The organism is Streptomyces sp. NPDC090022 (genome assembly GCF_044748145.1).
GTDB lineage: Bacteria > Actinomycetota > Actinomycetes > Streptomycetales > Streptomycetaceae > Streptomyces.
The window spans coordinates 1-57671 of sequence record NZ_JBIVFN010000033.1 but is presented as its reverse complement, the minus strand read 5'-3'; the positions used below and the strand labels follow the sequence as shown (position 1 = coordinate 57671).

At 72.2% G+C, this 57671-nt stretch carries 49 protein-coding genes and 1 pseudogene (1 of these 50 running past the window's edge); 35 read left to right on the top strand and 15 right to left on the bottom strand.

Annotated elements, in window-relative coordinates:
* Positions 1 to 101, top strand: the final stretch of a protein-coding gene (locus ACIPXB_RS34025) for a helicase-related protein (protein WP_401456317.1). 355 nt of this gene lie to the left of the window's left edge; the window shows 101 of its 456 coding nt (coding positions 356-456); the start codon falls outside the window, past its left edge; the stop codon is at positions 99 to 101.
* A gap of 93 nt (positions 102 to 194) precedes the next feature.
* On the opposite strand, the pseudogene ACIPXB_RS34020 reads toward ACIPXB_RS34025, so the two are convergent.
* Together ACIPXB_RS34020 and ACIPXB_RS34015 are read right to left on the bottom strand one after the other, a co-directional pair.
* Positions 195 to 371 (bottom strand): annotated as a pseudogene (locus tag ACIPXB_RS34020) (type II toxin-antitoxin system RelE/ParE family toxin); the annotation flags it as partial.
* Positions 364 to 606 carry a type II toxin-antitoxin system Phd/YefM family antitoxin gene (locus tag ACIPXB_RS34015; protein ID WP_401456370.1) on the bottom strand — a complete coding sequence of 81 codons (243 nt, stop codon included), beginning with the start codon at positions 604 to 606 and terminating at the stop codon, positions 364 to 366. The gene ACIPXB_RS34015 and the pseudogene ACIPXB_RS34020, both read right to left, overlap by 8 nt.
* On the opposite strand from ACIPXB_RS34015, the gene ACIPXB_RS34010 reads away from it, so the two are divergent.
* Both ACIPXB_RS34010 and ACIPXB_RS34005 read left to right on the top strand, forming a co-directional pair.
* The gene (locus ACIPXB_RS34010; RefSeq protein ID WP_401456315.1) at positions 586 to 897 is read left to right on the top strand and encodes a type II toxin-antitoxin system Phd/YefM family antitoxin; all 312 of its coding nucleotides are present in this window, start codon (positions 586 to 588) and stop codon (positions 895 to 897) included. The genes ACIPXB_RS34015 and ACIPXB_RS34010 overlap by 21 nt on opposite strands.
* Positions 894 to 1148: a Txe/YoeB family addiction module toxin gene (locus tag ACIPXB_RS34005; protein WP_401456314.1), complete on the top strand. Its 255-nt coding sequence runs from the start codon at positions 894 to 896 to the stop codon at positions 1146 to 1148. Before ACIPXB_RS34010 ends, ACIPXB_RS34005 begins: the two co-directional genes overlap by 4 nt.
* Positions 1149 to 1176: 28 nt before the next feature.
* On the opposite strand, the gene ACIPXB_RS34000 is transcribed toward ACIPXB_RS34005, so the two are convergent.
* From ACIPXB_RS34000 to ACIPXB_RS33985, 4 genes are all read right to left on the bottom strand, one after another.
* Positions 1177 to 1758 carry a Uma2 family endonuclease gene (locus ACIPXB_RS34000; RefSeq protein ID WP_401456311.1) on the bottom strand — a complete coding sequence of 194 codons (582 nt, stop codon included), beginning with the start codon at positions 1756 to 1758 and terminating at the stop codon, positions 1177 to 1179.
* Positions 1759 to 1835: 77 nt separating this feature from the next.
* Positions 1836 to 3923 carry an N-6 DNA methylase gene (locus ACIPXB_RS33995; protein WP_401456310.1) on the bottom strand — a complete coding sequence of 696 codons (2088 nt, stop codon included), beginning with the start codon at positions 3921 to 3923 and terminating at the stop codon, positions 1836 to 1838.
* Between the two features lie 304 nt (positions 3924 to 4227).
* A complete protein-coding gene (locus ACIPXB_RS33990) occupies positions 4228 to 4947 on the bottom strand; it encodes a HEAT repeat domain-containing protein (RefSeq protein ID WP_401456309.1) in 720 nt (239 codons plus the stop codon).
* A gap of 141 nt (positions 4948 to 5088) precedes the next feature.
* Positions 5089 to 6072 (bottom strand): SMP-30/gluconolactonase/LRE family protein, encoded by a 984-nt coding sequence (locus ACIPXB_RS33985; protein WP_401456307.1) that lies wholly within the window; start codon positions 6070 to 6072, stop codon positions 5089 to 5091.
* A 79-nt stretch (positions 6073 to 6151) separates the two neighbouring features.
* Here ACIPXB_RS33985 and ACIPXB_RS33980 point away from each other — a divergent pair, with 79 nt between their 5' ends.
* The 4 genes from ACIPXB_RS33980 to ACIPXB_RS33965 all read left to right on the top strand — a co-directional run bounded on the left by ACIPXB_RS33980 (position 6152) and on the right by ACIPXB_RS33965 (position 10252).
* Positions 6152 to 6589, top strand: coding sequence for a MarR family winged helix-turn-helix transcriptional regulator (locus tag ACIPXB_RS33980; RefSeq protein WP_401456304.1), 438 nt, complete (start codon positions 6152 to 6154; stop codon positions 6587 to 6589).
* Positions 6590 to 6810: 221 nt separating this feature from the next.
* Positions 6811 to 8103, top strand: a complete 1293-nt coding sequence (locus tag ACIPXB_RS33975) for an alpha/beta hydrolase (protein ID WP_401456301.1) — start codon at positions 6811 to 6813, stop codon at positions 8101 to 8103.
* Between the two features lie 242 nt (positions 8104 to 8345).
* Positions 8346 to 9464: an alpha/beta hydrolase gene (locus ACIPXB_RS33970; protein WP_401456299.1), complete on the top strand. Its 1119-nt coding sequence runs from the start codon at positions 8346 to 8348 to the stop codon at positions 9462 to 9464.
* Positions 9461 to 10252 (top strand): trypsin-like serine peptidase, encoded by a 792-nt coding sequence (locus ACIPXB_RS33965; protein ID WP_401456297.1) that lies wholly within the window; start codon positions 9461 to 9463, stop codon positions 10250 to 10252. Before ACIPXB_RS33970 ends, ACIPXB_RS33965 begins: the two co-directional genes overlap by 4 nt.
* Positions 10253 to 10332: 80 nt before the next feature.
* On the opposite strand, the gene ACIPXB_RS33960 is transcribed toward ACIPXB_RS33965, so the two are convergent.
* Together ACIPXB_RS33960 and ACIPXB_RS33955 are read right to left on the bottom strand one after the other, a co-directional pair.
* A complete protein-coding gene (locus ACIPXB_RS33960; protein WP_401456295.1) occupies positions 10333 to 11283 on the bottom strand; it encodes an EamA family transporter in 951 nt (316 codons plus the stop codon).
* Positions 11284 to 11376: 93 nt separating this feature from the next.
* Complete coding sequence (locus ACIPXB_RS33955; protein ID WP_401456294.1) at positions 11377 to 12201, bottom strand: isocitrate lyase/phosphoenolpyruvate mutase family protein; 825 nt, start codon at positions 12199 to 12201, stop codon at positions 11377 to 11379.
* A 535-nt stretch (positions 12202 to 12736) separates the two neighbouring features.
* Here ACIPXB_RS33955 and ACIPXB_RS33950 point away from each other — a divergent pair.
* The 7 genes from ACIPXB_RS33950 (at position 12737) to ACIPXB_RS33920 (ending at position 20980) form a co-directional block, all read left to right on the top strand.
* Complete coding sequence (locus ACIPXB_RS33950; RefSeq protein WP_401456293.1) at positions 12737 to 14311, top strand: S8 family peptidase; 1575 nt, start codon at positions 12737 to 12739, stop codon at positions 14309 to 14311.
* A gap of 98 nt (positions 14312 to 14409) precedes the next feature.
* Positions 14410 to 15672 (top strand): DUF4190 domain-containing protein, encoded by a 1263-nt coding sequence (locus ACIPXB_RS33945; RefSeq protein ID WP_401456292.1) that lies wholly within the window; start codon positions 14410 to 14412, stop codon positions 15670 to 15672.
* 122 nt (positions 15673 to 15794) lie between these two features.
* Positions 15795 to 16547 carry a GntR family transcriptional regulator gene (locus ACIPXB_RS33940; RefSeq protein WP_401456289.1) on the top strand — a complete coding sequence of 251 codons (753 nt, stop codon included), beginning with the start codon at positions 15795 to 15797 and terminating at the stop codon, positions 16545 to 16547.
* Positions 16548 to 16965: 418 nt separating this feature from the next.
* Positions 16966 to 17151 carry an SPOR domain-containing protein gene (locus ACIPXB_RS33935; protein WP_401456288.1) on the top strand — a complete coding sequence of 62 codons (186 nt, stop codon included), beginning with the start codon at positions 16966 to 16968 and terminating at the stop codon, positions 17149 to 17151.
* A 43-nt stretch (positions 17152 to 17194) separates the two neighbouring features.
* Positions 17195 to 17662, top strand: coding sequence for a (deoxy)nucleoside triphosphate pyrophosphohydrolase (locus tag ACIPXB_RS33930; protein WP_401456286.1), 468 nt, complete (start codon positions 17195 to 17197; stop codon positions 17660 to 17662).
* Positions 17663 to 17816: 154 nt separating this feature from the next.
* A complete protein-coding gene (locus ACIPXB_RS33925; protein WP_401456285.1) occupies positions 17817 to 18245 on the top strand; it encodes an ATP-binding protein in 429 nt (142 codons plus the stop codon).
* Positions 18246 to 18403: 158 nt separating this feature from the next.
* Positions 18404 to 20980 carry a SpoIIE family protein phosphatase gene (locus tag ACIPXB_RS33920; RefSeq protein WP_401456369.1) on the top strand — a complete coding sequence of 859 codons (2577 nt, stop codon included), beginning with the start codon at positions 18404 to 18406 and terminating at the stop codon, positions 20978 to 20980.
* A 100-nt stretch (positions 20981 to 21080) separates the two neighbouring features.
* On the opposite strand, the gene ACIPXB_RS33915 is transcribed toward ACIPXB_RS33920, so the two are convergent.
* The 7 genes from ACIPXB_RS33915 to ACIPXB_RS33885 form a co-directional block, all read right to left on the bottom strand.
* Complete coding sequence (locus ACIPXB_RS33915; RefSeq protein WP_401456283.1) at positions 21081 to 21797, bottom strand: PspA/IM30 family protein; 717 nt, start codon at positions 21795 to 21797, stop codon at positions 21081 to 21083.
* A gap of 32 nt (positions 21798 to 21829) precedes the next feature.
* Entirely contained in the window at positions 21830 to 23986 is a 2157-nt protein-coding gene (locus ACIPXB_RS33910) for a TPM domain-containing protein (RefSeq protein ID WP_401456281.1), read from the bottom strand.
* Between the two features lie 63 nt (positions 23987 to 24049).
* On the bottom strand, positions 24050 to 27619 hold the full coding sequence (locus ACIPXB_RS33905) for a protein kinase (protein WP_401456278.1): 3570 nt from the start codon (positions 27617 to 27619) through the stop codon (positions 24050 to 24052).
* Positions 27620 to 27690: 71 nt separating this feature from the next.
* Positions 27691 to 28470: a succinate dehydrogenase/fumarate reductase iron-sulfur subunit gene (locus ACIPXB_RS33900; protein WP_401456276.1), complete on the bottom strand. Its 780-nt coding sequence runs from the start codon at positions 28468 to 28470 to the stop codon at positions 27691 to 27693.
* Entirely contained in the window at positions 28467 to 30401 is a 1935-nt protein-coding gene (locus ACIPXB_RS33895; protein WP_401456273.1) for a fumarate reductase/succinate dehydrogenase flavoprotein subunit, read from the bottom strand. The genes ACIPXB_RS33900 and ACIPXB_RS33895 overlap by 4 nt, the downstream gene beginning before the upstream one ends.
* A 1-nt stretch (position 30402) precedes the next feature.
* A complete protein-coding gene (locus tag ACIPXB_RS33890) occupies positions 30403 to 31230 on the bottom strand; it encodes a hypothetical protein (RefSeq protein WP_401456272.1) in 828 nt (275 codons plus the stop codon).
* Positions 31231 to 31330: 100 nt separating this feature from the next.
* Positions 31331 to 31558, bottom strand: coding sequence for a hypothetical protein (locus tag ACIPXB_RS33885; protein WP_401456270.1), 228 nt, complete (start codon positions 31556 to 31558; stop codon positions 31331 to 31333).
* Positions 31559 to 31927: 369 nt separating this feature from the next.
* On the opposite strand from ACIPXB_RS33885, the gene ACIPXB_RS33880 reads away from it, so the two are divergent.
* From ACIPXB_RS33880 to ACIPXB_RS33780, 21 genes are all read left to right on the top strand, one after another.
* Entirely contained in the window at positions 31928 to 34516 is a 2589-nt protein-coding gene (locus ACIPXB_RS33880) for an ABC transporter substrate-binding protein (RefSeq protein ID WP_401456269.1), read from the top strand.
* Positions 34517 to 34796: 280 nt separating this feature from the next.
* Complete coding sequence (gene typA / locus ACIPXB_RS33875; protein WP_401456267.1) at positions 34797 to 36701, top strand: translational GTPase TypA; 1905 nt, start codon at positions 34797 to 34799, stop codon at positions 36699 to 36701.
* A gap of 424 nt (positions 36702 to 37125) precedes the next feature.
* Entirely contained in the window at positions 37126 to 38775 is a 1650-nt protein-coding gene (locus ACIPXB_RS33870; protein ID WP_401456265.1) for an ABC transporter substrate-binding protein, read from the top strand.
* Between the two features lie 199 nt (positions 38776 to 38974).
* Positions 38975 to 39898, top strand: coding sequence for an ABC transporter permease (locus ACIPXB_RS33865; RefSeq protein WP_401456263.1), 924 nt, complete (start codon positions 38975 to 38977; stop codon positions 39896 to 39898).
* A 24-nt stretch (positions 39899 to 39922) separates the two neighbouring features.
* Entirely contained in the window at positions 39923 to 40840 is a 918-nt protein-coding gene (locus ACIPXB_RS33860) for an ABC transporter permease (protein ID WP_401456260.1), read from the top strand.
* A 9-nt stretch (positions 40841 to 40849) separates the two neighbouring features.
* Positions 40850 to 41941: an ABC transporter ATP-binding protein gene (locus ACIPXB_RS33855; protein WP_401456259.1), complete on the top strand. Its 1092-nt coding sequence runs from the start codon at positions 40850 to 40852 to the stop codon at positions 41939 to 41941.
* Complete coding sequence (locus ACIPXB_RS33850) at positions 41934 to 42986, top strand: ABC transporter ATP-binding protein (RefSeq protein WP_401456258.1); 1053 nt, start codon at positions 41934 to 41936, stop codon at positions 42984 to 42986. Before ACIPXB_RS33855 ends, ACIPXB_RS33850 begins: the two co-directional genes overlap by 8 nt.
* A gap of 123 nt (positions 42987 to 43109) precedes the next feature.
* Complete coding sequence (locus ACIPXB_RS33845; RefSeq protein ID WP_401456256.1) at positions 43110 to 44051, top strand: GNAT family N-acetyltransferase; 942 nt, start codon at positions 43110 to 43112, stop codon at positions 44049 to 44051.
* A gap of 106 nt (positions 44052 to 44157) precedes the next feature.
* Entirely contained in the window at positions 44158 to 45777 is a 1620-nt protein-coding gene (locus tag ACIPXB_RS33840) for an ABC transporter substrate-binding protein (RefSeq protein WP_401456254.1), read from the top strand.
* A gap of 47 nt (positions 45778 to 45824) precedes the next feature.
* Complete coding sequence (locus ACIPXB_RS33835) at positions 45825 to 46748, top strand: ABC transporter permease (protein WP_401456252.1); 924 nt, start codon at positions 45825 to 45827, stop codon at positions 46746 to 46748.
* Entirely contained in the window at positions 46741 to 47748 is a 1008-nt protein-coding gene (locus tag ACIPXB_RS33830) for an ABC transporter permease (protein WP_401456249.1), read from the top strand. The genes ACIPXB_RS33835 and ACIPXB_RS33830 overlap by 8 nt, the downstream gene beginning before the upstream one ends.
* An 11-nt stretch (positions 47749 to 47759) precedes the next feature.
* Positions 47760 to 48743 (top strand): ABC transporter ATP-binding protein, encoded by a 984-nt coding sequence (locus ACIPXB_RS33825; protein WP_401456247.1) that lies wholly within the window; start codon positions 47760 to 47762, stop codon positions 48741 to 48743.
* Positions 48736 to 49782 (top strand): ABC transporter ATP-binding protein, encoded by a 1047-nt coding sequence (locus tag ACIPXB_RS33820; protein ID WP_401456244.1) that lies wholly within the window; start codon positions 48736 to 48738, stop codon positions 49780 to 49782. The genes ACIPXB_RS33825 and ACIPXB_RS33820 overlap by 8 nt, the downstream gene beginning before the upstream one ends.
* 321 nt (positions 49783 to 50103) lie before the next feature.
* Entirely contained in the window at positions 50104 to 50298 is a 195-nt protein-coding gene (locus ACIPXB_RS33815) for a hypothetical protein (protein WP_401456242.1), read from the top strand.
* Between the two features lie 23 nt (positions 50299 to 50321).
* Positions 50322 to 51221: an N-acetyl-1-D-myo-inositol-2-amino-2-deoxy-alpha-D-glucopyranoside deacetylase gene (mshB, locus tag ACIPXB_RS33810; RefSeq protein ID WP_401456240.1), complete on the top strand. Its 900-nt coding sequence runs from the start codon at positions 50322 to 50324 to the stop codon at positions 51219 to 51221.
* On the top strand, positions 51218 to 51601 hold the full coding sequence (locus ACIPXB_RS33805) for a DUF6113 family protein (protein WP_401456238.1): 384 nt from the start codon (positions 51218 to 51220) through the stop codon (positions 51599 to 51601). The genes mshB and ACIPXB_RS33805 overlap by 4 nt, the downstream gene beginning before the upstream one ends.
* A gap of 312 nt (positions 51602 to 51913) precedes the next feature.
* Positions 51914 to 53773: a hypothetical protein gene (locus ACIPXB_RS33800; protein WP_401456235.1), complete on the top strand. Its 1860-nt coding sequence runs from the start codon at positions 51914 to 51916 to the stop codon at positions 53771 to 53773.
* A gap of 191 nt (positions 53774 to 53964) precedes the next feature.
* Positions 53965 to 54897 (top strand): ABC transporter ATP-binding protein, encoded by a 933-nt coding sequence (locus ACIPXB_RS33795; RefSeq protein ID WP_401456233.1) that lies wholly within the window; start codon positions 53965 to 53967, stop codon positions 54895 to 54897.
* 6 nt (positions 54898 to 54903) lie between these two features.
* The gene (locus ACIPXB_RS33790; RefSeq protein ID WP_401456231.1) at positions 54904 to 55644 is read left to right on the top strand and encodes an ABC transporter permease; all 741 of its coding nucleotides are present in this window, start codon (positions 54904 to 54906) and stop codon (positions 55642 to 55644) included.
* Positions 55645 to 55667: 23 nt separating this feature from the next.
* Positions 55668 to 56840 (top strand): sensor histidine kinase, encoded by a 1173-nt coding sequence (locus tag ACIPXB_RS33785; protein ID WP_401456229.1) that lies wholly within the window; start codon positions 55668 to 55670, stop codon positions 56838 to 56840.
* On the top strand, positions 56837 to 57445 hold the full coding sequence (locus ACIPXB_RS33780; RefSeq protein WP_401456227.1) for a response regulator: 609 nt from the start codon (positions 56837 to 56839) through the stop codon (positions 57443 to 57445). The genes ACIPXB_RS33785 and ACIPXB_RS33780 overlap by 4 nt, the downstream gene beginning before the upstream one ends.
* Positions 57446 to 57671 lie beyond the last annotated feature (226 nt).

Genomic DNA, 57671 nt, shown 5'->3' with positions numbered 1-57671 from the left:
ATGCCGTTGACGTCTCGGACATTGCCCTGACCCGCCGCATCATCGAGGAAGAGCGGGCTCGGCTGGGCGCGGTCCGCAGCCAGTCCGCAGGACACCCGTAAGCAGCCGTCGGGAACCCACGCATCCCAACAAGGAAAGCCCAGGTCAGGGCCCTGGACCGGGCTCCGCCGCAGGTCAGGATCAGTCCGCAGACAGTCGCCGACTCGCAGGCGACGGCGTTCGGGCTGCGATACGAGTGCGGTCGTGTTGAAGCCGAGGGGGTCGGTCTCCAGCTCGGTCAGCTCGGCCAGGATGCGCAGTGCCGTGTCGCGAGGGATCTTCCGAAGCTCGGCCTGTGCCTCGGGGTGGAAGACGGTCCGGTACTCACTCACCGCGTGCCAGGGTCTCCCTCATGATGTCCTCGATCGGGATGCCGGGGGCAGGGTTGGTCATGCGTTCGTCGATGATCCGGTTGATCTCGCGCTCTTCCCACTCCTGGTACTTGCGCAGTACCTCGATGGAGACGACGGCGGCGACTTCCTTGCCTCGGCGCGTGATGATCGTGGGCACGTCGTCGCGGTCCGCGCGTTCCACGACTTCCGCCAGGTGGGCGCGCACGTCGCGGATGGACTCTATGGGTCGATCACCGCGAGCGAAGCCCGCAAGGCTCTCTTTCCTCTGATCAAGAAGGTCAACGACGATCACGAGGCCATCGAGATCGTCTCCAAGCACGGCAACGCCGTACTCGTCTCGGCCGAGGACTATGCGGCCCTGCGCGAGGGCTCGTACCTGCTGCGCTCGCCGGCGAACGCCCGTCGGCTGCTCAAGGCGTACGAGAACGCCCTGGCGCACGTCAACGTGTCCGAGCGGGAGCTGATCGATCCGGATTCGACGGACGCGGGTGCGGGTGCCGCGTGAGGCTCGTCTTCGAGGATCAGGGCTGGGACGACTACACGTCCTGGCTCAAGAACGACCGCAAGATCCTCGCCCGGATCAACAGGCTGATCGAGGACGTCAGGCGCGACCCGTTCGCCGGCATCGGTAAGCCCGAGCCGCTGAAGTACCACCTGCCGGGGGCATGGTCGCGGCGGATCGACGACGAACACCGTCTCGTCTATCTGGTGACGGACAAGGAGATCATCATCCTCGCAGCCAGATACCGCTACTGACTGCCCGGGTGGGCCTGCACAGCAGCGTTCAGCTGCTGCGCGGGGGTGTGAGCGTGTCGAGGTCCAGGCTGATCTCGAAGGGCACCGGGCGGTGCAGGGTGCCCCGGAAGATGCCGGCGGGTGCGTAGGAGCCGGTCGGTTCGTCGAGCTCGTAGACGTGGACGACGGGCGCGCCGTCCACGTCGTCGATGCACCAGTAGTGCGGGATGCCGGCCTCCGCGTACTTGCGGAGCTTGACCGTGCGGTCCCGGTGGGCGGACTCGGGGGAGACGACCTCCGCGACGAGCAGCACGTCATCGGGGGCGTAGCAGGTGCGGTCGGGGTCGTAGGGCAGGTTCGTCAGCAGGAGGTCCGGCTCGGGGCGGTTGCGGGCATCGAGGCGGATCGTCATCTCCCGCTCGACCTCGACGCCGGCCGGTGCCTGCGCCATGAGCGTGGTGGTCAGCGCGGTGAGGAGACGACCGTGCCAGGACCGCTGGGGCGACATCATGAATACGAGGACTCCGTCGATCAGCTCGGTGTGGCGCGGGGCCTCGGGGAGGTGGTCCAGGTCCTCCGCGAACCAGCCTTCCGCGCGGGGCGGGCGCATCCAGTCGGGCAGTGCGGTCATGGCTTCACGGTAGCGGCTGGGGCCGCAGCGGGCCGGGTGCTCCTGTAGCCCCGGCCCCCCCGCCCTGCTACGGGGGCCTACCGCGTGGGGACGATGCCGCCGTCCAGCGCGTCCCGACGGATGTGTTGCGTCAGGGCGAGCTGTTCGCGCAGCAGGCGCTCATGTTCGTCCAGCCGCTTCATCGTGTCGGCGATCGCCTGCTGGGTCGTCAGGCCGGGCAGGACCACGGGCAGCTCACCGAGCACGTCGAGGGAGATCGTCTTCATCTTCATGCTTCCCGTGGAATGGGCCTCCAGCCACGTACGCGCCTCTGGACCGCGCAGGTACGCGGCGAAGTAGTCGGCGTCGAGCCCGGCAGGCGGGCGCAGCAGGAAGCACCCGGTGCCGCACACCCAGCCGCGCTGTTCCTCGCGGACGACGGCGGCCCGCCCGAGTTCCCCGCGGCGTGCCAGCACGACGTCGCCGGGGCGGAGGCGGAAGCGTTCCAGTCGGCCGGCGTGCCGTTCGCTGATGTGCCGGATGCTCGCCGTGCTGAAGCCGCTGCCGGTCAGGTCCTTGGGCATCACGACGGGGACGCCGCCGGCGTCGACGTAGTCGTCGGCGCGGATCAGGCTTCCCGACGGTCCGGCGAGCAGCTGGCCCGGAGCGTCGAGCCCCCCTTCCCCGGTGTCCGCCAGCACCCGCCGGAGCGGCACGCGCGGGGTGCCGGTCCCGGTGCGCGCCACCCGCTCGCTCCGGTCGAAGCTCTGGTGGAGGCGCGCCGTCGATCCGGTCGCCGATGCGGCCTGCTCCACCAGGTGGTCGAGCCGGCGGCGTACGTCCAGTGCCGCGGTCGGTTGCTCGAGGGCAGGCGCCACGTACAGCTTGGGGTCGAGGGGGCATCCTTCGTTCTCCAGGATCTCGTCGTACGGGACCGAGCGGGAGAATCCGGGTTCTTCGGGGGTCGCGAGGGGAGAGCGCAGCCAGGCGTGGAACCTGTCGCTGATGCGGCGCCGGTCCGCCGGACCGAGTGCGCGCGCCTGGCGCGGACCCTGCGTGCCGAGCCGGCTCGCGTCGATGAAGAGGACGGACCCGGTCTCCCCGTCGGGGAGATGGCGAGAGGCGTCACGAGCCAGTATCCAGAGGTGCACAGGAACGGTCGTGTGGGGCGAGAACATCCCCTCCGGTAGCGCGACGACGGCGAGCAGCGCCCTTCGGGCCAGCAGGCCCCGGCGGTTCTCCTGCGCTCGATCGCGTACGGAGGCAGCGCCCGTCGGCATGATCAGGGCCGCCTTCCCCGTCTCGCTGAGCCGGGTCCACGCGAGTTGGATCCAGGCGAAGTTCGCGCTCGACTCGGGCGGCGTTCCGAAGGGCCAGTCGAGGTTCTCCAGTCCCTGGACACGCTGGTTGAACGGCGGATTGCACATGACGAACTCGGCCATGCCGCTGCCCGGACCCCGGAACAGCGACCCGGGGTCGGAGGCACCCACGAAGGGCCGCTCGACGCCGTGCAGGGACAGGTTCAGCATGGCCAGTTGGGGGTTGCGGTGATCCAGGGCGTAGCCCTCGAACGAGGCTGCGCCACCGTGACCCTGTTGCGCGACGTACTGGGCCGCGGCGGTGAGGAACCCGCCGGTGCCGCAGGCGGGGTCGAGCACCCGGTCGCCGGGCTGGGGGGAGAGGGCCTCCACGAGCAGCCGTGCCAGCGAGCGAGGGGTGTGGTACTCGCCCGTCCGGGCCGTGCTCTCCGCGGCGAACCGTTCCAGGAGCAGGTCACCGACTTCTTCGAGTCCGGCCTCGGCGGCCGCGGGAGGCTGCTGGAGCGCGGTGAGGAAGGCCGCCACCCAGGGCAGGTCGTCCGCCTCGCCCCTGTCTGCGAACACGCTCTGCGGATTCCAGGGTGTGAGTACGGGAAACCGGTCGTGCCGGGAAGCGAGGAGCAGCGCGTCGTTCAGGTCCCTCAGCGGGGGGGAGCCGGTCTGTGCCTCCGCAAGGGCTCGGGACCACCGCTTCGTGAGTTCCTCGCCCGGGTCGTTCGCCGGGTCGATGAACCTGGCGAGCACCAGGATGGCGAGCATGGCGGTGAGGTCGCGGTCCGTGCTGCGGCCCCGCTGAAAGGGTACGTACGTCCGCCACAGCCGGTCCACGGCCACCGCGGCGGGGCCGTTCGCGCCCGTGCTCTCCATGGGGAACTCCTATCGGAACTGGCCGTGCGCAGGTGCCCTGCGCAGTTTTCTGCCCGGACTTCGTCCTCAGGGGTCCTCCAGGATCCTCCGGATCCTCTCTCGGCGTGCTCTGAGGAGACGTCACCAACGTAGCAGGGCACGCCGGTTGGTGCCGGGGTGCGGACGGCGTCGCGTATCGCCCGATGGAGAGCTGCGCAGCGAGGCTGCGCGAAAGTCGTGCGGAGATCTTGCTGCTCGCGAGGGCCGGGGAGGGAGCGCGGTGTGGGGGAGATCCTCGCCAGTGGGCCTTTGGCTGTGGCGCAGCTCACAGGGGGTACAGGTCGGTGCGGTTCATCCAGGTGATGTCGACGAAGATGTCGTCGCCCACGGGGGTTTCGGTGGCTTCCAGCAGGGACTGCGTGCGCGTCTCCTCGACCAGGTCCGCCCAGGGGGCGTACCAGTCGGGCTGCCAGTCCGGCCGGGTCCAGGAGGGGAAGTACCGTCGCCCGCCCACCCATTGCACGAACTCGGAGCAGAGGATCACCTGGCCGTGGTCGGCGAGGTCGTTGATCACGTCTGCGAAGCGGGCCGAGGGCCAGCCGGGGGAGTCGTCCGCCGGGGCGGCGCGCAGGCTCGCGGTGAGGGGCGGGACGACGGGGGTACGGGCGCCGAGGTCGGTCAGGGCCTGGCGGAGGGCGACCGGCTCGTGCCAGTCCGGGGGCGTCCTGCGGTCCAGGCAGGCACGGTAGGCCCGGCGCACGGGTTCCGCTGCGTCCGTGAGCCCCAGGTGTGCCAGGGCCGTCGCCGCCCACGACCTGACCACGGGATCGTCATCGTCCAGGAGGGCGATCAGGGCGGGCCCGCAGCGCGGGTCGGCCACCTCTTCGAAGACCTCGATGGCGGTCAGGCGGCCGTAACTGCCCAGGCCGGGCAGTGCGTCGGCGATCGCGGGGACCGCCTCGGGACCGATGGCGATCAGCCGTACGCGGGCGGCGTACGAGGCGTCGTCGTCGCCGTCGAGCTGCTGGACGAGGTCGTGGTGCACGGAGAGCAGTGTCGGCTGCGCAGTGAGGGTGCTGCCATCGGTTTGTGGGGTCCCGGGGTGCTGGGACGGTCCTGTGGTGGGGTGGGCCCGGCCCTTCGGTTTTCCGGGGTGGGTGGGGAAGGGCCGGGGGGTTGGGGGGCGTCAGAGGGTGTGGAGTGCGGCCACCGTGAAGGTGGTCGGGCGGCCCGTCGACGGGGTCATCGGGCCGTCCTTGTCGAACTGGCTGCGGACCACCAGGGTGCGGCCCCGCGTGTGGGTCAGGGTGGTCGGGATCTGGAGCGACGGGTCGGTGAGGGTGCGGACCAGGTGGGCGTGGCGGCCGTCGCGGGAGAGGTGCCACCGGGTCAGGGTGTTCGTGGTGTTGTGGGCCACGCGCAGGGTGGCGCCGTCGGTGGAGAGGGCCAGCCCGTCGGCGTGGGTGAGGTCGCCGCCGTGCAGCGTGACCCGGCTGACGGCGCCCGTGCGCAGGTCGACGCGGTGCAGGACGCCCGCCGTCATGTCCACCGCGAGCAGGAAGCGGCCGCCCGGGTCCGAGACGATGCCGTTGAGGGTCAGGCCGCCGGGCGCGGTGTGCAGGTCGTACGCCGTCTCCAGGGTGCCCGTGCCCGCCGCGAGCAGCTCCGGGGTGACGCGGTGGATCACGCCGCGCAGGCTGTCCGTCAGGTAGGCGGTGCCGTCCGGGGTGATCGTCAGGTCGTTGATGAAGAACGGTGTCGTGCCCGTGGCCTCGAAGTGGGCCAGGCGGGCGCCGGTACGGGTGTCGTAGACCGCCACGCCCGTCGTCGAGTCCGTCACCCACAGGCGGCCCTGGGGGTCGACGGTCAGGCCGTTGGCCGTGTCGCGTCCGTCCGTGCCCGCCGCCAGGAACACCTCCGCCCGCCGGCTGCCCGGGCGGGCGCGGTAGACGGTGCCGTCCGCGTACGAGCCGACGTACACGTCGCCGGTGCGCCGGTCGGTGGTGATGCCCTCCGGGTAGACCTTGGCGCCGGGCAGGACGAACGCGGTGGATATCCGCTCCGCGGCGTGGGCGGAGGGGGCGGTGACGCCGGTGGTGAGGGTCGCGGTCAGGGCCAGTGCGACCAGGGTGGCGGCGGTGGCTGCCGTGGCGTTCTTCGTGCGCTTCATTCTGTGAGACCTCTCTTGATCGTGTGTGGTTGAAGCTAGATTAGAGCTCTAATGAACGCAAGAGCCTTAGGATGCTGGGATGACCTCCATGCCCGCCGAGGAGCGCATCGGCGCCTACCTCAAGCGCGCCGAGCAGGCCCTGCTCGCCACGAAGCACGCCGCGCTGAAGCCGGCCGGAGTAACGGTTCCGCAGTACGCCGCGCTGTTCGTCCTCTCCGAGAAGCCCGGCATCTCCGCCGCCGCGCTCGCCCGCGAGTGCGGGGTCACCCCGCCGACCATGACCACCGTGCTGAAGAACCTCCAGGAGCGCGGCTTCATCGAGCGGACCCCGCACGAGTGGCACCGCAACGTGCTGGAGACCCGGCTCACCGACGAGGGCCGGGCCGTGATGGACGTCGCCGACGCCGCCGCCGTACGGGTGGAGCGGGCGCTGGCCGCCGCGTTCTCGGCCGGCGAGCGCGAGCAGCTCATCGCGATGCTGGAGCGGGTGACCGAGGCGCTCGACGCGCAGCGGTGAGTGGGCTGGTGAGTGGGCTGGTGCGTGCGCCGGTGGGTGGGCTGGTGCGTGCGCCGGTCGGCGCTGGTGGGCGCGCCCGCGCGTGCCTCGGTGAGATGAGATTCACCTCATGTTTTGGCCGGGATGTGAAACCCGGCGCGGGGTTCGCGCATCAGGAGTAGAGGGAATCCCTAGCCGTTTCTGTCCCGTGGGGGCAGTCATGACCGTTCGGAGCGAAGTCCGTGCATCAGTACCCGCAGCGCCCGCGGCCCGATGACCAGCCGTACCCGGGACACCGGCCGCAGCAGCCCTATGGGCACGACGGTCAGGCCACCCAGGAGTTCCCCGCGTACCCGCCGCCGCCCCGCCAGCAGTACCCGTACGACCGCCAGCAGCCGCCGCAGCAGCAGCCGCCGCAGTACGGGTACGAGCCCCAGCAGCAGGAGTACTACGAGGCCCCCGAGCCGGTCCGGCCGCCCAAGAAGTCGAAGAAGAAGATCTGGATCAGCGCGCTCGTCGTCTGCGCGCTGCTCGCCGGCGGTGGCGGCTGGGCGTACTTCAAGACCGACTGGTTCGACGGCAACGGCGAGGCCGTCTCGTACGGCAAGACCCCGCCGGCCGCGGGCGGGGGCGGCGGCGCCGGCTCCGGTGCCCCGGCCAAGCCCACCGGCGACCCGGACGTGTCCCTGCCCACCGGCCCCGCGGCGGCGTTCAAGCAGACCACCAAGCTCGACGACGGCACGCGCATAGCCAAGACCCGCCTCAAGGGCGCCAAGTCCGGCTTCGAGAGCGACGTCTGGGTGTGGACGCCCAAGGAGTACGACGACCCGAAGTACGCCAAGTCCGGCTTCCCGGTCCTCATCGCGCTCCCCGGCGGCAACGGCTTCCCGGCCAACTACTGGGCCGACCGCAGCCTCGGCCTGCAGAAGGCGATCGCCGAGCAGGCCGAGAAGGGCAAGAGCCTGCCCTTCGTCGTGATCATGCCGGTCCTCAACCCGGACGCCAAGTACTACTACGACGGCTCGGACATACCCAACCAGCCCAAGATGGGCACGTGGATGTCCGAGGACGTCCCGGACTTCGCCAAGGCCAACTTCCGCACCTACAAGTCCCGTGACGGCTGGGCCTTCATGGGCAACTCCTCCGGCGCCTTCGTCGGCCTCAAGCAGCTCATGCAGCACCCGGACAAGTTCAAGGCCGTGATCGCCAATGGTGGCGAGGTCGTGCCCGACTCCCCGCTCTGGAAGGGCTTCCAGAGGGAGATGGACGCGAACAACCCCGAGAAGCTCGCCCAGAAGCTGATCGACAGCAAGGGCCCCGAGGTGACCGTCGCCTTCCAGTACGGCACCAAGGAGGGCGGCCGGGCCCGGCTGGAGAAGTTCCAGCAGAGCTACGGCAAGGGGCCGGTCAAGGTCACGATCTACGAGATCCAGGGCGGCGACCACAACGGCTGGGACTACGTCCGGGGTATGAAGGAGAATGGCCTGGAGACGATCAGCAAGGTGATGAAGGGCCCCAAGCCCAGCACCGGCTGATCCCCGGCCCGGCACACGCCGGTCGCCCACCGGCCCGGCACCGGCCGGTCGCCCGCCGATCGCCGGCCCGGCACCGGCCGGTCCCCAGCTGGTCCCCGGGTGTTCCCGGGTGTTCCCGGGTGTTCCCGGGTGTGCTCCCCGGGCCGTTCCCGTTGATCCTCCGGCGGTCTCCGGGCAACCCAATCGCTCGTTCCTGCCTCTGTAAGGGGGCAAGGGGGATCAACCAGAAACGGGACACTTCTGTGCAGCAAGACCAGCTGGAACAGCGCAGCCATCAGCAGCCGGGTCCGGGGGCGCCGGAGGCCGGGCCGGAGCCCGGGGCCCGCTCCCGGCGCCGCCCCTCGCGCCGTACGCTCCTGATCGGCGGCGCGCTCGTGCTCACCGTGGCCGTCGGGGGCGGTGCGGCGTACAAGTTCGGCCTCTTCTCCGACATAGGGGACCCCACGTCGTTCGGCAAGGTCCAGGAGGCCGCCGCGAACGGCGACGCGCGGGCCGGCGTACGGCTGCCGACGGGGCCGCAGGCAGAGTTCATCCGCACCAACAAGATGCCCGACGGCACGCAGATCGCGCAGACCACCCTCAAGGGCGCGAAGTCCGGCTTCACCGGCGACGTGTGGGTGTGGGTCCCCAAGGAGTACTACGACAAGCAGTACGCCAAGAGCGCCTTCCCCGTCCTGATCTCGCTGCCCGGCGGCCGCGGCTACCCCAAGAACTACTGGGGCACCGGCCCGGGCCTGGGCCTCCAGCAGGCCGTGATCGACGGCGCGAAGGAGGGCAAGAGCCTGCCCTTCATCCTCGTCATGCCGGTGATCAACGCCGACACCAAGAACCACTTCGACGGCTCGGACATCCCCGGTCAGCCCAAGATGGGCACCTGGATGGCCGATGACGTCCCGGATTTCGTGAGGGCCAATTTCCGCACCTTCACCTCCCGCGACGGCTGGGCCTTCATGGGCTCCTCCTCGGGCGGCTTCGGCGCGCTCAAGCACGTCCTGAAGCACCCGGACCGGTTCAAGGCCGTGATCGCCAGCGGTGTGGACATCGTGCCCGATTCCCCGCTGTGGAAGGGGAACACGCAGGCCATGGACGCGAACAACCCGGAGAAGCTGGCCCAGAAGCTGATCGCCAAGGGCGGCCCGGACGTCTACATCAACTTCCAGATCGGCACCGCCGAGTCCGGCCGCGACAAGGCCGAGAAGTTCATGCGGGATTACACCAAGGGCCCCGTGCACACCCGGCTCCAGGTGATCCAGGATGGGGAGCACAACGGAAAGTCGTACGTACGAGGAATGAGGGAGGGATCGCTGGAGTGGATCAGCAAGGTGATGTCGCCCCCCACCCCCGATCCCGGCGCGCGGTGAGCACAGCGGTCAAGGGCGCATCCGCCGCGGCCGCCGGCATCGCGGCGCTGGCGGCCGTGGCCTTCGTCAGGACGACGACGCACGAGGACATACCCGCCTCCCCGTTCCCGGCCGTGGGCGTGCTGATGGCCAACGGGGAACACTGGTGCACGGCGAGCGTGGTCGACAGCCCGAAGGGGAACGTCGTCGCCACCGCCGCGCACTGCGTGGCCCCCGAGGGGGCCGACGGGCAGCCGGGGGAGCTCGCGCACGACGGCCTCGCCATCGGTGAGCTGTCCTTCGCCCCCGCCTTCTCCGGCAGTTCGGGCAGCCATCCGCTGGGCCTGTGGAAAGTCCGCGCGATCCACGTCGACGAGCGCTGGACGCGGTGGGGCGAGGACACCGCCGATTACGCCTTCCTCACGGTCGAGCCCGACGAGGACGGCCGCAGCCTCCAGGACGCGGTGGGCGGCCGGGGCGAGGCCCCGATACCCGACTGGACCTCGGGGTACCAGCGCGACGTGACCGTCGTCGGGTACCCGGAGTCCGACCACAACCCGGAGAACAAGCCGGTCTCGTGCACCACACGGACCGACCACGACGAGGACGAGCCCGACATGCTGTACATCAGCTGCGCCGGCTTCTGGACGGGCACCAGCGGCAGCCCCTGGGTCGCCGACCGCGGCGGCCCGGGCCTGCCGGGCCGGCTGATCGGGGTCCTCAGCGGCGGGGACACGGACGTGGACTCCACCGCCGCCCTCTTCGACGGACGGGCGAAGGCCCTCTACGAGAAGGCCGCCCACGGCTGACGCCGACGGCTGGAGGGGCCGCGGCTGACCGCCCCGGCTGACCGTCCCGGCTGACCGCCCCGGCGTCCGGGGTATACCGGTCAGCCCTTGCGCTCGGTGGAGACGATCACACCGACCGCCAGTACCACGATCGCGCCACCGGCCACGATCGGCCAGGTCAGCGCCTCGTCGAGGATCAGGGCCCCCAGGATCACGGCGACGACCGGATTGACGTACGCGTAGGTCGCGGTCAGCGACAGCGGCGCCGACTGCAGCAGCCAGGCGTACGCGGTGAAGGCGACCAGCGAGCCGAACACGACGAGATAGCCGAGCGCCACCCACGAGCCGGTGGACACCTCGGCCAGGTCCAGCCCCCGCTGCTCCCCGCGCAGGAGGCCCACGGCCACCGCGCCGACACCGCCCACGATCATCTCGTACGCGCTCGCGGTGAAAGGATTCTTCGGCATCGGCAGCCTGCCGGAGGAGAACGAGCCCAGCGACCACAGCACGGACGCGGCCAGCACCAGGCCCACGCCCCACAGCGCCACCGAGCCGCTCAGCCCGGACGAGGTCAGCACCGCGAGCCCCGCCAGCCCCACCAGTACGCCGCCCAGGGTGCGCGGCGAGGGGCGGTCCCCGCCGCCCGCGCGCAGCAGTACCACCCACATGGGGACGGCGGCCACCAGCAGCGCGGCCAGCCCCGAGGGGATCGAGGTCTCGGCGAGCACGACCAGGCCGTTGCCGCCGAGGATCAGCAGCAGGCCGACCAGCAGGGCCGAACCGAGCTGGGCCCGGGTGACCTTCAGGGCCGCCGGGCCCTGCCGCCACGCCACGAGCGCGGTCAGCAGCAGCCCGGCGGTCACGAAGCGGGCGCCGGCGGAAAGGAACGGCGGCAGCGTCTCGACCACGACCCGGATGGCGAGGTAGGTCGAGCCCCACACCACGTAGACGATGGTCAGGGCCACCCAGACGGCGCCGGTGACCCGCTTCGCGGGAGAGGCGGCGGACGATGACTTCCCGGTGGTGCCCGCGACGGGCTTCGTGGTGTGCACGGCCGGATCCTAGGGGCGGTCGGCTGGTACGGCATCCGGTGTGCGGGCCGGCCCGGACCACGTCCGGCGGCGGCCGCGGCCGCACGGAAGGGTTCAGCGCGGGAACAGGCCGTTCAATTCCCCGTAGCCCAGGGAGCCGGCGAGCGCGTCGTACGTCCCCTTGGCGAGCAGTTCCTCGGTGGCCCGCCGCACCAGGGCGTACGCCGCCTCCGCGACCCACGAGCCGAGGCTGACGCGGGCCGCGCCGAGCGCACCGAGCTCGGCGACGCTCGGGGCGCCGGGGCCGGCCAGGACGTTCAGCGGCGCGTCGATCCCGGCCGCGAGCTCGGCGACGGCGGCCGGCTCGTGCACGCCCGGTACGAAGATCCCGCTGGCCCCGGCCTCCCGGTACGCGGCGGCGCGGGCCAGGGTCTCGGCGAGGCGGACCGGGCCGGGCTCGCCGAGCCCCCGGAGGTAGGTGTCGATGCGGGCGTTGATGTAGAGCGGGATCCCGGCGGCGTCGGCGGCGGCCCGGGCGGCGGCGAGCCGCTCGACGTACGCGGCGGGCTCGTGGGCGCCGTCCTCGAGGTTGATCCCGACGGCGCCGGCCGCGATGACGGCGGCGACCGTCTCGCCGACCTCGGCGGGGTCCGCGCCGAAGCCGCTCTCGATGTCGGCGGTCACCGGTACGCCGACCGCCCCGGCGACCCGGGCCACGAGGTCGACGGCGCGCTCGCGCGCGAGGGCGTTGCCGTCGGCCGCGCCGAGCGACCAGGCGACGCCGGCACTGGTGGTGGCGACGGCGGGCGCCCCGGCGGCCTCGACGAGCCGGGCCCCGGCGACGTCCCACACGTTGGCGAGGGCGAGCGGGGCGGCGGGGGTGTGGAGCGCGGCGAAGGCCTCGGCGCGGGCACGGGAGCTGTCACGATGCGTGGTCATGGGGGCAGTCCATCAGACCGGCGGCGCCGGGTCCGGCGGATTTCCGACACCTGCCGGAAGCCGAACCATGCCGGTACCGCGGCCGGCCGCGGACTCCGTGCGCGGCCTGCACGAAAGCTTCACAAACGAGTCCGGCGGGTCCGGCGCCACCCCCGGCCCGCCGCACCGGGCGGCCGGTGGCGAAAAAACGATCCGCCGCGGTGCCGGGCGGAGGGGGTGGCTCCGGCCGGGGGCACCGGCGGTGGTCTCGGGAGGAGCCGGCGCCCGCGCCTGTGGCGCGCGGGGCGGTCGAGACGGGGTGGACGGGGGCGGGCTGGCCGGAACCGGTATTGGGCCCCGGGCGGTCCTGTGCGTGGAGCCTTTGGCCGATCGTGGCCGTTGTGTGGCGCGCGTGTTACGCATCCGTCGTCCTCTTGTCGGATGGCGAGAACGTGGGCCAACCTCTTGGAGGCGACGGCCCGTCAGGCAACGGCGTTTGTCATGGGCATGTCGCTTCACCCCCCGCAGCGCACCACCTATGAGGAGGACCCCTCACATGTCCGTGATGCGTCATACCCGTCGCAGGCTCGTCGGCGTCAGTGCGACCGCCGTCGTCGCCCTCGTGCTCGGCGCCGCGTCCGCACTCCCGGCCGCGGCCGCCGGCGGATCCGCCGCGGAAGGCCGGATCGAGAACGCCGGCGCGGCCGGCACGGTCGCCGGCAGCTACATCGTGATCCTGAAGGACTCCGCGGCCCGCTCCACCGCCGCCGCGGGCAAGTCCGTCGCCGAGAAGCACGGTGCGAAGATCGACAAGGTCTACACCGCCGCGCTCAACGGTTACTCGATCGAGGCCTCCGAGGCGCAGGCCAAGAAGATCGCCGCCGACCCGGCGGTCGCGTCCGTCGTGCAGAACCGGACGTTCACCGTCAGCGCCACCCAGCCCAACCCGCCGTCGTGGGGGCTCGACCGTATCGACCAGGCCGCGCTGCCGCTCAACCAGAGCTACACCTACCCGGACAAGGCCGGCGAGGGCGTCACCGCCTACGTCATCGACACCGGTGTCCGGATCAGCCACTCCGACTTCGGCGGCCGCGCCTTCAACGGCTACGACGCCATCGACAACGACAACGTGGCGCAGGACGGCCACGGCCACGGCACCCACGTGGCCGGCACCGTCGGCGGCAACGCCTACGGCGTGGCCAAGAAGGCGAAGATCGTCGGCGTCCGGGTGCTCAACAACCAGGGCTCCGGCACCACCGCCCAGGTGGTCGCGGGCATCGACTGGGTGACCCAGAACGCGGTGAAGCCGGCCGTGGCGAACATGTCCCTCGGCGGCGGCGCCGACACCGCCCTCGACACCGCGGTGCGCAACTCCATAGCCGCCGGCATCACCTACGCGGTCGCGGCGGGCAACGAGAACACCAACGCCAACACCAAGTCCCCGGCCCGCGTGGCCGAGGCCATCACGGTCGGCGCGACGACCAGCACAGACGCCCGCGCCAGCTACTCCAACTACGGGGCGATCCTGGACCTCTTCGCGCCGGGCTCGAGCATCACCTCGGCCTGGAACACCGGGGACAGCGCCACCAACACCATCTCCGGTACGTCGATGGCCTCGCCGCACGTCGCGGGCGCGGCCGCCGTCTACCTCTCGCAGAACCCCGCCAGCACCCCGGCCCAGGTGAGCGCCGGTCTGGTCGGCGCGGCCACGCCCAACGTGGTGACCAGCCCGGGCACCGGCTCGCCGAACCTCCTGCTGAAGGTCGGCGGCGGCACCACCAACCCGCCCGGGCCGAAGTTCGAGAACACCGCGGACTACGCGATCAACGACAACTCCACGGTGGAGTCCCCGGTGACCGTCAGCGGGGTCGCGGGCAACGCCCCGGCCGCCCTCAAGGTCAACGTGGACATCAAGCACACGTACATCGGTGACCTGAAGGTCGACCTGATCGCCCCCGACGGCAGCGTGTACACCCTGCACAACCGCGGTGGCGGCAGCGCGGACAACATCCTCCAGACCTACACCGTGAACGCCTCCTCCGAGGTGGCCAACGGCAGCTGGAAGCTGCGGGTGAACGACAACGCCAACATCGACACCGGCAAGATCGACGCCTGGTCGCTGCAGTTCTGACCTGAACGGACGGCGTGGCGGGGGCGACCGGTCGACGGTCGCCCCCGCTGCGTACTATTCGCGCATTCGTTCGCGCCTTCCGTTGGAGCACCTGCCCCGTGAGCTTCCCGCCGCCGACTCCGCCGTCCTCCCCCCACTGGCCGCCACCGCAGTCCCCGCAGAACCCGCAGTCCCCGCAGAACTCGCAGCCCCCGCAGAACTCGCAGCCCCCGCAGAGCCCGTGGGCCCCGCCGCACCCGCAGAACCCGTGGGCCCCGCCGCCCGGCTTCCAGCAGCAGCGGACGCTCAACGGCTTCGCGGTCGCCTCGCTCGTGGTCGGGCTGGTCTGCCTGCCGCCGCTGGGCCTCGTGTTCGCGATCGTGGCGCTGGTCCAGATCGGGTCCAAGGGGCAGCGCGGGAAGCCGCTGGCCATCGCGGGCCTGGCCGTGTCGGTGGTGATGAGCGTCGTGATGGTGTTCTTCGTCCAGGCGGTCGGCCCCGAGTTCATGAAGGGCGTCCGCGAGGGGATGGCCGAGCGTTCCGGGGGCGGCGGGACCGCGGAGGGCCGGCGCACCGACATCGAGCGCGTGCGCCACGGCCAGTGCTACAACGTGCCCGGCGGCGACATGGAGCGGCGTACCGTCTTCGTCTTCGTCGTCCCGTGCACCGAGCCGCACCACGCCGAGGTCACCTCGGCGGAGGTCACGGTGGAGACGAAGGGCGGCTTCCCCGGTTACGACGCCATGGACCGGCAGGCCGAGGACGCCTGCTGGAAGGCCCAGGACGACTACGCCCCGGACTCCTGGGCGCTGCCCGAGTACGCCGAGATGTACTACTTCACCCCCAGCAAGGAGTCCTGGGTCCTGGGCGACCGCCGGATCATGTGCGTGATCGGGACGACGCGCGAGCAGCACAGCGGCAGCCTGGAGCAGGCCGGGGTGACGTCGGAGCAGGCGATCTTCCTCAAGGCCGCCAACGACGTCGAGTTCCAGCTCAGCGAGGTGCCGGACGAGGAGGACGTGGCCGTGGCGCTGCCCGAGTACCGGGCGTGGGCGCGCCAGGTCGAGGGCGCGCTGGCCTCCGAGACCACCGCCCTGCTGACGGTCAGCGGCAACAAGGCGGCGAAGCGGCCCGCCGACGCGCTGCGCGCGGAGGTGGACCGGGCGAGGGCGGCCTGGCGCAAGGCGTCCGAGGCCAAGGACGCGGCGGCGTTCGAGGACGCGTGGGCGGACGCGACGGACGCGGTCGGCATCGAGGCGGAGAAGAACCTGCGCGGGGCGCTGGGGCTGTCGACGACGGTCCCGAAGTGGCTGTCGGAGCGCGGCGAGGGCGGGAGCGGGGCCCCCGGCGCGGGCCGGACGCCGTCGCGCGAGGCGGCGTAACGCACGGTAACGGGTTTGGGGACCAGGCTTCATCACATCGGGTGAAACCCTGGCCCTTGCTTGCGGTCATCAACCACTGGTTGCCAGGCTGTTGCTGTCTGTCAACCTGATGGGAGTGGCCAGTGACTTTCGGTGAGCAGCCGGCCTATCTTCGCGTCGCCGGGGATCTGCGGCGGAAGATCGTCGATGGGTCCCTGCCCCCGCATACCCGGCTGCCCTCGCAGGCCCGCATCCGGGAGGAGTACGGCGTCTCGGACACCGTCGCGCTGGAGGCCCGCAAGGTGCTCATGGCGGAAGGGCTGGTCGAAGGCCGCTCCGGTTCCGGTACGTACGTACGGGAACAGCCGGTGCCGCGCCGCGTCGCCCGCTCCGGCTACCGCGAGGCCGGCCTGTCGACCCCCTTCCGCCAGGAGCAGGCGGACCCCACGGCCCGCGGCACCTGGGACTCCGGCAGTGAGCAGACCGACGCCCCGGCCGGGATCGCCGAGAGGCTCGGCATCGAGGTGGGCGAGCGCGTGATGCGCACGCGGTACGTGTTCCGGGACGCGGGCGAGGCGATGATGCTCTCCACCTCCTGGGAGCCGCTCGCCGTGACCGGCCGCACCCCGGTCATGCTGCCGGAGGAGGGGCCGCTGGGCGGCTGCGGCGTGGTCGACCGGATGGCCGCGATCGACGTGGTCGTCGACAACGTGGTCGAGGAGGTCGGCGCCCGCCCGGGACTGGCGGAGGAGATCCTGGCGCTCGGCGGGGTCCCGGGCCACGTGGTCCTGGTGATCAGCCGTACGTACTTCGCGTCGGGCCGCGCGGTGGAGACCGCCGACGTGGTCGTCCCGGCCGACCGCTACCGGCTGGCGTACCACATGCCGGTCCGCTGACGCGGGGGCCCACGGGCTCCCGTGGGCTTGCGCGGGCCTTCCACGCCGGCGCCGCCGCCCCGGCTTTCCGCGCCGGCGCCGCCCCGCCCCGGCCCGCCGCCGCCCGGGGGTGAACGGCGGGTTTCGGCGTGATGCCGAACGCCCCCACCTCCGGTGTCCGCCTCCCGCGTACGGCCTCCCCGGTCGGCCCGCCCGCCGGGCCCAGGGTGCGTACGGCCTGGCCCGGCCCGGTTCCGGCCGTCCGTGCGCCGGTGCTGAACCGGCGCGCGCGGCCCGCTCGTACGCATGGCCGGATGCGTACGCCTGCCAGGTACCTCTTCGTAAAAAACCGTATCCGCTCAGTAAAGGTCGGGCGTAAGCTCGGGCATATGCGCAATGCGGTTTCCTGGGCAGGTACGGCGGCGGAGGGTGGAGCGCGATGAACGACAGCGGTGCCTTGCTTCCGTGGCTGGTCATACGGCAGGACGACAACGGCAACCGCTACCGGGTCGGGCGCTACGCCACCCGGTCCGAGGCCCAGAAGGTCGCCGACAGCCTCGACGACCGCGGACACAAGCAGCTCTACTGGGTCGAGCGGATCGACCAGACCGCCACGGCGAACTGAACCGCACGGAACTCCCCGCGATGCGGTGGCATAGGCTCCGTCCATGACTGAACGAGTGGTCGTGGGCGGGGCCCTTTGTCATGAGGGGCGCCTGCTGGCCGCCCGCCGGAGCGCACCGCCCGAGGTCGCCGGCCGCTGGGAGCTGCCGGGCGGCAAGACCGAGCCGGGGGAGAGCGTCCCCGACGCCCTGGTCCGCGAACTGCGCGAGGAGCTCGGGGTCGAGACCGCGCCCGTGGACCGCATCCCGGGCGCGTGGCCCGTGCGGCCGGGCCTGGTCCTGCACGTGTGGTCCGTACGGCTGCTGTCCGGCACGCCCGCGCCGCTGGAGGACCACGACGAACTGCGCTGGCTCGGCCCCGACGAGCTGGACTCGGTGGACTGGCTCGACCAGGACCGCCCCGCGGTCGCCGAGGTGGGGCGCAGGCTGCGCGCCGCCGCGGCCGGGAACGTGGTCGCGGCCGGCGGCTCCGGCGGCTCCGGCGGGGCCGGGGCCGGGCCCGGGGGCGCGTAGGGCTCGCGCTGTAGGCCGTACGTGCCACAGTGCGCCGGTGGTCGGCGGATCGGGTGGTACGACGCCTTAATAACCGGGTATGTCGCTATTAATCCCTATCTCGTCCCTCTCTCGTCGCTGACGAACGGATCGGGGTCCGCTGCTGGCCCGGGAAGTGATCGGCGTGATCGACACAGACGGTGAATGCGCCGAGTGGGCCTTCCCCGCCGAACCCGGCGCCGTCCGCACCGCCCGGCACGCCGTACGCGGGGCCCTGCACGCGTGGGGTCTCGAAGCCGTCGGCGACGTCACCGTCCTGCTGGTCAGCGAGCTGGTCACCAATTCGCTCCGGTACGCCTCCGGCCCGATCGGGGTCCGGCTGGAGCGGCGTAAACAGGCCACCGGGAGCCCCGCGAGCGGCCCCGCGCTGCTCGTGGAGGTTTCCGATCCGCTTCCGGATCCGCCCCGCGAACGGGTCGCCACCCCCGACGACGAAGGTGGCCGGGGACTGCACCTGGTGGCCGTCTCGGCACAGCGCTGGGGGACCCGACACGGAAAATCGGGCAAGACTGTGTGGTTCGAGCTGGCCCTGCCCGGTGAGTAACAAAGTGACGGTTGGCTGACGCCCGGCCGGCCTGGCTGGAAATGACTGAGACCTTGCTGTGATCGTGAACGCCGTGCCGTCCGGGGCCGTGGTGCTGAATACTTCGGTCATGGCCGGTCCGGTTGCGGTGAGCTGGAGGGGACGGTCGCGTGAGCGAAATACCTGCGCAGGCACATCAGACGCGGGTGCCCGGGGAGGCGTGGCACGACGCCCTCTGGCACAGCAGTCCGCCTGGCTCGATATATGACTACATCAAGGTCGCGTCCTTCTCGATCGGGCCCGACGGTCTCATCGACCAGTGGAGCCTGCGCGCCCAGGAACTTTTCGGCCTGAGCGCCGATCGGACGGTGGGGCGCGACCCCGTCGAGGCGTTCATGCCGCCGGAACTGCGCGACGGCGGCCACCGCAAGGTCGCCGAGATCCTCGACGGCAACGAATGGACCGGGCTGGTCCCCTTCCGGATCCCCGGCGGCGACGGCCGGCACGGCGTGGCCGAGATCTATGTGATGCCCACCGAGACCGAGACCGCCGAGCGGGCCGCGCTCTGCGTCGTGGTCGACGTCCGCGCGCTGCGCAGGATCGAGTCCGATCTCGCGGCGTCCCAAGCCATTTTCGGACAATCTCCCTTCGGATTTCTGCTGTTCGGTACGGACCTGACCGTGCGGCGCGCCAACCGGCGCTTCGCGACCGTCTTCGGCGGCACCGCGGAGGAGCACCGCGGCCGCACCGTCCACGACTACCTCGCCCCGCACGAGGCGGACCGGATGACCGACGCCCTGCGGCGGGTGCTGGAGACCGGCGTGTCCGTCACCGACCTGCAGATCACCGGCGCCGCCCCCGGCAGCCGCGAGCACCGGCACTGGTCCATCAACCTCTACCGGGTGCACGGCGGCACCGGCCGGCCCATCGGCGTCGCCGGGCTCGGCACCGACGTCACGCGCCGCCACCTGGCCGCGCGCGAGGCCGCCGGTGTACGGCGCAACCTCGCCCTGCTGAACGAGGCGGGCCACCGCATCGGCAACTCCCTGGACCTGGAGACCACCGCCCGCGAGCTGCTCGACGTGACCGTCCCCGGATTCTGCGACCTGGCCGCCGTCGACCTCTACCAGGGGCTGCTGCTCGGCGACGACGACCGCCCCGCGCGGCCGCAGGGCCCGGGGGTGCCGACCCTGCCGGACCAGGGCGCGGCCCGGGTGCCCTCGGCCGAGCTGCGGCGGGTCGCCTTCTCCAGCGCCGTCTCCGACGCCCCGCTGTGGGGCCCGCTGGTCGCCGTCGGCGAGGTCCACCGCTACCCGGCCGCCTCACCGGCCGCGCTCGCCCTGCGGACGGCCCGGCCGCGGCTGATCGAGGGCGGCGGACCCGAGGACCTGGTCCAGTCGACGCTGGTCGTGCCGATGGTCGCGCACGACACGGTGGTCGGCCTCGCGCAGTTCTCCCGGACCAAGGGCAGCGAGCCCTTCGGGGAACGGGACCGGGCGGTGGCCGTGGAGCTGGCGGCGCGGGCGGCCGTATGCATCGACAACGCGCGGCTGTACCGGCGCGAGCACGAGCGGGCGCTGATACTGCAGCGCAGTCTGCTGCCGCCCGGCGACCCGGAGGCGGCGGGCCTGGACATCGCCTGCCGCTACCTGCCGGGCAACGCGGCGACCGAGGTCGGCGGCGACTGGTTCGACGTGATCGAACTGCCCGGGCACCGCACCGCGCTGGTCGTCGGCGACGTCATGGGCCGCGGCCTGCGGGCGGCCGTCGCGATGGGCGAGCTGCGCACGGCCGTCCGTACGCTGGCCCTGCTGGACCTGGAACCGGCGGAGGTCCTCACCGCGCTGGACGAGGTGGCGCGGGGGCTCGGCGCCCGCGGCGGCACGTCCCCGTCGCGGGCGCGGGGCGGGGCGGAGGACCTGGCGGAGGTCTACCTCGCGACCTGCGTGTACGCCGTCTACGACCCGGTGACCCGGCGGTGCACCATCGCCAACGCCGGCCACATGCCGCCGGTCCTCGTCGAGAACGGCGAGCCGGCGCTGATGCTGGAGGTCCCGCCCGGGATGCCGCTGGGCGTCGGGGGCGAGCCGTTCGAGGAGGTCGAGGTCGAACTGCCCGAGGGCGCGCTGCTGGCGCTCTACACCGACGGCCTGGTCGAGTCGCGCGACCACCCGCTGGAGGAGGGCCTGCGCGGTCTGCGCGAGGCCCTCGCCGACCCGGTCCGGCCGCTGGAGGACGTCTGCGACCACGTGCTGGCGACCCTGGACACCCGGCACGGCGAGGACGACATCGCCCTGCTGATGGCACGGGTCCAGGGGCTGCCGAGGGAGGCGGTCGGCGACTGGCAGCTGCCGCGCGAGGCCCGCTCGGTGGGCCGGGCCCGCGAACTGGCCCGGACCCAACTGCCCGCATGGGGCCTGGAAGACCTGCTCGACACCACGGAGCTCCTGGTCAGCGAGCTGGTCACGAACGCCCTGCGGTACGGGCAGGGCGAGATCCGGATGCGGCTGCTGCTGGACCGGACACTGGTGTGCGAGGTCTGGGACGCGAACCTGGCGCAGCCGCGGCGGCGGCGGGCGCGCGACACCGACGAAGGCGGCCGCGGGCTGCAACTGGTGGGGCTGCTGTCGGCCGGATGGGGGACGCGGCGCACGCACCGCGGGAAGACGGTGTGGTTCGAACTCCCGCTGCCGGGGGTGGCGGCGGAGCCGGCCTCGGAGCTGTCGGCGGAGGAACTGCTGAAGCTGTACGGCTAGCCGCGGCTAGCCGGGCTGATCGAGCCTCGCCGGCGTGTGAGGCGCGGGGGCGCGGGGGTGCGGGGGTGCGGGGGCGGAGCCCCCGCGGTCGGTGGCCCCGTCAGGCTGCCCGGCCCTTCAGGGCCGCCAGGCGGGCGTCGATCTCCGAGCGGCGGTCGAGGTCGTCCAGGGCCTCGAACTGCGCGTCCAGGGACGACGCCGCCAGCTCCCCCTTGCCCAGCGCCCGCGCCTCCTCCCGGCGGACCTTCTCCTCGAAACGGTGCAGCTCGCTCGTCGGGTCCAGTACGTCGATGTTCTTCACCGCGTCCAGCATCGTGTTCTGCGCCTGCGCCGACTTCGCCCGCGCCACCAGCTCGTCCCGCTTCGCCTGGAGCTGCGCCAGCTTCTCCTTCATCGACGTCAGCCCCGCCTTCAGCGAGTCCACGACCTGCGTCTGCGCCGCGATCGTCGGCTCCGCCGCCGATGCCTCCTGCTCCGACCCCAGCTGCCGGCCCAGCGCCACCTTGGCCAGGTTGTCGAAGGTGTCGGCCTCCGCCGTCGAGCCCGCCGCCCGCAGCTCGTCGGCCTTGCGGCTCGCCGCCAGGGCCTTGTTCCCCCATTCCGCTGCCGCGTCCACGTCCTCCCGGTGGTCCTGCTCCAGCATCCGCAGGTTGCCGATCGTCGTCGCCACCGCCTGCTCCGCCTCCGAGATGTTGTCGGAGTAGTCGCGGATCAGCTGGTCCAGCATCTTCTGCGGGTCCTCCGCCTGGTCCAGCAGTGCGTTGATGTTCGCCTTCGCGAGCTGGGTGACCCGGCCGAGGATGGTCTGCTTGCTCATGGACGTCCTTCTTCCATCGGGATGTCGGGTTGTCAGAAACGGCCGCCGCCGCCCATCCGGCCGCGCGTGCCACCACCCCCGAACGAGCCGGGGCCCGGGCCGGAACCGCCCCCGAACCCGCCCCCGTCCCCGAACCCGCCGCCGCCCCCGCCCCCGAAACCACCACCGAAGCCGCCCCCGCCGCCGAACCCCCCGCTCCCGCGCCCGCCCCGCAGCAGCTCGCCCAGGATGATCCCGCCCAGCACCGCGCCGCCCGTGCCACCGCCGGTGCGCCCGGCGTACGGATCGCGGTAGCCGCGCACGTCCTCCTCCGCCAGCCGCTGCGCCTCGCGGGCCAGCGCGTCCGCCCGCTGCGCCTCCGCCAGCGCGCCCGCCGCGTCCGAGCCGGCCAGCGCCAGCGAACGCTCCAGGTGGCGCTGGGACTCCGCCAGGCGGGTCCGGGCCTGGCTGCCGACCGCGCCGCGGCTGGTCGTGATGGAGGCCGTGGCCGCGCCGATCGCGCTGCGCGCCGAGAGCAGCGCCTGGTCCAGCAGGTTCCGCGCCCGCCGGTCGGCGCTCTCCCGCTCCCGCGCCCCCGCCAGCGCCTCGTCGAGCGCCGCGTCGGCCTCCTCCACCCGCCGCAGCGCGTCGATGGGGTCGTAGCGGCCGGCCGCCACCTCCCCGCGGACATCGCCCAGCACCGACTCCGCCCGTGCGATCCGGCCGCGCAGATCCGCCGTCGAGACCCCCTCCGGGGTGCCGGTCAGCAGACCCCGGGCGTCCGCCAGGTCGGTCTCGGTCTCCGTCAGCGCCCCGTCCAGCTTCCCCGCCGCCTCCGCCAGCTCCTGCGCCCGCCGGTCCACCGCCTCCACCAGCGTGCCCGCCTGGTCCACCGCGCCCTCCGCCGCCCGTACGTGCACCGCCGCCCGGCCGGCCTCGCCCGCCGCGAGCGCGGCCCGCGCCTCGCCGAGCTGACCGGTGGCGAACAGCAGCCGGTCCTCGGCCCGTTCGGCGTGCGAGGCCACCGGAGCGGCCGCCGAGTCGGCGTACCGCCCGGCCAGCGCCGTCAGGGTCGCCCGGGCGGTCGTGGCCCGGCCGGTCAGCTCCCGGAACCGGGTCTCGACCGCGGCCAGCGCCTGCGGGGCGTTCTTCTCCAGCGCGCGCAGCCGGTCGAACGCCGCGGCCTCCGCGTCCAGGCGCCGGCCGGCCTCCGTGCACCGCGCCACGATCTCGTCGAGCATCCGGCGCCGGGTCGCGTCGTCCTCGGGGTAGGCGTCGTCGAGCTGCTGGCGCAGCCGGAACGCGTGCGTCAGCTCGTCCTGGGCGTACGCGACGGCGTCCGTGAACGGCTGCGCGGCCTCCTCGCCGAACTGCGCCACGGCGAAGCCGAGTTCCTCGGTGCTGGTGCGCACCGCGTCGTCGGCCTCCACCAGCAGGGCCCTCGCCCGGGCGTCCAGTTCGGGCAGCGGCAGTTGCGCCGCGGCGCCCTCCCCCCAGCCGGGATGGGCCCGCGTGCCCGCCGTGCGCGGACCGCCGCCCCCGCGGCGCCTGGTGCGCCGGTAGGCGTACGCGGCCAGCGCGCCCGCCGCGCCGACCGCCACCACCGGCAGGACGTAGTCCCCGGCGCCGTCCGTACCGGTGGACCCGCCGCCCGGGTCGGCCGGGCCCGGGGTGATCGCGGGCGCGGTCACGGGCCGGCCGGCCAGCACCGCGTCGTAGCCGTCGGCCGCGCCGATCGCCGCGCCCGCCCAGTCGCTCTGCCGCAGCGCCGGCTCGATCGCGGTACGGGCGACCTGCGCCAGCTGCGCCTCGGTGAAACCGGAGTCGACGTCGGCCGAATAGGCGTAGCGCCGGGCCCCGGTCGCCACCGCCAGCAGCAGGTCGTCCCGGCCGAGCCCGTTGCGCTGCGCGGTGGCGTCGGCCCAGCTCTGCGCGGAGCGCCCGGAGAAGTCCCGTACGTACGTCACGAAGAGCTGGACCTTGTGGCGGTCGTAGAGCCGGCCGAGCGCGGCGGCGACGGCCGGCGCCCGGTCGCCGAGGGCGCCCACCCGGTCGGTGACCTGGCCCTGCTTCGACAGGTCGACCGGGTCCTCGGCCCGCGCGGCGGGCGCGTGGACGCCGTGGACTGCCGCGACCCCGCCGAGGCCCAGCAGCACGGACCCCAGCGCCAGCCCGGCCCGCACGACGGTACGTTTCTTCGGCGGCGTCACAGTTCGGAGGTTAGGGGCGCTTGCCCACCCCCGCACCCGGAAGGCGCGCGCCGGCCGACGGGGTCAGGGCAGGGCGATCGCCGTGAGGGCGGGCAGGGCGAGGACCGCGGTGGTGTCGACGAGGACGGCGTCGGCGTGGCCGATGCCCGGGTGTTCCCAGAACCACCGGGGCTTGCCCGTCGTCACGTCCAGCGCGGACAGGAAGGGGCCCTGCGGCACCCGGCCGAACCGGCCCCGGCTGCCGCGCGCCGACTTCACGTACAGCAGCCCCCCGCGCACCCCCACCAGCTGGAGCGCGCAGCCGCCGTCGTGCTGCGCCATCCGCTGGCGCCACCGCTCCCGCCCCGTGGCCGGGTCGAACGCGAACACCAGGTCGCCCTTGTCCTGCGGCCGCCGGCCCGCCGCGTACACCACCGGGCCGGCCGGCAGGACCGCCGACGGCGTGCCCAGTTCCACGGACCACAGCTCCGCGCCCCGCCGCCGGTCCAGCGCGCGCAGCGCCGTGCCGTCGCGGACCGCGACCACGCCCTCGGAGACCGGCGGCGCGCCCGGGGGCACCAGCACCCGGCCCGCACCGCGCTGCCACGTCCACAGCAGAGCGCCGCCGTCCAGGTGCAGGCCCAGCAGCGTGTCGCGGCTCGCCAGCACCAGGCAGTCCCCGCCCACGGCCGTCCGCAGCGAGGGGTGGTAGCGCCCGGGCCGCCGCCAGCGGACCTCCCCGGTGTCCGCGGCCAGCGCGGTCAGCTCCCGCTCGCCCGCGTACAGGACCAGCCCGCCCGTCACCGTCAGGGGCGACTGGTCCCGCCGGGCCGGGCCCGCCTCGGGCAGGTCCCGCCACCACCGCACGCGGCCGTCCCGGGGTTCGCGGGCCAGCAGCCGTACGCCGGTGCCCTCGGCCTGCTCCACGGCGACGGCCACCGTGTCGGCGTCGGCCGCGCACAGCACCCGCTGGCGCTCGTCCAGCGGTGGCGCGGGCACGCCCTCGTCGGCGGCCGCCGTCCACCGGGTGCCGCGGCCGTCGCCGCGTACGGCGCCCACCTCCTCGCCCGCCGTCCAGGCCACGCCGTCCCCGGCGGCGCACACGGCCTCCGGGCGCGCGCCGGTGTACCACTGGCGTGCGCCGGGGGAGGTGTCCGCGGCCGGTACGGGGGCGGCCGCTTCGGCGTTGACCGAGAGCACCGCGCCCTGACGGGGCCGGGCCCCGGGGTCGGCGGCCGCCTCCGGGAGCCACGGTGTGCGCCGCGCGCCCACGCACTCCTGCGCGAGCCGGGCCAGCTCACGCGCCCGCTCGGGGGCGTCGGGCAGATCACGGGCCGCGGCTGCGCGCTCCCGGGCCGCCGCCAGGCCGAGGAAGACCGGCCGCTGTCGCGCCGCGCCCAGTCCGCGCGCCCAGGCCAGGGCCGCCCGGACCCGGTCCCCCCGCTCGTCGTCGGAGGCGCTGCCGTCCTGACGCAGGACGGCCTCCGCCTTGTTGCGGAGGCGTTCTGCCTCGACGAGGCGGCCGGCCTCGGCGTGCTCGGCCGCGTGCTCGCGCAGCCAGGCGGCGTACTCCGGCACCCAGCGCGCGTACGCCCGCTCCGCCGCGCCGAGCGCCTCGGCGGCGCCGCCCCGGTCCCCGGCGGCGTCGAGTTCGCCGGCCATCCGGCACAGCAGCTCGATCCGGGCCGCGCCGTCCTGGATCCGACCGGCCAGCAGCAGCGCGGCGGGCAGGTCCCGGCGGCTGAGCACCACGATCATGTCCGCGTGCGTGCTGACGCGCAGGAAGACGTCGCCGATCCGGGCCTGGTGCGCCAGGGCCGGCTCGAAGTCGGTCTCGGCGGTGGCCACGGCCACCCGGGCCCAGATCCGGTCCGCGGCAGCCGACCCCTCCTCGAAGTACCGCCGGGCGAGCGCGGCGCCGCGGGCGGGCGAGACGCGGGCCAGCTCCTCGGCGACCAGGCGCAGCGGCGCCGGCCGGTTGGACCCGAAGACCGTGAACAGCGCCTGCTGGGCGTCGGTGAGCAGCCGCTCGCTGCGGGCGGGCGCGTGCCGCGAGGTCCGGCGGGCCAGGAAGGTCAGCAGTTCGGCGACCCGGACCCCGTTGCCCTGCCCGTCGGTCCACGCGTACCGCTCGGCGCCCTCCAGCAGCCGGCCCGCGAGGGCGGCGTCGAAGTGGGCCGCCGCGTCGGCCGCGGCGGCGAGCGCCTCGACGCGCAGGTTCTCCCTGTCGGGCACCGCGGCCCGCAACGCCTCCTCGGCCTCCAGCACCAGCTCGCGGGCGAACTCCCGTACGGCGTCGGGAACCACGTCGCCCGCGGCCCCCTCGGCGGGCTCCGGGCCAGGGTCCGCGGCCACACTCCCGGTCGCGCTCCCGGCGGCGTTCCCGGCGGCGTTCGGGTCCGCGTTCCCGGTCGCGTTCCGGTCCGCGGTCCCGTCGGTGCTCCCGGTCGCGCCCCGGTCCGTGGTCCCGTCCACGGCCCCGGTCCCGCTCCGGTCCGTGGTCCCGTCCACGGCCCCGGTCCCGCTCCGGTCCGTGGTCCCGTCCGCGGTCGCGGTCGTGCCGCCGGCCGTGTGCGGGCCGCCGCTGCCGTCCGCCGGGTCCCCGTCCGTGCCCCCGGCCGCCTGATCCGGCGGCCCGGCCACCCCGGTTCCGCCGGTGCCCTCCGTCCCGCGGCCGTCCGTACCGGCCGGCACGCGCGGATCGGCCACCGGGGCGGCCTGCCCGCCAGCCGCCCCGGCAGCCCCCGCCGGATCAGCCGCCCCCGCCGGATCAGCCGCCCCCGCAGCCCCCGCCGCCCCCGCCGGATCCGCAGGACCGGGACCGCCCGCCCCCGTCAGGCCCCGCAGGGCCTTGGCCACCACCGCCGCCGACTCCGGCCGGTCCGCCCGGTCCTTCGCCAGCAGCGTCTGCACCAGCCGCTCCAGCTCCGGCGCCACCGGGAACCCGGCCTCCCGCAGCGGCATCGGCACCTCCTCGACGTGCCGGCGCAGCAGGACGTACGGCGACTCGGCGGCCCCGAACGGCGGCTCGCCGCTGAGCATCTCGCGCAGCACGCACCCCAGCGCGTACAGATCGCACCGCGCGTCCACGTGCGCGCCGTGCCACTGCTCCGGCGCCATGTACGGCGGCGAGCCGAACCAGCGGCCCGTGACCGTCCAGCCCGCCGTCGCGTCCGAGGAGTGCGCGATGCCGAAGTCGCAGATCTTGACCCGGTTGCCGGGCAGGACGAAGAGGTTGGCGGGTTTCAGGTCGCGGTGCACCACCGCCTGCTCGTGCGCGGCGGCCAGCGCCTCCGCCGTCTGCGCCGCCAGGTCCACCGCGAGGGCCTCCGGCAGCCCGCCCGCCGAGCGGCCCAGCAGCGTGCGCAGGTCCTCGCCCGCCAGCAGCTCCATGACGATGAACAGCCGCCCGGCGTGCCGGCCGACATCGTGCACCACCGTGATGCCCGGGTGCTGCAACCGTGCCCCGATGGTGGCCTCGCGCCGGAACCGGCTGACCACCTCGTCGTTCTCCGACGCCGCCTCCAGCAGCACCTTGACGGCGACCGACCGGTCCAGCGTCAGGTCGTACCCGCGCCACACCTCGCCCATGCCGCCCTGGCCGAGCCGCTGGTCCAGCCGGTACCGGCCGGCCAGCTCGTCCCCCACCCGCACGCGAAGCCCCCTGACATCACACCGGTCGGCACCCGGCGTTCTCCCAGGGGGCATTGTGTACCGTGATCGCGCTAACGGGGGTCGGAACGCCGACGCCCGATCTTGCTTCCCAGCCAGACCAGCGGGTCGTACTTGCGGTCCACGGCCCGTTCCTTCAGCGGGATCAGCGCATTGTCGGTGATCTTGATGCCCTCGGGGCACACCTCCGTACAGCACTTGGTGATGTTGCAGTAGCCCAGACCGTGCTCGTCCTGTGCCGTGGCCTTGCGGTCCAGGCCCGCCTCGGCGGCCGCGTCCAGCGGGTGCATGTCGAGCTCCGCCACCCGCATCAGGAAGCGCGGGCCCGCGAAGGCCTTCTTGTTCTCCTCGTGGTCACGCACCACATGACAGGTGTCCTGGCACAGGAAGCACTCGATGCACTTGCGGAACTCCTGCGAGCGGTCGACGTCCACCTGCTGCATCCGGTAGTCGCCCGCCGCCACCCCCTGCGGGGGCACGAAGGCCGGCACCTCCCGCGCCTTGGCGTAGTTGAACGACACGTCCGTGACCAGGTCCCGGACGACGGGAAAGGCCCGCAGCGGGGTCACCGTGATCGTTTCCTCACGGGTGAAGGTCGACATCCGCGTCATGCACATCAGCCGCGGCCGGCCGTTGATCTCCGCGCTGCACGAACCGCACTTGCCCGCCTTGCAGTTCCAGCGGACCGCGAGGTCCGAGGCCTGGGTGGCCTGCAGCCGGTGGACGATGTCCAGCACCACCTCGCCGTCGTGCACCTCGACGGTGAAGTCCCGCAGCTCGCCGCCGTCCGCGTCGCCCCGCCAGATCCGGAAGCGTGCGTCGTAGGTCGTCACTCGTAGAGCTCCTCTTCGGCGAGGTACTTGACCAGCTCTTCCTTCTCGAAGAGTGCGAGCAGGTCGGGTCGGATGGGTTCCGTACGGGTACGGACGAGTCGGATCCGGTCGGCCGCCGGATCCGCCGGGGGCGGGTCCACCGGGTGGCACACCAGGTTCACCGGCCGCCAGTCCCGCTCCATCGACGGGCAGTCCTCGCGGGTGTGGCCGCCGCGGCTCTCGGTGCGCTCCAGCGCGGCGCGCGCCACGCACTCGCTGACCAGCAGCATGTTGCGCAGGTCCAGCGCCAGGTGCCAGCCCGGGTTGAACTGGCGGTGCCCCTCGACCCCGGCCCGCGAGGCCCGCACCCGCAGGGCGCGCAGCCTGCCGAGGGCCTGCTGCATCTCGCCCTCCCGCCGGATGATGCCGACCAGGTCGTTCATCGTCTGCTGGAGCTCCTGGTGGAGCGTGTACGGGTTCTCCGCCCCGTCCTCGGCGCGGAACGGGGCCAGGGCCTCCGCGGCCGCCACGTCGATCTCCTCCTGGGCGACGGCCGGGCGCGCGGCCAGCTCCTCGGCGTACCGGGCCGCGTGCAGACCCGCGCGGCGGCCGAAGACCAGCAGGTCGGACAGCGAGTTGCCGCCGAGCCGGTTCGAGCCGTGCATGCCGCCCGCGACCTCGCCCGCCGCGAACAGGCCGGGCACGCCGACCGTGGCCGCGGTGTCGGACTCGACAGCGATGCCGCCCATCACGTAGTGGCAGGTCGGGCCGACCTCCATCGGCTCGGCGGTGATGTCGACGTCCGCCAGCTCCTTGAACTGGTGGTACATCGACGGCAGCCGCCGCTTGATGCGCTCCGCCGGCATCCGGGTGGAGACGTCGAGGAACACGCCGCCGTGCGGGGAGCCGCGGCCCGCCTTGACCTCGGAGTTGATCGCGCGGGCCACCTCGTCGCGGGGCAGCAGCTCGGGGGGACGCCGGTTGTGGTCCGGGTCCTCGTACCAGCGGTCGCCCTCGGCCTCCGTCTCGGCGTACTTCTCCTTGAAGACGTCCGGGACGTAGTCGAACATGAACCGCTTGCCCTCGCTGTTGCGCAGCACGCCGCCGTCGCCGCGCACCGACTCGGTGACGAGGATGCCCTTCACCGACGGGGGCCAGACCATGCCGGTCGGGTGGAACTGCACGAACTCCATGTTCAGCAGCGGCGCGCCGGCCAGCAGGGCCAGCGCGTGCCCGTCGCCGGTGTACTCCCAGGAGTTGGAGGTCGTCTTGAACGACTTGCCGATGCCGCCGGTGGCGAGCACCACGGCCGGCGCCTCCAGCACGAAGAACCGGCCGGACTCGCGCTCGTAGGCGAAGACGCCGCTGACCCGGCCGCCGTCGGCGCCGTTGCCGTCGCCGCCGCCGCTCCCGTCCTTCAGGACGCGGGTGACCGTGCACTCCTGGAAGACCTTCAGACGGGACTCGTAGTCCCCGGTCTCCTTGAAGTCCTCCTGCTGGAGAGAAACGATCTTCTGCTGGAGGGTGCGGATGAGCTCCAGGCCCGTACGGTCGCCGACGTGGGCGAGCCGGGGGTACTCGTGCCCGCCGAAGTTGCGCTGCGAGATCCGCCCGTCGGACGTACGGTCGAACAGCGCGCCCCAGGTCTCCAGCTCCCAGACCCGGTCCGGGGCCTCCTGCGCGTGCAGCTCGGCCATCCGCCACTGGTTGAGGAACTTGCCGCCGCGCATGGTGTCGCGGAAGTGCACCTGCCAGTTGTCGCCCTCGTTGACGTTGCCCATCGAGGCGGCGATGCCGCCCTCGGCCATCACCGTGTGGGCCTTGCCGAACAGGGACTTGCAGATCACGGCCGTACGGGCGCCCCGCTCGCGGGCCTCGATCGCGGCCCGCAGTCCGGCGCCGCCCGCGCCGACCACGACCACGTCCCACTGCTGCCGGTCGACTTGAGCCATGTCAGAAGATCCTCGGGTCGGTGATGGTGCCGGTCGCGAGCAGGTACACGTAGAAGTCGCACAGCGCCACGCTGATCAGCGACGCCCACGCCAGCTGCATGTGACGGGAGTTGAGCTTCCCGACCCAGCCCCACAGCCGGTAGCGCACCGGGTGCTTGGAGAAGTGCTTGAGCCGGCCGCCGATGATGTGCCGGCAGGAATGGCACGAAAGGGTGTAGGCCCAGATCAGTCCGATGTTGACGAGGAAGATCAGGGTGCCCAGACCCATGTGGCCCCACGCGTACGTCTCGTCCCGGAAGGTGAGGACGGTGTCGTACGTGAGGATGCCCGCGACCGGCACCGCCGCGTAGAAGAAGTAGCGGTGCATGTTCTGGAGGATCAGCGGGAAGCGGGTCTCGCCGGTGTACGTCGCGTGCGGCTCGGCGACCGCGCAGGCGGGCGGCGAGGCCCAGAAGCCGCGGTAGTAGGCCTTGCGGTAGTAGTAGCAGGTCAGCCGGAAGCCGAGCGGGAAGATCAGGATCAGCAGCGCGGGGGACAGACCCCACCAGCTGCCGAAGACCTCCCAGTTGGGGCCGTCCTTCATCGGGACGCAGTTCTCCGCCAGGCAGGGGGAGTAGAAGGGCGAGACGTACGGCGCCGCGTAGTAGTCGGCGTTGGCGAAGGCCCGCCACGTCGAATAGACGATGAAGGCGAACAGCCCTGCCGCGGTGACCGCGGGGGACAGCCACCAGCGGTCGGTACGCAGGTGCCGGGCCGCGATCGCGGCCCGGGAGATGTCGTGGACGCCGGTCAGCTGCCGGGGTCGCGGTGGTTCGGTGCCTGTGGCCAAGGGGAACTCCGGGTGGAGTGGTCAGGGGTGGCCCAGGAGGCCCAGCCGCGCACGGCGCGCGGCTGGGCCTGATGGGGTGGCGGGGGTACGGCTTGTGGGCTCAGGGTGCCCGACGGTCGCGGGCTCCGAGTCCCTCGTCGTCGGTGTCGGTCCACAGCGCGTTGTCGTACGGGGCGTCCGGGATGGTCACCATCCGGGACGGGTCCGGTGCGGCGCCGGGGCCGCCCGCCGGTTTCTGCCGCGCGGCCTTCCGCTCCAGCTGCTCGACCTTGCGCGTCAGCTCGTCCAGGTTGCGCCGTACGGCGTTCAAATCGTCCTGCAGGGACATGACTTGCCCTCACTTCCGCAGGTTGCGGTGGCAACGCTCATGTGCGCCTGCGAGTGTCGCGCCTCGCGTCCCCGGTTGTGAAGGGACGTGCAGCGATTGCGGGCGCGCAGGCGCGATCTGTGCGCCCCTCCCTGCTTCCATTTTCATCCCTCGTCCGAGGGAACGCGCGTCCGCGGGCGGGCGGGATTGGTCCGCACGGGTGGGGTTCGCGGCGTGGCGCGCGGCGGGTGCGCGGGGCGCGCCGGGGCGTCGATTTCAGTGGGTTTCGACATCAGTGTGATCAGCTCCAAATACCGCCATTCGTGATCACGTACGCGACGTGCGCGATCGAGTACGCGACCCGCTCGCCCCGCCCCGGAGGTACCACCCATGTCCCAGAGAAGGCGCAGCTCCTTGGCGCTGCTGACCTCGGGCGTCCTCGCGCTGCCGCTGCTCGCGGGCTGCGGGGCCGACGACGAGGGAGGCTCGCCCGCCGCCGGGCCGGACATCGCCGCGACGGCCCGGGAGCAGGTGAAGGACGGCGGTGTGCTGCGGTGGGCCGTGGACACCCTGCCCGAGACCCTGAACGCCTTCCAGGCCGACGCCGACGCCACCACGTCCCGGATCGCGGGGGCGGTGCTGCCCCAGCTGTTCGTGATGGACGCCAAGGGCCGGCCGGTGGCCGATCCCGACTACCTGGAGAAGGCCGAGGTCGTCGCGCGCGAGCCGAAGCAGGTCGTCCTGTACAAGCTCAACCAGCAGGCGGTGTGGAGCGACGGGCGCGAGATCGGCGCACCGGACTTCGTGGCCCAGTGGCGCGCCCTGAACGGCAAGGACTCGGCGTACTGGACGGCCCGCAACGCCGGCTACGACCGCATCGAGAAGATCGAGCGCGGGGCGAACGACCTGGAGGTCAAGGTCACCTTCGCCAAGCCCTACGCCGACTGGCGCTCGCTGTTCACCCCGCTCTACCCCAAGCAGGTCACCGGTACGCCGGAGGCCTTCAACGAGGGGGCGCGCGGCACCCTGAAGGTGACCGCCGGCCCCTTCAACCTCGGCACGATCGACAAGAAGACCGGCACGGCGGCCCTCTCGCGCAACCCGCGCTGGTGGGGCCGGCCCGCCAAGCTGGACACCCTGGTCCTCACCGCCGTGCCCCGGGCGCAGCGCCCGGCGGCGCTGGCCGCCGGGAAGCTGGACCTCGCGGAGATCGACCGGGCGGCCGCGGACCGGATCGCGCTGGCCAAGCGCAAGGACCCGGCGGCCCAGGGGGCGCACGGGCCCTCCACCGAGCTCACCCCGGACCAGGCGACGCTGGCCTGGGCGAACGCCCACAGCGCGGACGAGGAGGTCGTCCAGGCCGAGATGACGGCGCGGGCGAAGCGGGCGGAGGCCGTCCGTACGTACGCCGAGGAGCAGCGGGCGCTGGTCGGCTTCACCGTCCGCAAGTCCCTGGAGCCCGCCTACACGCAGCTCGCACTGAACGGGGCCACCGGACCGCTGGCCGACGAGCGGGTGCGCCGCGCCGTGGCCCGGGCGCTGGACCGGCAGGCGCTGGCCGAGGTCGTCCTGAAGCCGCTGGGCCTGCCCGCGAAGCCGGTGGGCAGCCACCTGGCCCTGGCGGGGCAGCACGCGTACGCCGACAACAGCGGCGCCCTCGGCTCCCAGGACACCAAGGCGGCCCTGGCGCTGCTCGCCGACGCCGGCTGGCGCCAGGGCGGCAAGCTCAACGTGCCCGCCGGCACCAAGGCGGGCGCGCCGCGGTCCGGGAGCGACGACGCCAAGCGGGCGGCGGGGCCGGGCACCGGCAACGACGGCCTCTACATCGTGGGCCAGGACGACGAGCGCAACGGCGACCTCTCGGCGGTCGGGGCCGCGGCGCGGGCGGCGGCGGACGCGCCCGGGGCGGTCCCGGGCACGGCGGCCGAGCGGCGGGCGGCGGCCGCGCGGGCCAAGAAGGCCGCGGAGTCCGGTGGGGTCGCGGCGCTCTTCGCCCAGCTCTCGGGCCGGCCGGCCACCGGCGCCGTGCCCGCCGGGGTGCACCGGCTGCCCGGTGACGACGTCGTCCGCCCGGCGGAGGGCGAACTGCCGGAGGGGCTCGCGTACGGGCCCGACGGCGAGATCGTCGACGCCGACGCGTTCGCCGAGGGGACCCAGGGCGCCCCGGGCGCCGAGCCGGGCACCCAGGGCGCCCCGCAGGACAGGGACGCGACGAACCTGGTCGCCCCCGCGCCCTTCGCCGAGCAGGAGGCCGCGCTGCTGGCGCAGTCCGAGGCCCTGCGGGCCGGTACCACGGCCGACTCCGCCGACGGCGCCGCCGACACCGCCGACGACGCCAAGCGCAACCCGGCCCGCGACGGCGCCAGCACCCCGCCGGCGGCGCCCGCCAAGCAGGCCAACAAGACCTCCGGGGCCATGCTGGCCAAGGACGGCAAGCCGCTCGCCCTGCGGTTCGTCCTGCCCTCGGGCCCCGGCTCGGAGTCGCTGCGCGCGGTCGGCGACCGGATCGCCCAGATGCTCAAGAAGATCGGCATCGCCACCGAGGTGACCAAGGTCTCCGACGACAGTTTCTTCAAGGACCACATCGCCTCGGGCCAGTACGACCTGGCCCTGTACTCCTGGCCCGCGACGGCCTTCCCGGCCACCGACGCCCGCCCGATCTTCGCCAAGCCCGAGCCCGCGGCAGACGGCTCGCTCCTGGTGGAGCAGAACTACACGCGGGTCGGCACCGACCACATCGATCAGCTGTTCGACCAGGCGCTCGGCGAGCTCGACGAGAAGCAGTCCCGCGAGCTGATGCGCAAGGCGGACGCCCGGATCTGGGCCGCCGCCGGCTCCATCCCGCTCTACCAGCGCCCCGAGCTGGTCGCGGCGAAGCCGGGCGTGGTCAACGCCGGCGCCTTCGGCCTGGCGGCGCCCCGCTACCAGGACATCGGATGGAAGAAGCCCGCCCCCGCGAAGGGCAAGAAGAACAAGTGACGACATCCCGGTGACGTACGGGCCGCAAGCTCAGAACTGACTCAATTCCCTTGCCCGCCGGATTCCCGGCGGGCAAGGTCGTACCTGCCCATTGACCCGATGGACCCGCGCCGGACGGCCACCCCCGCACTCAGCCGTCCGGCCTCTTGACAGCCCCCCGGCAGGCGCTTCCCGCCACGCGACGTACCATGGGGTAAGGCCGTGGCAGGTTTCCCGCCCGGCGAGGCTCGCGTGCCGGACCGTACGCGACGCCATCCACGATCCCGGGAGAAGCGCCGCAGTGCCCACGCGCCACGACATCCGAAACGTCGCCATCGTCGCCCACGTCGACCACGGCAAGACGACCATCGTCGACGCCATGCTCAAGCAGGCCGGTGCCTTCGCCGCCCACCAGCAGCTCGACGACCGCATGATGGACTCGAACGACCTGGAGCGTGAGAAGGGCATCACGATCCTCGCCAAGAACACGGCGGTGAAGTATCACCCCAAGGACGGCGGGGCCCCGATCACGATCAACATCATCGACACCCCCGGCCACGCCGACTTCGGTGGCGAGGTCGAGCGCGGTCTGTCGATGGTCGACGCCGTCGTCCTGCTGGTGGACGCCTCCGAGGGTCCGCTGCCCCAGACCCGCTTCGTCCTGCGCAAGGCCCTCCAGGCCCGGATGCCCGTCATCCTCTGCATCAACAAGACGGACCGCCCGGACTCCCGGATCGACGAGGTCGTCAACGAGACCTACGACCTGTTCCTGGACCTGGACGCGGACGAGGACCAGATCGAGTTCCCGATCGTCTACGCCTGCGGCCGTGACGGCATCGCCTCGCTGACCAAGCCGGAGGACGGCACCGTCCCGGCGGACTCCACCAACCTGGAGCCGTTCTTCTCCACCATCCTCGAGCACGTCCCCGCCCCGACGTACGAGGAGGAGGCGCCGCTCCAGGCCCACGTCACCAACCTCGACGCCGACAACTTCCTCGGCCGTATCGCGCTCCTGCGCGTCGAGCAGGGCGAGCTGCGCAAGGGCCAGACGGTCGCGTGGATCAAGCGGGACGGCAGCGTCTCCAACGTCCGCATCACCGAGCTGATGATGACCGAGGCCCTCACCCGCAAGCCGGCCGAGGTCGCCGGCCCCGGTGACATCTGCGCCGTCGCCGGTATCCCCGAGATCATGATCGGCGAGACCCTGGCCGACCCGGAGAACCCGGTCGCGCTGCCGCTGATCACGGTGGACGAGCCGGCGATCTCCATGGTCATCGGCACCAACACCTCCCCGCTGGTCGGCCGCGGCGGCACCGGCAAGGGCGCGGACGCCAAGGCCGCGGTCAAGGACCGCAAGGTCACCGCCCGCCAGGTCAAGGACCGCCTCGACCGCGAGCTGATCGGTAACGTCTCGCTGCGCGTGCTGGACACCGAGCGCCCCGACGCCTGGGAGGTCCAGGGCCGTGGTGAGCTCGCGCTCGCCATCCTGGTCGAGCAGATGCGCCGCGAGGGCTTCGAGCTGACCATCGGCAAGCCGCAGGTCGTCACCAAGGACGTCGACGGCAAGACCTACGAGCCCGTCGAGCGCATGACCATCGACGTGCCCGAGGAGCACATGGGCGCCGTCACCCAGCTCATGGGTGTCCGCAAGGGCCGCATGGACAACATGTCCAACCACGGCTCCGGCTGGGTCCGCATGGAGTTCGTCGTCCCGTCCCGCGGCCTGATCGGCTTCCGTACGGAGTTCCTGACCCAGACCCGCGGCACCGGTATCGCGCACTCGATCCACGAGGGCCACGAGCCGTGGTTCGGCACCCTCCAGACCCGTAACAACGGCTCCCTGGTCGCCGACCGCGCCGGTGCGGTCACCGCGTTCGCGATGACGAACCTCCAGGAGCGCGGCGTGCTGTTCACCGACCCCGGCACCGAGGTGTACGAGGGCATGATCGTCGGCGAGAACTCGCGCGCCGACGACATGGACGTGAACATCACCAAGGAGAAGAAGCTCACCAACATGCGCTCCTCCTCCGCCGACTCCTTCGAGGCGATCGTCCCGCCGCGCAAGCTCTCCCTGGAGCAGTCCCTGGAGTTCTGCCGCGACGACGAGTGCGTCGAGGTGACCCCGGAGGCCGTGCGCATCCGCAAGGTCGTCCTGGACCAGAAGGAGCGCTCGCGCACCGCCTCCCGCGCCAAGGCCGCCAAGTAGCCTGTCGCCAGGGGTAACTGACCTCACAAAGGGTCACCCAGCCCGGCCCCGCACGGTTTCGTGCGGGGCCGGGCTGTTCGCTTGTGTCAAGCGGATTATGTCGATCTGATGTCCGGATACCGACCGTCACACTCCGGAAGGTGTGCTAACCGTCCGTTTCGCGTGTGTCTGTCTCTGATCCCTTTGTCCGGATTTCGGGTTTCTGGCGGGGATCGATGTTGTGAAAACGAGACCACTTAAGTGTGGTTTACGGTCTGGGCGTCCCTGAGGATGGCTCCATTGAGCTCGGGTCAATGGGTCACGCGCTGTGGGGAGCGCCGACTCACGAGCACACTCGGGGCACTGTTCCTATCGCCGTCAGGGGTGTCGGCGAAACGTACCTGTGCCCCTCAAGTCGATCAGTGGACTCATGAGGAGGAAACCCATGCGTGGTGCCAAGAGCGCCAAGTGGGTCGCGGGCGCGATCGTCGTCGCCCTTGCGGCGACTGCCTGTGGTGGCGGGGACAAGAAGGATGACGCGGGCAGTGCCAATGGCGGCACGTTCCGCTTCGGCAGCACCGAGCCGGACACCATCGACCCGGGCCGTGCGCACGAGTCCACCGGTATCACGGTGGCCAACGCTCTCTTCACCGGCCTGTACGGAAACACGCCGGACGGCAAGATCGAGCCCATGCTGGCCGAGTCGGCCACCCCGGACGAGTCCTGCACCAGCTTCACCTTCAAGGTCAAGCAGGGCACGAAGTTCTCGAACGGCGAGCCGGTCGAGGCCGAGTCCTTCGCCCGCGGCTGGGCCCGTGTCGCCCACAAGGCCGCCGCCTCCGATGTCGCGTACCACTTCGCCGGCATCAAGGGCTACAAGGAGCTGAAGGAGGGCACCACCACCACCTTCTCCGGTGTCACCACGCCGGACGCGTCGACCATCAAGGTCGACCTGAGCGCCCCGGACTGCGAGTTCACGCTCAAGACGGCGCACAACGCCTACAGCCCGGTCCCGAAGGTCGCCAAGGTCGGCGAGGAGGACAAGGCGTTCGGCGAGGCCCCCATCGGCAACGGTCCGTTCAAGATGGACGGCGCCTGGGAGCACAACAAGGCCATCAAGCTCGTCCGCAACGACGACTACGGCCTGGAGAAGGCGAAGCTCGGCAAGGTCGAGATCGAGATCCTCAACACCAAGACCGCCCAGCAGCTCGAGTACGAGGGCTTCCAGGCCGGCAAGTTCGACTACGCCCACATCCCGACCCCGCAGCTGAAGGTCGCCGAGGCGAAGTACAAGCCGCAGGGCAAGTGGCTGACCAAGGACACCAGCGGCATGAACTTCGTTCTGCCGGTCGGCGACACCGCTCCGCTGAACAACGTGGACGCCCGTCTGGCCGTCTCCTACGCGATCGACCGCGAGGCCATCGCCAAGGGCGTCTTCCAGGGCTTCCAGAACCCGTCGTCCTCCATCGTGCCGCCGTCGTTCCCGAGCTCGTACCAGAAGGGCATCTGCGGTTCCTGCGTCAAGCAGGACGTCGCCAAGGCCAAGGAGCACGCGGAGAAGGGCGGCCTGAAGCCGGGCACCGAGATCCGCTTCTCCTTCAACTCCGGTGCGGGCCACGAAGAGTGGGTCCAGGCCATCGCCAAGCAGCTCGAGGACGTCCTGGGCGTCAAGGTCAAGCTGGACGGCAAGGACTTCCCGGGCATGCTGAAGGAGCAGCAGAGCTCCTCGGCCTCCGGCCTGTACCGCTTCGCGTGGGGCGCCGACTACCCGACGCCGGAGAACTTCCTCTTCCCGCTCCTGCACTCGACCTCGATGGCCAAGGACGCGGAGGGCAACGTCACGGGTGACAACCGCGCCCGTTACAACAACCCCGCGTTCGACAAGCTGATCGACGACGCGCGCGCCACCAAGGACGAGGCCGCCCGCATCAAGATGTACCAGCAGGCCGAGAAGATGGCGATGGACGACATGGCCCTCATCCCGACCTTCAACCGTACCCAGCACCGCCTGATGGCGACCGACAAGTTCAACGGTCTGGACGACATCAACTTCAACGAGGACCCGATCCTCGAGAAGATCTCGCTCAAGAAGTAAGCGGTTCCTGACGGGAGATCCGTCACGAGCGCACGCGCCGCGGCCCCCGGGTGACCCGGTGGGCCGCGGCCCCGCTCGCCAGGGCCGTTTCCACTTCGGCACCCCTCACATTCGCGGGCTCCCCCGCCCGCCGAGAGCCGGTCCGTCACCAGGACCGGAGGCCGCTGCTCCCAGAAGCGGCCAGGTAGAGAGGCAAAACATGGGAAGGTACGTCGCCCGTCGCCTCGGGCAGATGGTCATCACGCTCATCGGCGCGACCATGGTTCTGTTCGCTTGTCTGTTCGTCCTCCCCGGCGACCCCGTGGGTTCGATCGCGGGCAGCGACAAGGCACGCGACCCCGCCGTGGTCGCGGAGCTCCACAAGCGGTACGGACTGGACAAGTCGCTGCCCGAGCAGTACGTCAACTACGTCTCGAAGGTCGCGACCGGTGACCTCGGCGAGGACTACGTCCAGCGGCGCGAGGTCAGCGAGATCCTCGGCCCGAAGCTGGTCAACACGGCCAAGCTGGCCGTCTTCGCCATCATCCTGGTCTCGGCGCTCGGCATGGCCGTCGGCATCATCGCCGCGCTGAAGAGATACAGCATGCTGGATGTCACCACGACATTCATGACGACCATGCTGGTCGGCTTCCCGACCTTCGTCATCGGCTTCCTGCTCAAGCGGTTCCTCGCCATCGAGCTGGAACTCCTGCCGATCGGCGGTGACGACTTCCAGGCGCTGATCCTTCCCGCGGTCACCCTCGCCATCGTCGATGTGGCGTTCGTGGCCCGCCTCACCCGCGGCACGATGCTGGAGGTGCTGCGCGCCGACTACGTCAAGACGGCCGTGGCCAAGGGACTCCCGCGCCGCCGTGTGCTGTTCAAGCACGTCCTGCGCAACTCCGTCATCCCGGTCGTCACCTACCTGGGCATCGCCTTCGGCGGTCTGCTCGGTGGCGCGCTCATCACCGAGACCATCTTCAACTGGGACGGCGTCGGTCTGGCCATGGTCCAGGCCGTGCAGCAGCAGAACAACCCGATCGTGGTCGGTGTGGTGACGTACAGCGTCGGCATCTTCATCATCCTCAGCCTGGTCGTGGACCTGCTCTACGCAGCCCTCGACCCGCGCATCCGCCTCAGCTGACCGTCCCCCAAGGAGAAGATTCCTATGTCTGAGCTCGTCAAGAGCCCGGCGGTGGGTGACGAGGCCCCCGCGCCGGCGACGACCACCGAAGCCGCACCCAAGCAGGTCACCCAGTGGGGCGAGATCCGCCACCGCTTCTTCCAGAACAAGCTGGCCGTCGTCGGTCTGGGCATCGTCTCGGTGCTCTTCCTGACCGCCGCGTTCGGCAACCTGGTCACCCCGTACGACCCGCAGGCCCAGAACCTGATGAACACCCTGGCCTCGCCGGGCTCCGAGCACTGGATGGGCACCGACTCGCTCGGCCGCGACGTGTTCTCGCGCCTGCTGGCCGGTGCCCGCATCGCCGTCATCGTCGGTCTCGCGTCGATCTTCTTCGCCGTGCTGATCGGTGTCTTCATGGGCGCGATCGCCGGTTACTTCGCCCGGTTCGCCGACACGATCATCATGCGCGCGGTCGACGTCTTCCTGGCGTTCCCGCTGCTCATCGGCGCCATGGTCATCATCCTGGTGACCGGCCGCGGCGTCACCCCGGTCATCATCTCGCTGGCCATCTTCTCGTGGGCCACCGTCGCCCGACTGCTGCGCAGCTCGATCCTGTCGGTCCGTGAGATGGACTACGTCCACGCGGCCAAGGCGCTCGGCGCCAGCGGTCCCCGGATCGTGCGCAAGCACATCCTGCCCAACTCGCTGACCGCGGTCCTGGTGTACGCGACGTTCAACGTCGGCACCGCGATCATCGGTGTGGCCTCGCTGTCCTTCCTCGGCGCCGGCGTCCCCGTCGACGTCCCCGAGTGGGGCAACATGCTCGCCGACGGCCAGCAGTTCATCGGCGTCGAGGACCACCTGTGGATCTTCCCCAGCCTGTTCGTCGTCGTCACCGTGCTCGGCTTCGCCTTCGTCGGCGACGGCCTGCGTGACGCGCTCGACCCGAAGCTGCGGTAGGTCCCCGCGATGGCCCGAGACAACATCAGCAAGCAGGACGAAGGTGGCGGCGTGACGACGTCGGAGATTCTCAGCGGGACGGAGGCCGGCGCCAAGCCCGGCACCCCGCTGCTGGAGGTCGACAACCTCCATGTCGAGTTCAAGACCCGTGACGGGGTCGCCAAGGCCGTCAACGGCGTGAGCTACAGCGTCAGCGCCGGCGAGACCCTCGCCGTGCTCGGCGAGTCGGGCTCGGGCAAGTCCGTGACCGCGCAGGCGATCATGGGCATCCTCGACAGCCCGCCCGGACGCGTCTCCGGGGGCGAGGTCCGCTTCCACGGACAGAACATCCTGGCCATGCCCGAGGAGGAGCGCCGCAAGCTCCGGGGCGCCAAGATGGCGATGATCTTCCAGGACGCGCTGTCGTCCCTGAACCCGGTCTTCTCCGTCGGCGACCAGCTCGGCGAGATGTTCACCGTGCACCGCGGCATGTCCAAGAAGGACGCCCGGGTCAAGGCCGTCGAGCTCATGGAGCGCGTGAAGATCCCCGCCGCCAAGGCGCGCGTGGGGGACTACCCGCACCAGTTCTCCGGCGGTATGCGCCAGCGCATCATGATCGCCATGGCGCTCGCCCTGGAGCCGGACCTGATCATCGCCGACGAGCCGACCACGGCCCTCGACGTGACCGTCCAGGCCCAGGTCATGGACCTCCTCGCGGAGCTCCAGAGCGAGATGAACATGGGCATGATCCTGATCACCCACGACCTCGGCGTCGTCGCCGACGTCGCGGACAAGATCGCGGTCATGTACGCCGGCCGGATCGTCGAGACCGCCCCGGTCCACGAGATCTACAAGCGCCCGTCGCACCCGTACACCCGCGGCCTGCTGGACTCGATCCCGCGCCTGGACCAGAAGGGCCAGGAGCTCTACGCGATCAAGGGTCTGCCGCCCAACCTGCTCAAGATCCCCAGCGGCTGCGCCTTCAACCCGCGCTGCCCCAAGGCGCAGGACATCTGCCGCACGGAGATCCCGGCCCTGCACCCGGTCACGGAGCAGGACGGCACCGAACTGCCCGGCCGCGGCAGCGCGTGCCACTTCTGGAAGGAGACGATCCATGGCTGAGCTCACCAAGAACGCCACCGAGCGCGAGCCGATCCTCCAGGTCCGCAACCTGGTCAAGCACTTCCCGCTGACCCAGGGCATCCTGTTCAAGAAGCAGGTCGGTGCGGTCAAGGCGGTCGACGGGATCTCCTTCGACCTCTACCAGGGCGAGACCCTGGGCATCGTCGGCGAGTCCGGCTGTGGCAAGTCCACCGTCGCCAAGCTGCTGATGAACCTGGAGCGGGCGAGCTCGGGCGAGGTCTTCTACAAGGGCCAGGACATCACCAAGCTGTCCGGGGCCGCGCTGAAGGCCGTGCGCCGCAACATCCAGATGGTCTTCCAGGACCCGTACACCTCGCTGAACCCGCGGATGACGGTCGGTGACATCATCGCCGAGCCGTACGAGATCCACCCCGAGGTGGCTCCCAAGGGCGACCGCCGGCGCAAGGTCCAGGAGCTCCTGGACGTCGTCGGTCTGAACCCGGAGTACATCAACCGCTACCCGCACCAGTTCTCCGGCGGTCAGCGCCAGCGCATCGGCATCGCCCGCGGCCTCGCGCTGAACCCGGAGATCATCATCTGCGACGAGCCGGTCTCGGCGCTGGACGTCTCGGTGCAGGCCCAGGTCATCAACCTGATGGAGAAGCTCCAGGACGAGTTCGACCTGTCCTACGTCTTCATCGCGCACGACCTGTCGATCGTGCGGCACATCTCGGACCGCGTGGGCGTGATGTACCTGGGCAAGATGGCGGAGATCGGCACCGACGCGCAGATCTACGACCACCCCACCCACCCGTACACCCAGGCCCTGCTCTCCGCCGTCCCGGTCCCGGACCCGGAGGTGCGGGAGTCGCGCGAGCGGATCATCCTGACCGGGGACGTGCCCTCGCCGGCCAACCCGCCCTCGGGCTGCCGCTTCCGCACCCGCTGCTGGAAGGCCGAGGACAAGTGCGCCACCGAGGAGCCGCTGCTGGCGATCCCGGAGCGCTTCAAGGGCAAGGACACCCCCGCCGCGCACGAGTCCGCCTGCCACTTCGCCGAGGAGAAGGCGATCCTGGCCGTCTGATCCGGCGTACCGCGTGAGGTGAGGAGGGCGCAGCCACCACGGCTGCGCCCTCCTCGCGCGTCCGGCGCCGCGTCCGGCTAAATCGTTTGCGCCGTACGGGCGTACGACCGGACAGTGGCCCGTATGGACACGCTCACCGTGCGGCCCGCGACCGCGGCGGACGCACCCGCCATCTGCGCGCTGATGAACGCCGTCGACGTCATCGAGATCGGCCGGGAGGAGACCGACCTCGCCGAGCTCGAGACGGAACTGCGCCATCCCGAGATGGACCTCGCCCACGACTCCTGGCTCGCCTTCGAGGGAGACCGGCTCGTCGTGTACGCCTGCCTGTGGTGCGACGGCGAGCCCGAGCGGATCGACGCCGACCACTACGTGCTGCCCGAGCACCAGGACGCCGGCGCGCACGTGCTCGGGCTGCTGGAGCGGCGGGCCTTCGACCGCGCCCGCGAGGGCGGCGCCGACAAGGCCGTCGTCCACCTCAACCTCAACACCGACCCCACCGTCGACACCGACCGGCTCGCCGCCCGCGGCTGGCGCCGGGTACGCCGGTTCAACGTGATGACCCGCGCCCTGACCCCCGAGGCCGACCCGGCCCCGGCCCCGCTGCCCGGACTCACCCTGCGCGACTGCCGCGAGGAGGCCGACCGGCGCCTGGCCCACGCCCTGGTGGAGGAGGCGATGGCCGAGCACTTCGACCACACGCCCCGCAGCTACCAGCAGTGGCTCGACGACCTCGGCCTCGAAGCGGGCTTCGACTGGTCCCTCGTGTGGATCGCCACCCTGGCGGGCCAGGGCGACGTCGCGGTGGCCGTGACCCGCGACAACCGGGCCACCATGGGCTGGATCCGCACCCTGGGCGTCACCAAGGAGGCCCGCGGCCGGGGCATCGGCGGATACCTGCTGCGCCACTGCTTCGCCGTGTACGCCGGGCGCGGCCGGGACACCATGGGCCTGGGCGTGGACACCCTCAACGCCAGTGGCGCACTGGCCCTCTACGAGGCGCACGGCATGTCCCCGCACTACGCCGTCGACACCTGGGAGATCACGGTCCACTCCCAGGAGTGACAGCCGTGTGGCGGGAGGGTGCAATCGGGCGAACCGACGGTGCGAGGCCCCGCGCATGGGGTGACATTGGGCCCCAGGTCAGTCCTGGGAGCCAAGGAGGCACTCCATGCGCGGAGCCACCCGCACCACGTGGGCCGCAGGTGCCCTCGTCCTCGCCCTCGCGGCGACGGCGTGCGGCGGCGGCAGCGACAGCGGTGGCGGTGCCGACATCGTCAGCTCCTCCTGGGGTGACCCGCAGAACCCGCTGGAGCCGGCCAACACCAACGAGGTGCAGGGCGGCAAGGTCCTCGACATGCTCTTCCGCGGCCTCAAGCGCTACGACCCCAAGACCGGCGCGGCCGAGAACATGGTCGCCGAGAAGATCGAGACGACCGACAACCAGAACTTCACCGTCACCCTGAAGGACGGCTGGACGTTCAGCAACGGCGAGCCGGTGACGGCCCAGTCCTTCGTCGACGCCTGGAACTACGCGGCCGACGTCGGCAACAAGCAGAACAACGCCACCTTCTTCGACAACATCGTCGGCTACGCGGACGTGCACCCGGCCAAGGGCGAGCCCACGGCCAAGACCATGTCCGGCCTGGTGGTCAAGGACGCCAAGACCTTCACCGTCGCCCTGAAGGAGAAGTTCTCCACCTGGCCCGACACCCTCGGCTACCAGGCCTTCTCGCCGCTGCCCCGGGCCTTCTTCACCGACCACTCCGGCTGGCTGGCCAAGCCGGTCGGCAACGGCCCGTACACGGTGCAGTCGTACAGCAAGGGCAGCGCGATGCAGCTGCGCGCCTGGGACGGCTACCCGGGCCCGGACAAGGCGCAGAACGGCGGCGTGGACCTGAAGGTCTACACCGACAACAACACCGCCTACACCGACCTGATCGCCGGCAACCTCGACCTCGTCGACGACGTGCCGGCCTCGCAGCTCAAGAACGTCGGCAACGACCTCGGCGACCGCTACATCAACCAGCCCGCCCTCATCATCCAGACCCTCACCTTCCCGATGTACGACCCCGCCTGGGGCAAGCCGGGCATGGAGAAGGTCCGCCAGGGCATCTCGCGCGCCATCAACCGCGAAGAGATCACCCAGCAGATCTTCCAGAACACCCGCAGCCCCGCCAAGGACTGGACCTCCTCCGCCCTCGGCTCCCAGGGCGGCTACAAGGACGTCTGCGGCGAGCTGTGCACGTACGACCCGGCGGCGGCCAAAGCGCTCATCGAGGCCGGCGGCGGCCTGCCCGGCGGGAAGATGACCCTCACCTCGAACGTCGACACCGGATCGCACCGCGTGTGGATGGACGCCGTCTGCAACAGCATCAACAACGCCCTCGGCCAGGGCCCGGTCTGCACGGTCAACCCCATCGGGACCTTCGCCGACTTCCGCAACCAGCAGACCGCCTTCAAGCTGACCGGGCCGTTCCGCTCCGGCTGGCAGGGCGACTACCCCCTGATCCAGAACTTCCTGGAGCCGCTCTACTACACCGGCGCCTCCTCCAACTACGGCAAGTTCTCCAACGCCCGGTTCGACCAGCTCGTCGACGCCGCGAACCGCGAGACCGACAACGCCAAGGCCGTCGCCACCTTCCAGCAGGCGGAGCAGATCCTCGCCGCGCAGATGCCCGCCATCCCGCTCTGGTACCAGAACGGCAGCGCCGGCTACGCCGAGCGCCTCTCCGCCGTCGAGCTGAACCAGTTCAGCGTCCCCGTCTACGACCGCATCAAGGTCGGCTGAACCTCCGGGCAGGCCCCCCTCGACCCACCCCCACCCCGGAGAACCCCATGGGACGTTATGTGATCCGGCGGCTGCTCCAGATGATCCCCGTGTTCATCGGCAGCACGTTCCTGATCTTCTTCATGGTGTACGCGCTCGGCGACCCGGTCGCGGCCCTCTTCGGGGACAAGGCCCCCGACCCCGCCACCGCGGCGCGCATCCGCAAGGACCTCCACCTCGACCAGCCGCTGTGGCGGCAGTACCTGCACTACATGGGCCAGATCTTCCAGGGCGACTTCGGCACGGCCTTCAACGGCCAGCCCGTCACCGAGCTGATGGCCTCCGCCTTCCCCGTCACCCTGCGGCTGACGATCGTGGCCATCGTCATCGAGGTCCTCGTCGGCATCACCCTCGGCGTGATCAGCGGATTGCGCCGGGGCCGGGCCATCGACACCACCCTGCTGGTGGCCACCCTGGTCGTCATCTCCGTACCGACGTTCGTGACCGGCTACCTGCTCCAGTACCTCTTCGGCGTCAAGTGGGGCTGGGTGCGGCCCACCGTCTCCGGCGAGGCGACCTTCGGCGAGCTGATCCTGCCGGGCATCGTCCTCGCGCTGGTCTCCCTCGCGTACGTCACCCGGCTCTCGCGGACCTCCATCGCCGAGAACGCCAAGGCCGACTACGTCCGCACCGCGACCGCCAAGGGCCTGCCGCGCCGCCGCGTCGTCACCCGCCACCTGCTGCGCAACTCGCTGATCCCCGTGGTCACCTTCATCGGCACCGACATCGGCGCCCTGATGGGCGGCGCCATCGTCACCGAGCGGATCTTCAACATCCACGGCGTCGGCTACCAGCTCTACCAGGGCATCCTGCGCAACAACGCCCCCACCGTCGTCGGCTTCGTGACCATCCTCGTCATCGTCTTCCTGCTCGCGAACCTGCTCATCGACCTGCTCTACGCGGTCCTGGACCCGAGGATCCGGTATGTCTGAGCCCGAGCCCCCCGCCTACGACCCGCTGGAGCCCGGAAAGGGGGAAGCCATCGCTCCCACCGGCCAGGGCGGCCCGATGGACCTCGCGCTGGACGAGGCCGAGAGCCTGGAGAACCCGCCCGGGAACCTGCCCGCCGGTCCCGGCCCCGCCGAGAAGGCGCGCTCACTGTGGTCCGACGCCTGGCACCAGCTGCGCCGCAACCCCGTCTTCGTCGTCTCCTCGCTGCTGATCCTCTTCCTCGTGATCATCGCGATCTGGCCGCAGCTGATCGCCAGTGGCGACCCGCTCTCCTGCGACCTGTCCAAGTCGCAGGAGGGCTCCGCCCCCGGCCACCCCTTCGGGTACGACACCCAGGGCTGCGACGTCTACACCCGCACCGTGTACGGCGCCCGCGCCTCCATCACCGTCGGCGTGTGCGCCACCCTGGGCGCCGCCCTCCTCGGCTCGGCGCTCGGCGGACTCGCCGGGTTCTTCGGCGGCTGGAGCGACTCGCTGCTCTCCCGGGTCGCCGACATCTTCTTCGGCATCCCCGTCGTCCTCGGCGGCCTGGTCTTCCTCTCCGTGGTCACCAGCACCACCGTGTGGCCCGTCGTCGGGTTCATCGTGCTGCTCGGCTGGCCCCAGATCGCCCGCATCGGCCGCGGCTCGGTCATCACCGCCAAACAGAACGACTACGTCCAGGCCGCGCGGGCGCTCGGCGCGAGCAACGGCCGGATGCTGCTGCGCCACGTGGCCCCCAACGCCGTCGCCCCGGTCATCGTCGTCGCCACCATCGCCCTGGGCACGTACATCGCGCTGGAGGCCACGCTGTCCTTCCTCGGCGTGGGCCTGCGCCCCCCGACGGTCTCCTGGGGCATCGACATCTCCAACGCCGCCCCGCAGATCCGCAACGCCCCGCACATGCTGCTCTGGCCGGCGGGCGCGCTCAGCGTGACCGTGCTCGCCTTCATCATGCTCGGCGACGCCGTGCGCGACGCCCTCGACCCCAAGCTGCGCTGAGGAGCCCGGCCATGCTGCTCGAAGTCCGCGACCTCCACGTGGAATTCAGGACCCGGGACGGGGTCGCCAGGGCCGTCAACGGCGTCACCTACGCGGTGGACGAGGGACAGACGCTCGCGGTCCTCGGCGAGTCCGGCTCCGGCAAGTCCGTGACCGCGCAGGCCGTGATGGGGATCCTGGACACGCCCCCGGGCCGGATCACGGGCGGCGAGATCCTCTTCAAGGGCCGGAACCTGCTGACGATGAAGGAGGAGGACCGCCGGAGGATCCGCGGGGCCGAGATGGCGATGATCTTCCAGGACGCGCTGTCCTCCCTCAACCCCGTGCTGACCGTGGGCGCACAGCTCGGCGAGATGTTCGAGGTCCATCGCGGCATGTCCCGCAAGGACTCCCGGGCCAGGGCCGTGGAGCTGATGGACCGGGTGCGGATCCCGGCCGCGAAGCAGCGGGTGGGGGACTACCCGCACCAGTTCTCCGGCGGGATGCGCCAGCGCATCATGATCGCCATGGCGCTCGCCCTGGAGCCCTCCCTCATCATCGCGGACGAGCCCACGACCGCCCTCGACGTGACCGTCCAGGCCCAGGTCATGGACCTGCTCGCCGAGCTCCAGCGGGAGCTCGACATGGGCCTCGTGCTCATCACGCACGACCTGGGCGTGGTGGCGGACGTCGCGGACCGGATCGCGGTCATGTACGCCGGCCGGATCGTCGAGACCGCCCCGGTGCACGAGATCTACCAGCGGCCCGCCCACCCGTACACGCGCGGCCTGCTGGACTCGATCCCGCGCCTGGACCAGAAGGGCCAGGAGCTCTACGCGATCAAGGGGCTGCCGCCCAGCCTGCTGGCGATCCCGGCCGGCTGCGCCTTCCACCCGCGCTGCCCCATGGCGCAGGCGGTCTGCCGCACCGACGAGCCGCCGCTGTACCCGGTCACGCCGGCGCCGGCGCCCCGCGCCAGCGCCTGCCACTTCTGGAAGGAGTGCCTCGGTGCCTGACGCCATCCTGGAGGTCACGGACCTGGTCAAGCACTACCCGCTCACCCAGGGCATCGTCTTCAAGAAGCAGGTCGGCGCGGTCAAGGCGGTCGACGGGGTCTCCTTCTCCCTCGGGCAGGGCGAGACCCTCGGCATCGTCGGCGAATCGGGCTGCGGCAAGTCGACGGTGGCCCGGCTGCTGGTCAGCCTGGAGCGCCCGACGGCGGGTTCGATCACGTACCGGGGCGAGGACGTCACCCGGCTCTCGCCGAAGGCGCTCAGGGCCGTGCGCCGCAACATCCAGATGGTCTTCCAGGACCCGTACACCTCGCTCAACCCCCGGATGACGGTGGGCGACATCATCGGCGAGCCGTACGAGATCCATCCCGAGGTGGCCCCCAAGGGCGACCGGCGGCGCCGGGTCCAGGAACTGCTCGACGTCGTCGGCCTGAACCCGGAGTACGTCAACCGCTACCCGCACCAGTTCTCCGGCGGCCAGCGCCAGCGCATCGGCATCGCCCGCGGCCTCGCGCTGCGCCCGGAGATCATCGTGGCGGACGAGCCGGTCTCGGCCCTGGACGTCTCGGTCCAGGCCCAGGTGGTCAACCTGCTGGAGAAGCTCCAGGACGAGTTCGGGCTCGCCTACGTCTTCATCGCGCACGACCTGTCGATCGTGCGGCACATCTCGGACCGCGTGGGCGTGATGTACCTGGGCAGGATCGTCGAGACGGGCACCGACGCCCAGATCTACGACCACCCCACCCACCCGTACACCCAGGCCCTGCTCTCCGCCGTCCCCGTGCCCGACCCCGGGGCGCGGCTGCGCCGCGAGCGGATCATCCTCTCCGGCGACGTGCCCTCGCCGGCCGACCCGCCCTCGGGCTGCCGCTTCCGCACCCGCTGCTGGAAGGCCCAGGAGCGCTGCGCGACCGAGGTCCCGCCGCTGCACGTCCCGCCGGAGTTCCGCCTTCCGGTGACGCCGGCCTCCCATCCGTCGGCCTGTCACTTCGCGGCGGAGAAGCGGGTCGTCCCGCCGGCGCCGCCGTCCGACCCGAAATGATCCGGCCAACTTTGCGGGAACCGGTCGCCCCCTCTCCCAACTGGGTTTACAGGGCGGTAATTTGGCCGTCTCTGTCGCGATACGCGACCCCGGCAACGTGGAGGACGTACGGCCGTGCGGGTGCCGTCGGTCGGGCGTCGGGGGCGGGTTCCCCGGCGCCCGGCCTCCGTGTGCCCCCCTCCGTGCGCGGCGTGCGACCCCCCGCGCTTCCGGATATCGATGGATGCGCTGGTACGGATAGTTATGATCCGTAGCGCACGGTGGGTATGACTCCGTCGTGTGCGCGAACCGATGTCCGTACCGATGTGGAGGTGAACCGCCGTGGCACTCTCGATCTCGGCCGTGGTGCTGCTGGCGATCGTCGTCTTCCTGCTGGTCCGCAAGGCCGGACTGAAGGCGGGACACGCGCTGGTCTGCGTCCTGCTCGGCTTCTACCTCTCCAGTTCCTCGATCGCGCCCACCCTCAGCCAGCTCACCTCCAACGTGGCGGGCATGATCAGTGGCCTGAAGCTGTAGGGGCGCCTCGTAGGCTTGGCCCCATGAACGGTCTTCCCGCCCGTCGTCTCCTTCTCGTGCACGCGCACCCGGACGACGAGTCGATCAACAATGGCGTCACGATGGCCAAGTACGCGGCCGAGGGCGCCCACGTCGCACTGGTGACCTGCACCCTCGGCGAGGAGGGCGAGGTCATCCCGGCCGGTCTCGCCCATCTGGCCGCCGACCGCGACGACACGCTCGGCGCGCACCGCGCCGGGGAGCTGGCCGACGCCATGGCCGCCCTCGGTGTCACCGACCACCGCTTCCTCGGCGGACCGGGGCGGTTCCGGGACTCCGGGATGATGGGCGTCCCGCAGAACCACCGCGCCGGCGCCTTCTGGGACGCCGACGTGGACGAGGCCGCCGCCCACCTCGTCGAGGTGATCCGCCGGCTGCGCCCGCAGGTCCTGGTCACCTACGACCCGCAGGGCGGGTACGGGCACCCCGACCACATCCAGGCCCACCGGGTCGCCATGCGCGCCGCCGAACTCGCCGCCGAACAGCCGTACCGGCGCGACCTCGGCGAGCCGCACACCATCGCGAAGGTCTACTGGAACCGGGTGCCCCGCTCGGTGGTCGAGGAGGGCTTCGCCCGCCTGCGCGCCGCCGGCGCCCCCGCCTTCCCCGGTGTCGCCACCCCGGACGACGTGCCCGGCGTGGTGCCCGACGAGCGCGTCACCGCCGAGATCGGCGCGGGCGAGGGCGAGAGGTACGCGGCCGCCAAGGCCGCCGCCATGCGCGCGCACGTCACGCAGATCGCCGTCGACGGCCCCTTCTTCGCGCTCTCCAACGACCTCGGGCAGCCCCTGTTCACGCGCGAGTACTACGAGTTGGCCGTCGGCCGCTCCGGCGCGCCCGCCGGTGAGCGCGAGAGCGACCTGTTCGCCGGGGTGGGCGTGTGAGCGGCGTCCCGGCCGTGGGCCGCGTCGCCGTGTACACCGCCCTGTTCGTCGCCGGACTGCTGGCCGGGGCGGCCGGCTGGCTCGTGGTGGACCTGTGGTTCCCCGGCGGGCTGTTGCTGGCGCTGCTCGCCGTCGCCGGGGTCTTCCTGGCGGGCCGGATCGCGCTGGGCACCGCGCTCGGCGTGGGCGCCGCGGCCGCCGGCTGGTTCCTGGCGTACGTCCTGCTGAGCATCCCGCGGCCCGAGGGCGACTTCCTGATGAGCTCGGCCGGAATCGGGATGTATGTCTACCTTTTGGCCGGAACTGTGGTCGCTGTGATGTGTGCCACGATGCGCGGCCTGGGTGACCGGCCGGTTTCGGCCGCGCGGCCCGGCAGGTGACGTGCCGTTCGGGTCTACGGCGGGAAGCGCGCGCGGGGTTGTGCACGCCCGGCGCACGGCGTCCGCCGGGCGCCGGAAAGAACCCCTGACTCCCGGGGGACAGTTGCTCCCCGGCGGCGGCCAGTATGGTGGACGGGCCGCCGAGCTGCCCGCGCACGGTATGACGGGCGGCGGAGCCAACCGGGAGAGCCTGCCTTGAGTCGTGAAACTGACAGTTCGTCCTCCGGGCCCCAGGGCCGCGGTGGAGCCGTGTACCCCTCGGGTACGCCGCCGTACGGAACCGGCCAGTCGAACGGGCCGGAGGAGAACGCTGTGACGAAGCCGTCCACCCCTGCCGGGGACGCCGATGGACCCAAGACCGAGACCACGCTGACGACGCGGATCCGGATCAACATCCCGGGTTCGCGCCCGATCCCGCCCGTGGTCGTGCGCAAGCCGGTCGCCTCCGGCGAGCCGGAGCGGGACGCCCGGGCCGCGGCGGAACCCCCGCCGCCGGCCCCCGCCCCGGCCGCCCCCGTGGCCGCCGCGCCGGCGCCGGCGGCCGAACCGGCCGCCGAGCCCGCCAGCAACTGGTTCGCCCCGCGCAAGGCCGCCCCGCCCGCCGCCGCGGCCGGTCCCGGTCCCGGTGCCGCAGCGCCCGCGGCCCCCGCCGCCGCCCAGCCCCCGGCGCGTCCCGGCCTGCCGACCCGCCCGTCCGCCGGCTACCCCCAGGGCGGGCCCGCCGGCCGTCCCGGCGGTGCGCCCGCGCCCGTGCCCGCGCCCGCGGCCACGTACGGCGCCGGCTCCGACGGCTTCGCCCCGCCCGGCCCGGGCCCCCGCGGCCCCGGCGTGGGCTCCGGCGGCCCCGGCTTCCCGTCCGGCGGCCCCGGTGTGGGCGCCGGCCCGCACGGCGCCGGCCCGCAGGGCTACGGCGCGGGCCCCGACGGCTTCGCCCCGCCGGCCCCCGGCGCCGGCTTCGGCCCCCAGGGCGGCCACGCGCCCGGCGGCCCGACCACCGGCCCCGTCACCGGCACCATGCCCGTCAACCCGCCGCGCGACGACGACACGGCCGGCTTCACGCCGAGCTGGCCCGGCCCCGAGGTGGACGGCGGCGAGGCCACCACCGCGCTGCCCGTCGTCCCGCCGCCCGGCCCCCGGCCCGTGCCCACGCAGGTGCGCCCGGCCCCCGAACCGGAACTGCTGGTGCCCGCGGGCGCCAAGCCCGCCCCGAAGGCCGCCCCCGCGAAGAAGAAGGGCCGCTCCAAGCTGGTCCTGCTCGTCGGCGCAGTGATCGTGCTGGCCGGCGTCGCCTACGGCGCCGGACTGCTCCTCAACCACTCCGACGTGCCCAAGGGCACCACCGTCCTCGGCGTGGACATCAGCGGCACCCGCGACGAGGCCGTCGCCAAGCTCCAGAACGCCTTCGGCGAGCGCAGCGCCGCCCCGGTCCAGCTCAAGGTCGGCGACAAGCAGGTCGAGCTGAAGCCCGACAAGGCCGGCCTGACCCTGGACGCCCAGGCGACCGTGCGCGGTGCGGCGGGCAGCGACTACAACCCCGTCACGGTCATCGGCTCGCTGCTCGGCCAGGAACGTGCCGCCACCGCCGTGATGCCCTTCGACGACGAGAAGCTCCAGGTCGCCCTGCAGGAGCTGGCGGGCACCGCCGGCAGCGCCTCCGAGGGAACCATCAAGTTCGAGCCGAACAAGGCAGTCGCGGTCCCCGGCAAGGCGGGCAGCACCCTGGACGTCGCCGCCTCCGCCGAGAAGGTCAAGGAGGCCTTCAAGACCCAGGTCGAGACCGGCAAGGCCGAGCCCGTCGAGCTCCCGGTCACCAACCGGGAACCCACCGTCGACCAGGCCGAGATCGACCGGGCCATGCGGGAGTTCGCCACCCCCGCCATGTCGGGCAACGCCACCGTCAAGGCGGGCGCCAAGTCCATCGCGTTCGGCCCCGGCAAGTCCCTGCCCAAGGTGCTGAGCATGAAGGCCGTCGACGGCAAGCTCGTCGAGAAGTACGACCTGGACGCCCTCAAGGAGCTCTACGGCAACACCTTCGACGGGATCCTGATCGAGCGCGGCAACGGCGAGAAGACCGCCGTCACCCCGCAGGACGTCGCCGGCGCCCTCGGCAAGGCGCTGCGCGGCAAGACCCCCGCCGAGCGGACGGTCGTCATCGACACCAACCCCTCGTAGGCGCGGGACCGCCCCGCCGTCACGCACGGCCCCCGCCCGGACCCGGACCCGGACCCGGGCGGGGGCCGCCGCGTTCCCGGTGCCCGGCGCGTTCCCGGCGCACGTGTCACCCGCGGCGCATGACATCTGTCATCCGGCTTCCACGACCGCGGACACTGCCGCCGCCACCCCCGCCCGGCGAGGGTGGAGCCATGAAGACGACGACCCCGACACGGCCGGACACCGCCTCCGCCACCGTGGTGAGCTTCGGACACGTGACCAAGAGCTACGGCGCGGTCCGGGCGGTCGACGGCCTCACCCTCGCACTGCACCCGGGCGAGACCGTGGCGCTCCTGGGCCCCAACGGCGCCGGCAAGTCCTCCACCCTCGACCTGCTGCTGGGCCTGCGCCCCGCCGACTCCGGCACCGTCCGGCTCTTCGGCACCACCCCCCGCGAGGCGGTCGCCGCCGGCCGGGTCGGCGCGATGCTGCAGAGCGGCGGCCTGATGGAGGACGTGAGCGTCCGCGAGATCGTCACCCTCGGCTGCGCCCTGCACCCGCGCGCCCACCCCGTCGACGAGGTCCTGCGCCGCGCCGGCGTCGCGGACATCGCCGACCGCAGGGTCGACAAGCTCTCCGGCGGCCAGGAGCAGCGCGTGCGCTTCGCGCTCGCCACCGCCGGCGCGAACGACCTGATCGTGCTCGACGAGCCGACCACCGGCATGGACGTCACCTCCCGGCAGTCCTTCTGGGCCACCCTGCGCGAACAGGCCGGCCAGGGCCGCACGATCCTCTTCGCCACCCACTACCTGGAGGAGGCGGACGCGATCGCCGACCGGGTGCTCGTGCTCCACAAGGGCCGGCTGATCGCCGACGGCACCGCCGCCGAGATCAAGGCGAGCGCCGGGGCGCGCAAGGTCTCCTTCGACCTGACCGGCGCCGACCTCGACGTGGACGAGTCGGTGCTGCGCGCCCTGCCGGCGCTCAGCCGCTACGAACGCCACGGCGCGACCGTACGCCTGCAGTCGCGCGACGCCGACGCCACCGTGCACGCCGTGTACGCGCTCGGCCTCCACCCCCGCAACCTGGAGGTCGCGGGCCTCGGCCTGGAACAGGCCTTCATCGCCCTCACCGAGGAGGCCTGAACCGCCATGCACCAGCTCGTCAGGCTCGAAGTCCGGCGCGCCCTGCGCAACAAGAAGTTCCTGTTCTTCTCCGTCGTCCACCCCACCGCCCTCTTCCTGCTGATCGGCGGCACCCGGAACGGCACCACGCCGGTCCTGGGCACCGAACTCACCCTGGCCGCCTTCTACATGGTCGCCATGGCCTCGTTCGGCGCGCTGACCGCCGCCCTGATGGGCAACAGCGAACGCATCGCCAAGGAACGGGAGAAGGGCTGGGTCCGTCAGCTGCGGCTGACCGCCCTGCCCGGCCGCGGCTACGTCCTGGCCAAGACGGCCAGCGCGGGCGTCATCGCGCTGCCGTCCATCGTCGTGGTGTTCGTCGTCGCGGCCGTCGTGAAGGACGTACGCCTCGACGCCTGGCAGTGGGCCGCCCTGACCGGCGCCATCTGGGCCGGCAGCCTGGTCTTCGCGGCGCTCGGCGTGGCGCTGGGCTACCTCGTCAGCGGCGATGCCGCACGCCCCGTCACGATGATCGTCTACTTCGGGCTGTCGCTGCTGGGCGGCCTGTGGATGCCGACCACCGTCTACCCGCAGTGGCTCCGGTCGCTCGCCGCATGGCTGCCGACGCACGCCTACGCGGCCCTGGGCCAGGCCATCGAACTCGGCCACGCCCCCCAGGTCTCGGACGTCGCCCTGCTCACCGGATACTTCGTCCTGTTCGCCGGTGCCGCCGCATGGCTGTACCGCAAGGACTCCCTCAAGGCGTGAGGAGGCGGGGGACGGTGGAACCGGTGACCGCGACGACACGGGACGAGACGGTGGTGCAGCTCGGGCTGACGCCCGGGACGCGCCGCCAGCGGGCCACCAAGGCCGTGTGGACGGGCATCTGGCTCTTCTACCTGGGCGCCCCGGTCATGGACCTGATCGGCGGCGGCCACTCCACGGGGGCCCGGCTGCTCGGCGCGCTCGGCCTGGCCGCCTTCGTCGCCTGGTACCTCGTCCTGATCTTCCGGGCGACCGGACGGACCCCGCTGCGGCGGCTGCTGCTCAGCGTGGCCGTGCTGGCGGCGCAGGCGACCGTCCTGTCCCTGGCCCTCGGCAGGGAGTGGCTGGTCCTGTTCGTCTACGTCTCCATCGCCTCCGGCGCCACGCTCCCCGGCGAGATCGCCCGCTGGACGGTGCCGGCGGCGACGGCGCTGCTCGTCGGGGTGGGGCTGGCCGTACCGGGCGGCGACGCGTACCTGATCGGCCTGGTCGTCCCGGCGCTGCTCGGCGGCTTCGCGATGATCGGCGTACAGGCGATGATCCGTACGACCGCGCAGCTGCGGCAGGCGCGGGCGACGGTGGCCCAGCTGGCCGCCAACGAGGAACGCCTGCGGATGGCCCGGGACCTGCACGACCTGCTGGGGCACTCGCTGTCCCTGATCACGCTCAAGAGCGAACTGGCCGGGCGGATGCTGCCCGGCCGGCCGGACCAGGCGGCCCAGCAGATCGCCGACATCGAGCGGGTCGGCCGGCAGGCGCTGGTGGACGTCCGGGAAGCCGTCACCGGCTACCGGCGGGCCACGCTGCCCGGCGAGCTCGCCGGGGCGCGCACCGCGCTGGCCGCGGCCGGGGTGGCGGCCGAACTGCCGCTGGAGGCGCCGCCGGACCTGCCGCGGGCGGCGGAGGAGGCGCTCGCCTGGTCGCTGCGGGAGTCGGTGACGAACGTGGTGCGGCACAGCGGGGCCAGGCGGTGCGAGGTGACGCTGGGGGTACGCCAGACGCTCGCCGGGCCGGTGGCCGAGCTGACGGTGACCGACGACGGGGCGGCCGCCGGTACGGGCGCGCAGCCGCCGAGGGGCAACGGCCTGACCGGCCTGGCCGAACGCCTGGCGGCGGTCGGCGGCTCGCTCACGGCGGGTCCGGAGCGCGGACGGGGCTTCCGGCTGACGGCCCACGTCCCCCTAGGATCGGGATCATGATCCGTATCCTGCTCGCCGAGGACCAGTCGATGGTGCGCGAGGCCCTGGCGGCGCTGCTCGGCCTGGAGCCGGACCTGGAGGTCGTCGCGCAGGTCGCACGGGGCGACGAGGTGGTGCCGGCGGCGCTCTCCCACGAGCTGGACGTGGCCCTGCTGGACATCGAGATGCCGGGCATGACCGGCATAGCGGCCGCGGCGGCGCTGCGCACCGCGTGCCCCGGCCTGAAGATCGTCATCCTGACGACCTTCGGCAGGCCCGGCTACCTGCGGGGCGCGATGGAGGCGGGCGCCTCGGCGTTCCTGGTCAAGGACGCGCCCGCCGCGCAGCTCGCGGACGCGATCCGCAGGGTCGTGCTGGCGGGGGAACGGGTGATCGACCCGACGCTGGCGGCGGCGGCCCTGGCGGAGGGCGCGAACCCGCTGACCGACCGGGAGCGGGAGGTACTGCGGGCGGCGGAGTCGGGCGCGACCAACGCGGAACTGGCGGCGCGGCTGCACCTGTCGCAGGGCACGGTCCGCAACCACCTCTCGACGGCGATCCAGAAACTGGCCGCCCGCAACCGCCAGGAGGCGACCCACGTAGCCCGCGACAAGGGCTGGCTCTAACACCCGTCGGCCCCTGCCGCCCCTGACCCCGTCCGGCGGGCCCAGCGCCTCAAACGCCGGCGGGGCTGGGGTGGGTGCGCCTCAAACGCCGGTGCGGCTGGGGTGGGTGCGCCTCAATCGCCGGCGGGGCTGGGTGGGTGCGCCTCAATCGCCGGACGCGGCTGGGTGGGCGGGGCTCCGCCCCGGGCCCCGTACGTGCGCTTCGCGCCCGTGCGCTCAAACGCCG

Coding starts and splice junctions, on each gene's coding strand:
- ACIPXB_RS34000 (WP_401456311.1), bottom strand. CDS start 1,758: ATGACCGCACTGCCCGACTGGATGCGCCCGCCCCGCGCGGAAGGCTGG.
- ACIPXB_RS33995 (WP_401456310.1), bottom strand. CDS start 3,923: ATGGAGAGCACGGGCGCGAACGGCCCCGCCGCGGTGGCCGTGGACCGG.
- ACIPXB_RS33985 (WP_401456307.1), bottom strand. CDS start 6,072: ATGAAGCGCACGAAGAACGCCACGGCAGCCACCGCCGCCACCCTGGTC.
- ACIPXB_RS33980 (WP_401456304.1), top strand. CDS start 6,152: ATGACCTCCATGCCCGCCGAGGAGCGCATCGGCGCCTACCTCAAGCGC.
- ACIPXB_RS33955 (WP_401456294.1), bottom strand. CDS start 12,201: ATGACCACGCATCGTGACAGCTCCCGTGCCCGCGCCGAGGCCTTCGCC.
- ACIPXB_RS33950 (WP_401456293.1), top strand. CDS start 12,737: ATGTCCGTGATGCGTCATACCCGTCGCAGGCTCGTCGGCGTCAGTGCG.
- ACIPXB_RS33935 (WP_401456288.1), top strand. CDS start 16,966: ATGAACGACAGCGGTGCCTTGCTTCCGTGGCTGGTCATACGGCAGGAC.
- ACIPXB_RS33930 (WP_401456286.1), top strand. CDS start 17,195: ATGACTGAACGAGTGGTCGTGGGCGGGGCCCTTTGTCATGAGGGGCGC.
- ACIPXB_RS33915 (WP_401456283.1), bottom strand. CDS start 21,797: ATGAGCAAGCAGACCATCCTCGGCCGGGTCACCCAGCTCGCGAAGGCG.
- ACIPXB_RS33895 (WP_401456273.1), bottom strand. CDS start 30,401: ATGGCTCAAGTCGACCGGCAGCAGTGGGACGTGGTCGTGGTCGGCGCG.
- ACIPXB_RS33885 (WP_401456270.1), bottom strand. CDS start 31,558: ATGTCCCTGCAGGACGATTTGAACGCCGTACGGCGCAACCTGGACGAG.
- ACIPXB_RS33880 (WP_401456269.1), top strand. CDS start 31,928: ATGTCCCAGAGAAGGCGCAGCTCCTTGGCGCTGCTGACCTCGGGCGTC.
- ACIPXB_RS33870 (WP_401456265.1), top strand. CDS start 37,126: ATGCGTGGTGCCAAGAGCGCCAAGTGGGTCGCGGGCGCGATCGTCGTC.
- ACIPXB_RS33865 (WP_401456263.1), top strand. CDS start 38,975: ATGGGAAGGTACGTCGCCCGTCGCCTCGGGCAGATGGTCATCACGCTC.
- ACIPXB_RS33860 (WP_401456260.1), top strand. CDS start 39,923: ATGTCTGAGCTCGTCAAGAGCCCGGCGGTGGGTGACGAGGCCCCCGCG.
- ACIPXB_RS33855 (WP_401456259.1), top strand. CDS start 40,850: ATGGCCCGAGACAACATCAGCAAGCAGGACGAAGGTGGCGGCGTGACG.
- ACIPXB_RS33850 (WP_401456258.1), top strand. CDS start 41,934: ATGGCTGAGCTCACCAAGAACGCCACCGAGCGCGAGCCGATCCTCCAG.
- ACIPXB_RS33845 (WP_401456256.1), top strand. CDS start 43,110: ATGGACACGCTCACCGTGCGGCCCGCGACCGCGGCGGACGCACCCGCC.
- ACIPXB_RS33840 (WP_401456254.1), top strand. CDS start 44,158: ATGCGCGGAGCCACCCGCACCACGTGGGCCGCAGGTGCCCTCGTCCTC.
- ACIPXB_RS33835 (WP_401456252.1), top strand. CDS start 45,825: ATGGGACGTTATGTGATCCGGCGGCTGCTCCAGATGATCCCCGTGTTC.
- ACIPXB_RS33830 (WP_401456249.1), top strand. CDS start 46,741: ATGTCTGAGCCCGAGCCCCCCGCCTACGACCCGCTGGAGCCCGGAAAG.
- ACIPXB_RS33825 (WP_401456247.1), top strand. CDS start 47,760: ATGCTGCTCGAAGTCCGCGACCTCCACGTGGAATTCAGGACCCGGGAC.
- mshB (WP_401456240.1), top strand. CDS start 50,322: ATGAACGGTCTTCCCGCCCGTCGTCTCCTTCTCGTGCACGCGCACCCG.
- ACIPXB_RS33795 (WP_401456233.1), top strand. CDS start 53,965: ATGAAGACGACGACCCCGACACGGCCGGACACCGCCTCCGCCACCGTG.
- ACIPXB_RS33790 (WP_401456231.1), top strand. CDS start 54,904: ATGCACCAGCTCGTCAGGCTCGAAGTCCGGCGCGCCCTGCGCAACAAG.
- ACIPXB_RS33780 (WP_401456227.1), top strand. CDS start 56,837: ATGATCCGTATCCTGCTCGCCGAGGACCAGTCGATGGTGCGCGAGGCC.